The sequence below is a fragment of the Hydrogenophaga sp. genome, assembly GCF_041913525.1.
Taxonomy (GTDB): Bacteria; Pseudomonadota; Gammaproteobacteria; order Burkholderiales; family Burkholderiaceae_C; genus Hydrogenophaga.
Genome location: NZ_JAYSFD010000004.1, coordinates 111,061 through 166,590 on the forward strand (window position 1 = coordinate 111,061; position 55,530 = coordinate 166,590).

The following is a 55,530-nucleotide window of genomic DNA, read 5'->3' on the forward strand; positions in this document are numbered from 1 at the left end:
ATCACCTGGTTGCCCACCTGCCCGATGTTGGCGCGCGAGGCACCGGCGTCGCCGGTTTCCACCGTGGCCACGTCAATCGCCGCGCCCGTGCCGTCGTACAGCTCAGGCGCGGCCTCGTTCAGCTCGGGGCCCAGGCGGGTCTGGTTGTCGGTGAGGCGCACCGGGGTGGACAAGGTGAAGTCGTTGGCCGTGATGGGCTCGGCGCCGGTGTTGTCGCTCAGGTTGATGCCGGCATAGGCGTACCAGATGTCAGTGCCCAGCGACACCTTGGCGCCAGAAGCGCCGTCGCCCGGCCCACCGGCCTCGCCCAGTTGCAGGCCTGAAGGGTCTTCCTGCCACGAGAGCACGGCCTGGCCCAGCTTGGTCTCGCTGTTGAGCTGCACGCTGCTGGCGTCTTGAATGGCGTCGCGCTCGCCGGTGCTCAACTGGCGCGGTGCCGCCCAGGTGGCGCCGCTGTCGGTGGAGTGGCTCACCCACACGCACGAGAAGGGAATCACCCGCCCGCCGTCGCGCTCGCCATAGCGCACGCCGCGCTGCACCGAGGGCTGCACGCCGGGCTGAGACAGGTCACCATCCGGGCAGTGCTTGCCCACCCAGGTCACCACCACCAGGCTGCCGGCGGCCTTCACGTTGGGTTTGTCGATGTCGCCCCAATAGGGGCTGGGTTCGCCCAGCGTGCCGCGCCAGTCAAAACTGCCGCTGCTGGCCAGCAGGGCCGAGCCCGACACGTTCAGCGGGGCCGACCAGTCGCTGGCCTGCTCGCAGCTCACGCTGGCGCTGGGCACGCAGCGGCGCACGAACACATCGCGCGCCGGGCGTTCCACGGCGGCCTTCACGTCGTACACCAGGCCGGCCTCGGCGGGGCTGTCGCCATAGATGGCCAGCAGGCTGCCATCGGCCATGCGCTGCAGCTTGGGCTTGTCGCCATGTGAGCCCGTGCTCAGCACCACCGGGTCGTTCACCCGCACCTGCAGCGCGGCATAGGCCACCAGGGTGAGCGTGGCGGCCAGGGTGCCCGTGGCCAATGGTTTGATCTGCATGTTCCCTCCGACGGGTTGCCTCTTCCTGATGGGCAATGTCGAAGGTGGCGCAGGGCTCACCGCTGAGCGTTCTCAATGGTGTTCGATTTGATTGCGCAATCGATAGATCTTGAGAAGACTCAATGCTTGGCGTGGTGCTCGTCCACACCATGGGTGCCCTTTTCGAGAGGACCGGCGATGGGAAATCTGTCTTTGTGGTGCCCCAGCTTCAGCGTGCGCAACGCGCGCGTGGACGAGCAACACATCGAGCTCATGGCCATGAGCGACGAGCTGCTGGCCTGGCTGGGGCGTAGCCGTGTGCCCGACCACGACCTGGCCCACCTGCTGCAGGAAATCGCCAGCCTGAACGCCAGCCACACCCGGCTGGAGGCCGAGCTGCTGGCGCGCAACCAATGCCCCACGCTGGCGCAGCACCAGCGCCTGGCGGCGCAAGGCGCAGCGGCCTTGCAGGCTTGGGTGGCCGATGCGCGCGGTGGTCAGCTAGACCGGCCGGCCCTGGCGGTGTTTCTGGGCGCGTGGATGGTGAACCACCTGATCGAGACCGACCTGCCGGTGCGCGACTACCTGCACGAATGAGGGTGGGCGCTCAGGCGCTCAGGCGCTCAGGCGGCTTCCACGAAATCCGACAGCGAGCGCCCGCGCCCCAGCAGCACCGCGCGCACGTGCAGGCTGTCCATGTCGGCCTCGCTGATGCGATCGCCCAGCGGATACAGGCGCTTGTTCTCGATGCGCACGTAGCTCAGCGGGTAGTCGCGCGCGAGCGAGAGCCACAGCGCGCGCGCGGCCGGCGACTGGCGCGCCCCGGTGATGGCGCTGCGCCCGCCGTCGAGCCACCAGCGGTACACCGTGCTGGCGATGCGCTGGCGCCGGTACGGCACCGACACCTTGGTGTGCGGCGCGCGCAGATGGCGGTCGGCACGGCGGTGAATCTCCACCAGGCGGTTGAAGGTGATGTAGGCGGCCAGGCGGTCGCGCACGGTGTCGGTCACGTAGACGAACTGTTCCCCGTCGGCCTCGCGCAGCGTCACGCGCAGGCCCGCGCGCGGCAGGTGCAAGTCGGCAAGGGGCTGGGGCGCCGGGTTCAGGCCAGGCAGGCGGCCGTGCAGGCGCTGCAGTTCCAGTTCCAGCTCCACCTCGGGCAGGTGCACGTCAATGCGCAGCTCGGTGACGAGGCGGCGCAGCAAATCCAGCAGGCGCGGGGCGCCCCAGGGGGGCAAGGCAGGGGCCAGGGGCAGGGCGAACGGGGTCGCCACGAGGGTGGGGGACATGGGGCGTCTTCCAATGGCCGGGCGGCCCACGCCTGGCAGGCAGGCCAGGAGACGGGCACGCGGCATCGCGCGGCGTGTGGCCCGGCGATGGAAGTTGCGCTGAAAGGGAAGGGGTATCGCCGGGCTCAGGAATCTGCGGCCGGCTGGCGCAGGCCCGCGCTGAACCGGGCACACCAGCGCCGCTCGCCGGTCTGAACGACCGGCCAGGGGCGTGGTTGGAAGGTGTGTGCGCGGGAGGCCATGGGCCGAGACTCTAGGCGATGTGGCGGTTTGCTGTCAAATCGCTGACGCTGCCGGCCCCGCCCGATCAGGCCCCGCGCCGATCAGGTGCCGCCCGCGGCCTGCAGCTCGGCCAGCAAGGCCTGCTTGAGCTTGTATTTCTCGATCTTGTTGGTGGGCGTCACCGGCAGCGCAGTCACCACGCGAATGTGCGCCGGCTGCATGTACTTGGGCATCTTGGCGGCGGCGTGGGCGCGCAGCTCGGCCTCGCTCACCTGCTCGCCGTCTTTGAGTTCCAGGAACACGGCGATGTCGTCTTCGTCGCCTTCGCGGGCGGGCAGGGGCAGGGCGGCGCAGGCGCGCACCTTGGGGTGGCTGGCCATGAGGGCCTCCACCTCAAAGGACGACACGTTTTCGCCGCGCACGCGGAAGAAGCCGCCCATGCGGTCCACGAACAGGTAGGTGCCCGAGCCGTCGGGGTTCTCGCGGCAGGCGTCGCCGGTGTGGAACCAGCAGTTGCGCAGCACCTTCACGGTGGCCTCGGGCTTGCGGAAGTATTCCTTGAGCAGCAGGCCGGGGTAGCGCGGGCGGAAGGCCAGTTGCCCCACCACGCCGGGGGCGCAGCGGTTGTCGTCTTCGTCCAGGATGGCCACTTCCAGCAGCGGGTTGGGCAGGCCCATGAAGCCCTTGGGCAGGGGCTGGCTGCCGTCCACCACCAGGCGCCCGGCGTCGCGGCAGGCGGCCAGGTAGGCGGCCTTGGGCAGGCCTTTCCACAGCTCGGGTGGTGTGCCGTGCTCGGCGCCCCACTGGTCGATCATGCCGGTGAAGCCCACGCCCGATTCGGTCTGGCCGAAGCCGCAGCTCACGAAGTCAATGCCGAAGCGCCGCGCCACCTCGTGGTGGTTGGCGGGCAGGGGCTGCATGTGCACCTTGTTGAGGGTGTTGCGGCGGTCGCTCTCGCGCGGCTCGGCGCTGAGCAGCCAGGTGATCATCACGTCGAGCAGGATGCAGCAGCTCGCGCCCACCTCGGCAATGCGCTCCCAGAAGCGGTTGGGGCTGAAGCGATCCCACAGGCCCACGGTGTTGCCCACCCACACGGCGCGGGTCACCAGGGCGAAGGCGCCACCCACGTGGTACATGGGCAGGTCGCAATACAGCACGTCGTCGGCGGTGGTGGCGGTGCGCAGCGGCAGGCTGTAGTGGTTCATCCAGCGAAAGGGCTGCACCACGCCCTTGGACGGGCCGGTGGTGCCCGAGGTGTAGACGATGTTGGCGGTGTCGAACGGGGTGCGCGGGATCACCGGCGTGGGGTCGCCGCATTGCTCCAGCGTGCTCAGCGGCGTGATGGCGAACAGGCCCCGCACCGGGGCCATGGTTTCTTCCGGGTTGTGGTCGTGCTCGCCCGGGCGCGGCTGGTGCATCACCACCTGCTTGAGGGTGAGGTCGGCGGCGATGTCGGCCAGGATGGGCGCGAACGACGGGTCGGTGATGAGGGCGAAGGGCTGCGTGTCGTTGAGCTGGTACCTCAGCAGGTCGCCCTTGAAGTTGAAGTTCACCGGCGCGAACACGCCCCCTGCGCGCCAGATGGCGAACATGGCCAGCACGCTCACCAGCGAGTTGCGCGTGAGCACGCTCACCGGCTGGCCGGGCTGCAGGCCCAGGGCCACCAGGCCGGCGGCCAAGCGGTCGGTGCGGCGCTTGAACTCGGCGTAGCTCAGGCGAATGCCGTCTTCGCCGTAGTGCAGGTAGACCTTGTCGGGCATGTCCTGCGCGCGCTGGTCCAGCACGTCGAGGATCACGTCGCCTTCGGCGACCAGGGTGTCGAACAGGGCGTCGGGTGTCATGGCGGCTCCGGGGCAGCGGTGGGGTGGGCTCAGGCGTCGATCCAGGCCAGCAACTGGCCTTCGCTCACGGTGTCGCCCTCGGCCACGCACCACTCGCGCAGCACACCGGCGCGCGGCGCCTCCACCGGAATTTCCATCTTCATCGACTCCAGCAGCATCAGGGTGCCGCCCTTGTCCAGCGCCTGGCCGGCCTGGGCTTCGATCTTGAACACGGTTCCGGCCACGTCACACACAACTTTCACGGCAGGCATGGGGTTTCTCCAAAGAAAAGGTCAGAGGCGTTGGTTGGTGGGGTCGAGCTCTTTGCGCAGCGACTCGCCCACGCTGTTGAAGGCCAGGGCCGTGAGCAGGATGGCGATGCCCGGGGCGTACATCTGCTCGGGCGCGATCTCCATGCTCTGGTAGGCCCGCGCCAGCATGGCGCCCCAGCTCGGGTCGGGCGGCTGAATGCCCAGGCCCAGGAAGCTCAGGCTGGCCTCGGCCAGCAGCGCGCCGGCCAGCAAAATCGTCACTTGCACCAGCACCGGCTGAATGGCGTTGGGCAGCACGTGGCGCCACAGAATGTGGCCGGTGCTGGCGCCAAAGCAGCGCGCCGCGTCCACGTACAGCTCTTGGCGCACCACCAGGGTGCGGGCCCGCGCCAGGCGGGCGAGCTGGGGCGCGAACACAATGCCCACGGCGATCATTCCGTTGGTCAGGCCAATGCCCAGCGCGCCGGTCACGGCAATGGCCAGCACGATGGCCGGGAAGGAGAGCAGGGTGTCGATCACGCGGCCCACGGCCTCGTCAAACCAGCCACCCAGAAAGCCCGCCAGCACGCCCACCGGCACGCCCAGCAGCACCGCGATGCCCACCGCCAGGAAGCTGGAGTAGATGGCCACGCGCGCGCCGTAGAGCAGGCGGCTGAACACGTCGCGGCCCAGGTCGTCGGTGCCCAGCCAGTGCGCGGCCGAAGGCGGCGCCAGGGTGTTCACCAGGTCTTGGTCAGACGGGGTGTGCGGGCTGATCCACGGCGCCAGCAGCGCCACCAGCACCAGCAAGACCAGAAAGGCCATGCTCACGGCGGCGCGCTTGTCGCGGCGCAGCCAGTCGAGCACGGCGGCCCATCCGCGATGGGCGGTGTTGGCTTGGCTCATGTCAGCGAACCCTCGGGTCGATGCGGCCGTACAGCATGTCGGCCGTGAGGTTGAGCAGCAGCACGATGCCCACCATGACCAGGATCACGCCCTGCACCACGGGGAAGTCGCGCTGCAGCGCGGCATTGACGATGAGGCTGCCCATGCCGGGCACGGCGAACACCGCCTCGATCACCACCGTGGCCGCCAGCATGCGGTTGGCCAGCAGGGTGATGACGGTGAGCAGGTTGATGCCCACGTTGCGCAGCCCGTGCTTCCACAGAATCGCCATGGGCGAGAGGCCCTTGGCGTGCAGCGTGCGCACCTGCTGCGACGACAGCAGCTCAATGAGTGCGCCGCGCAACTGGCGTGAGATTTCGGCCACGCCGCCGGCGGCCAGGGCCAGCGCCGGCAGCACCGCGTGGTGGATGGCGCGCAGCGGGTCTTGCGAGAAGGCCACCGAGCCCGTGACCGGGAACCAGCCGCGCTCCAGCGCCAGCGTGGCGATCAGCAACATGGCCAGCCAGAAGTTGGGAATGGCCACCCCCAGTGAGCCCACCGACATCACCGCGCTGTCGATCCAGCTGCCCTGGCGGCTGGCCGCCAGCACCCCCAGCGGCGCGCCAATGAGCACCGAGAACACCATGGCCAGCACCACGATGAGCAGCGTGGCAGGCAGGCAGCGCTCGATGCTCACCAGCACCGCCTCGCCCGTGAGCAGCGAGCGCGACAAGTCGCCCTGCACCACCTTCCACAGCCACTCGGCGTATTGGGTGAGGAAGGCCTTGTCCAGCCCGTAGAGCTGCCGGATTTCGGCGATGCGCTGGTCCGAGGCGTTGTCGCCCGCCAGCGTCACCGCGATGTCGCCCGGCACCAGCTTGAGCAGGCCGAAGGCCAGCAGCGTGGCCAGCAGCATCACGGGCAAGGCTTGCGCCAGCCGCCGGCCGAACAGGCCGACGGCGCTCTCCCTGAGGGTAACCATGGGTGTCCTCTCCTGTGGCTCAGGCCTGCGAGATGTCGGTGAACTTCGGCTTGCCCAGCAGGTTGGGCTTGAAGCCCTTGATCTTGGGGCCGGCCGCGGCCACCTCGAACTGGAAGCCCAGCGGGGCGGAGTAGGCGCCTTCCATGATCAGTCGCTGCAGTTTGCTGAACACGGCGCGGCGCTCTTCAACCGACGACTTCTGGCGGCTCTCCACCAGCAGCGCGCTGACCTCGGGCGAGACCTCGGCGCGCCCGGCGTTGTAGTAGGCGTCTTTGGCGTACATCAGCGCGTAGGTCATGCTGGGGTCGGGGCGGCCGGTCCAGGCCGAGAGCAGGGCGTCGAACTTCTTTTCGTTGCCGAAAAACTGGCCCGAGATTTCGGGGATGGTGCCGGTGGTGAACTTGCAGCGAATGCCGATCTTGCCGAGCTGCTCCATCACGATCTCGTTGCGGCGCACGTTGTCCTGGTCGTTGTAGCCACCGAAGGTGATCTCCACGTTGTTGCCCAGGCCGGCCTCGGCCATGAGCTTGCGGGCGCGCTCCAGGTCGTGCGGGTACAGCTCGGCCACGGCCTTGTCGTAGGCCCAGTGGGTGGACGGCAGTTGCATGCCCGCGGCCTCGCCCAGCCCGCCCATGCCAGCGGCGATGAAGGCCTTGCGGTCGAGCGCGAAGTTGATGGCCTGGCGCACCTTGGCGTTGGCCAGCGGGCCACGCGACCAGTTGAAGTAAAGCTGGATCACGTACAGCGTGGGCGCGGTGATGAAGGTGAGCTCTTTGGCGCGCTCGATGAGCGGCTTGTAGCGGGCCGAGAGGGCGTACACGAAGTCGTTCTGGCCGGCCACCACCGAGCGCAGCGCGGTGGCCTGGTCGGTGATCACGGAGAACTCGATGCCGTCCAGGTTCGGCTGGCCGGCGCGCCAGTACTTGTCGTTGCGGGTGACCACCACCTTCTGGTTGTCGGCCCAGCTCACGAATTTCCAGGGACCCGCGCCCACTGGCTTGCGGTCGTGCTCATTGCCCAGGGCCTGCACCGCCTTGGGCGAGACCATCATGCCGGCGCGGTCGGACAGCACGGCGGGCAGGGCCACGTCGGGCGCCTTGAGCTTGAGCGTGACCTGCTGCGGGCCGGTCACGTCCACCGCGTCGATGGAACCCAGGTCGGCCTTCAGGTTGGAGCGCGCGTCCTGGCGGTTGCGGTCCAGGTTGAACTTCACGGCCGCCGCGTCGCAGGCGGTGCCGTCGTGGAAGGTGATGCCAGGCTTGATGTCCAGCACCAGGGTCTTGGGGTCGGTGAAGCGGAAATCGGCCATGCCGGGGCGGGTGCGCAGGGTGTCGTAGTCCCACTCGACCAGGGTGTCGTACACCGTCCAGAGGTAAGAGTGGTCGGTGCCGGCGCCGCCGGTGGCCGGGTCCATGCTGGAGGGGTTGTGCAGCGAGGCGATGCGCAGCACGCCGCCGCGCTTCACGGCGCCTTGCGCCCAGGCCGGCATGGCCATCTGCGAGCCCAGGGCCAGGCCGCCCAGCCAGGCCAGGGCCTGGCGCCGCGGCAGGGCGGGCATCAACACGTCGAAGGAAGGCTTTTCAATCTGACTCATGCTTGTCTCCTGTGGTTATGGGTGGGGTCTCTTCGTCAGGCTTGGGCGTGGTGGCAGGCCACCCAGTGCCCGGGCCGGCGTTCTTGCCAGGCCGGTCGGCTGGCGGCGCAGGTGTCGGTGGCTTGTGGACACCGGGTGCGGAAGGGGCAGCCCGATGGCGGGTCCACCGGGCTGGGAATCTCGCCGCGCAACTCGATGGGGCGCTCGTGGCGCATCGAGCGGGGCAGGGCAACGGGCTCGGCCGAGAGCAGGGCCTGGGTGTAGGGGTGCAGGGGGCGCTCGGCCAGGGCCTCGGCCGGGCCGAGTTCCATCAGGCAGCCCAGGTACATCACGGCAATGCGGTCGCTGATGTGCGACACCACCGACAGGTCGTGCGTGATGAACACATAGGTCAGGCCAAACTCGCGCTGCAGGTCGGCAAAGAGGTTGAGCACCTCGCCACGGATCGACACGTCCAGCGCGGCCACCACCTCGTCGCACACGATCAGCCGTGGCTTGAGGGTGAGGGCGCGCGCAATGATCACGCGCTGCTTCTGCCCGCCCGAGAGCTGGTGCGGGTAGCGGTCGGCGAAGGCGGCCGGCAGGCCCACGCGGGCCATGGCCTGCAGCGCGGCCTCGCGGTTGGCGCGGGCGTCGCGGTGGCCGGCCACCTCCAGCGGCTCCATCACCGAATCGACGATGCGCACGCGCGGGTTCAGCGCGGCGTTCGGGTCTTGAAACATGATCTGGAAATCGCGCCGGTGCTCGCGCATGGCGGCGCGGCTCAGCGTGCCCGGGTCCACACCGTCTTGCAGCAACTGCCCGCCGGTGGGGCGGATCAGCGAGACCAGGGCGCGGCCCAGCGTGGTCTTGCCCGAGCCGGATTCGCCAATCACGCCGAAGGTCTCGCCGGGGTACACGTCAAAGCTCACGCCGTTCACCGCCTTGAGCGTGCGGCGCCGCGGCAGGGGGAATTCCACGCACAGGTCGCGGGCCTGCAGCAGTGGCTGGGGGGTCTGGGGTTCAGCCATGGGTGGGCACTCCGGGCAGTTCCAGCTCGGGCGCGCGGCCGCAGCGCACCCGGCGGTGTTGGGTGTCGATGGCCTGCAGCACTTGCGGGGCCTGGCAGCTCTCGTTGGCGTGGGCGCAGCGCGGCTGGAAGCGGCAGCCCTCGGGCAGGGTGCCGGGCGCGGGCACGCGCCCGGGGATGAAGGCCAGCGGCGCGCGGCGCGGGCTGAAGCGCGGCAGCGAGCGCAGCAGGCCCGAGGTGTAGGGGTGGCGAGGCTCAATCAGTGCGTCGTCCACCGGCGCGTCTTCCACCACCTCGCCGGCGTACATGGTGACCATGCGGGTGCAGGTCTCGGCCACCACGCCCAGGTCGTGCGTGATGAACAGCAGCGCGGTGCCGGTGCGCTCGCTCAGCTCGCGCAGCAGCCGCAGAATCTGCGCCTGCACCGTCACGTCCAGTGCGGTGGTGGGCTCGTCGGCGATCAGCAGCTTGGGCTCGCAGATCAGGGCCATGGCGATCATCACGCGCTGGCGCATGCCGCCCGAGAGCTGGTGCGGGTACTCGTGGTAGCGCTGCTGTGGCAGCGGAATGCCCACCTGCTCCAGCACCTGCAGCGTGCGGTCGCGCGCCTCCTGGGCGCGGTCGGGAAAGTGCACGCGGTAGGCCTCGGCGATCTGCTCGCCCACGGTGAACACCGGGTCGAGCGCGCTCATGGGCTCTTGAAAGATCATGGCCACGTCGCGCCCGCGCACCGCGCGCATCTGCCGCTCGGGCAGCTGCAGCAGGTCGGTGCCTTGCAGCAGCACCTGGCCGCTCACGCGGGCCACGTCGGCCGGCAGCAGGCGCATGAGCGACAGGCCGGTGACGGTCTTGCCGCAGCCGCTCTCGCCCACCAGGGCAATGCGCTCGCCCGGCATCACCGTGAAGCTCACGTCGCGCGTGATGGGCAGCAGGCCCTGGCGGGTCTGGAAGGCCACTTGCAGTTGGCGCACGTCCAGCAGCGGCGCCGGGGAAGTCAGGGGCAGGGTGTTCATCCGGGGGCGTGGACTCAGGGACGGAATTGCACGCGGGTGGGCACCGGGCGCAGCAGGCGGTAGGCGTGTTCGGCGAATTCGCACAGCAGCGGGCGGGTCTGGCGCGGGTCGATGATTTCCTCCACGCCAAAGGCCTCGGCGGTGCGAAACGGCGAGCGCAGCGCCTCCAGGCGGGCGGTGATCTCGGCCAGCGCGGCCTGCGGGTCGGGCGCGGCCGCGAGGTCGGCGCGGTAGGCCGCCTCCACCCCACCTTCCAGCGGGATCGAGCCCCAGTCGCCCGAGGGCCAGGCGTAGCGGTAGCGCAGGCGCGAGGCGTTGCAGTGCGCCGCGCCGGCCACGCCAAAGGTCTTGCGCACCAGCACCGAGCACCAGGGCACCGTGGCCTGGTAGATGGCGCTCAGGGCCCGCGAGCCATGGCGGATGGTGGCGGCCTGCTCGGCCTCCAGGCCGATCAGAAAGCCCGGAATGTCCACCAGGTTCACCACCGGCAGGTGGAAGGTCTCAGCCATGTCCACGAAGCGCGTGACCTTCTGCGCCGTGTCGGCCGACCAGGCGCCGCCGTACACATAGGGGTCGCTGGCCATCACCGCCACCGGGCGGCCATTGAGCCGGGCCAGGCCGGTGATGACCGAGCGGCCGTAGTGGCGCGTGATCTCGAAGAAGCTGTCGCGGTCGAACACGTCGGCCAGGATCTCGCGCATCTTGTAGACCTTGCGCCGGTCGGTGGGCACGGCCTCGATCAGGCGCTGCTCGCAGCGGTCAATGGGGTCGTCGCAGGGCAGGCAGGGCGGCAGCTCGTCCACCGACGAAGGCAGGTACGAGAGAAAACGCGCCGCGCGCTCGAAGGCGTCTTGTTCGCTGTCGGCGATGTCGTCGATGGCGCCGGCCTTGGCGTGCAGCTCGGGCGAGCCCAGTTCGTCCTTGGTGAACTGGCGCCCGGTGCGCGCCACCACCGGCGGACCGGCGATGAACATGTGCGAGGTGTCGGCCACCATCACCGAGTAGTGGCTGGCCACCGCGCGGGCCGAGGCAAAGCCCGCCACCGAGCCCAGCACCAGCGAGACCACCGGCACCGTGGTGAGGTTGTTGACCACCAGGTCCCACGCGGGGTTGGCCGGCACGTAGGTGCGGCCCAGGTGCTCGATGGTGCGAATGGAGCCACCCGAGGCGTCGATCAGGCGCACCAGCGGCACGCGCAGCGAGCCGGCCATTTGTTCCGAGGCGGTGATCTTCTCCATCGACGCGCCGTCAGACGCGCCGCCGCGCACGGTGAAATCGTCGCCCGCCACCGTGACCGGGCGCCCACCGATGCGGCCACGCCCGAACACGAAGCCACTGGCGGCCAGGTCCACCAGGCGGCCTTGTTCGTCGTATTTTGCGGTGCCGGTGGTGGAGCCGATTTCGGTGAAGCTGCCATCGTCGAGCAAGGCGTCAATGCGCTCGCGCACCGTGAGCTTGCCGCCGTCGCGCTGGCGCTGCACCTTCTCGGGGCTGCCCATGCGGCGCACGAGCGCGCGGCGGCGCTCCAGTTCGTCCACTGCGAATTGCCAGCTCATGCCTTGTCTGCCTTCTCGGTTTTGCGGGGGCGCGGCTTGCGCGCGCTGGTGGTGGTGGCCTTGGTCGACTGGGCAGACATGGCCCGGGCCGGTGCCTTGCGGCGCGCGCGCAAGCCGATCACGCGGCAGGCCGCCTCGGTCAGTTCCTTCACGATCTCTTCGGGCGGCAGGCGCCCATTGGGCCGGTACCAGTTGTAGAGAAAACCGGCCAGGCTGCAGGCGGCCAGCGCGGTGATCTTGGTCTCGCGGAACTCCAGCATGCCCTCGTCACGGGCCTGCTCCAGCAGGGGGCAGAGCTGGTCGTAGAAGTGGTTGGCCAGTTGCTTCTGCGCGGCCATGTACTCGGGTCGGTAGACCTGCGGTTCGCGGTAGGGGAAGAAGGCCGAGGGGTAGTGCGCCAGCGTGGCGCGAATGAGTTTTTCCAGCCCTTCAACCACCTTCACGTGGGCGGGGCGGTGGTCGTCGGGCGGGAAATCCATGGTCGAGAAACAGGCCACCGTGGGCGTCCACGACAGGGTCTCGAAGATCTCCAGCTTGCTGCGGAAATAGTAGTAGACGTAAGGCTTGGTCACGCCCAGCGCGTCCACGATCTGTTCCATCGTGGTGTTGGCGTAGCCCTGCTTGGCGAACAGCCGTTCGGCCACCTTGAGGATGCGCTCGCGCTTCTCTTCGTGGGTCATGACCTCACGTGCCTGGCGCGGTGCCGGTGCCTGTTTGGGGGTTGGGGTTTTCGCTTGTCTCATGCGTTATACCGATTGGTAGCTATGTTCTACCAGCGGGTATATATTGGCAAGACACCTGCGGCGGCCGCGGGTTAGGACAAACCCCCAGAGGAGACACGATGGAGACAAGCAGCCGAGCCCTGAACGACATTCCCTTGCACGAGGCCTTGCGACAGCGCGCCCGTGACACCCCCGACAAGGCCGCCTACTTCTGGTACGGCCGTGCCGTCACCTTCGCCGAGCTGGACCGCGCCAGCGACGCCTTCGCCGCCCGCCTGGCCGCGCTGGGCGTGAAGAAGGGCGAGCCGGTGGCGCTGTACATGAACAACTGCCCGCAGTACGCCATGGCGCATTACGGCATTCAGAAGCTCGGCGCCATCGTCTGCCCCTGCAGCCCTCTGAACAAGGAGCACGAGCTGAGCTACCAGCTCAATGACCTGAAGGCCCGCGTGATCGTGGCGGCCGACCACCTGCTGCCCACGGTGGACAAGGTGATCGCCACCACCTCGCTGCAGCACGTGTTCGCCGTGCGCTACGGCGACCTGCTGCCCGAGCAGCCCACGCTGAACGTGCCCGACGAACTCAAGGCCCCGGCGCAGCCCTTCCCGGCCGGGGTGGAAGACTTTTTGGCGGCGGTGAATAGCGGCGCGGCGGCGCCAGAGGTGGCCATCGACATCGACGAGGACGTGGCCCTCATGACCTACACCTCGGGCACCACCGGCCTGCCCAAGGGCGCCATGCTCACCTACCGCAACGCGGTCTACAAGACCGGTGTGTCGGTGGTCGTGAACGGCATCACCCCCGGTGACGTGCTGCTGTCGATTGCGCCGCTGTACCACATCGCCGGCATGTTGATGGGCGTGAACATCCCCGTGCTCTCGGGCGCCACCACCGTGCTGCTGCACCGCTTTGACCCGGTGGCGGTGCTGCAGGCCATCGACCGCTACCGCGTGACCTGGTGGTACAGCATCGCGCCGATGAACGTGGCGGTGATGGCCGTGCCCAATGCGCGCGAGTACCGGCTGGACAGCCTGCGCCAGAACGCGGTGACCAGCTTCGGCATCGCCTTCACCGAGGCCCTGGCCCAGCAGTGGAAAACCTTTGCACCCAACTGCATTGCGTGCGAGGCGGCTTACGGCCTGAGCGAGACCCACACCATGGACACCTGCATGCCGCCCGACGCGATTCGCTGGGGCACGCACGGCAAGCCGGTGCAGGGCAACGAGATCCGCATCCTTGACCCGGACACCGGGCGCGAGCTGCCCACCGGCGAGGTGGGCGAAATCGTGCTGCGCAGCGCCGGCGTGTTCAAGGGCTACTGGAACAAGCCCGAGGCCACCGCCAAGACCCTGCGCGACGGCTGGGTCTACACCGGCGACATGGGCAAGATGGACGCCGAGGGCTACCTCACCTTCATTGGCCGCTTCAAGGAAATGATCAAGGTCTCGGGGTACAGCGTGTTCCCCGAAGAGGTGGAGACCATCCTCATCAAACACCCCGCCGTGGCGCAGGCCGCCGTGATCCCCATGCCCGACGCCGAGAAGGGCGAGGTGGTCAAGGCCTTCATCGTGCGCAAGCCGGGTGCCGAACTCGACGAGGCCGCGCTGGTGGCCTGGTGCCGCGACAACATGGCCGCCTACAAGGTGCCGCGCGCGGTGCGATTCCTTGACGCCTTGCCCGCCACCGGCGCCGGCAAGCTGCTGCGTCGCCTCTTGAAGGAGCTGGACTGAATGTTCAAGAAAATTCTGGTGGCCAACCGGGGCGAAATCGCCCTGCGCTTGGTGCGTGCCGCGCGCGACCTGGGCGTGGCCAGCGTGGCGGTGTACGCCGACGACGACGCCCGCCTGCCGCACGTGCTGTGCGCCGACGAGGCCGTGGCCCTGGGCGGCATGGGGCCCAGTGCCTACCTCGACATTGACCGGCTCATCGGCATTGCGCGAGAGCGCGGCTGCGACGCGGTGCACCCGGGCTATGGCTTTCTGAGCGAGCGGGCCGACTTTGCCCAGGCCTGCGCCGACGCGGGCATTACTTTCATCGGGCCCGACCCGGCGCACCTGCGCCTGTTTGGCGACAAGGCCGCCGCGCGCGCCCTGGCCGAGCGCTGCGGCGTGCCGCTGATGCCGGGCAGCCAGTCGGCCGTGACGCTGGACGAGGCCCTGGCCTTCTTCGACGCGCAACGCGGCGCGGGCGTGATGGTGAAGGCCATTGGCGGCGGTGGCGGGCGCGGCATGCGCGCCGTGCTCAGCCGCGCCGAGCTGCCCGCCGCCTACGAGCGCTGCGTGTCCGAGGCGCGCGCCGCCTTTGGCGTGGACGGCGTGTACGTGGAGCGCCTCATGACCCGCGCGCGCCACATCGAGATTCAGGTGCTGGGCGACGGCCAGCAGGCCATGAGCCTGGGCGAACGCGAGTGCTCGCTGCAGCGGCGCTTCCAGAAGCTGGTGGAAATGGCCCCCAGCCCCAGCCTGAAGCCCGCGCTGCGCGAGGCCATCACGCAGGCCGCGCTGGCCATGGCGCGCGAGGTGGGCTACCGCAGCCTGGGCACCTTCGAGTTTTTGGTGGACGACGCCAGCGACGAGCTGCCCTGGGTCTTCATCGAGGCCAACCCGCGCCTGCAGGTGGAACACACCGTGACCGAAGAGGTGACGGGCCTGGACCTGGTGCAGGCCCAGATCACCGTGGCCGCTGGCGGCACCCTGGCCAGCCTGGGGCTGGACCCGGCGCGCCCCGTGCCGCAGCGCGGCTTTGCGCTGCAGTGGCGCATCAACGCCGAAACCCTGGGGGCAGACGGTCAGGCCCGCGCCAGCAGCGGCGCGCTCACCCGCTTCGACCTGCCCTCTGGCCCCGGCGTGCGCGTGGACACCCACGGCAGCGGTGGCGCGGTGCTCTCGCCGCACTACGACACCCTGCTGGCCAAGCTCATCGTCAGCTCGCGCAGCGACCGCTTCGACGACGTGGTGCGCCGCGCCCGCCGCGCCCTGGCCGAGTGCCGCATCGAAGGCGTGGGCACCAACCTGGGCCTGCTGCGCGCCCTGGCCGAGCGCGACGAGTTCGACCACCAGGACGTGCACACCCGCTTCGTGGAAGAACACCTGGGCGCCCTGGTGGCGCGAGCCGAGGCCCTCACCCCTGCACCGGCCGCCACCACCGAGTCGGCCCAGGCGGCGCGCGGTGTGGCCGAGCCGGTGCTGGCGCCAGGCCAGTTCGCGGTGCGCGCGCCCATGGCCTCCAAGCTGGTGCTGCTCAAGGCCGAGCCCGGCCAGTTGCTGCCCCTGGGCAGCGAGCTGGCCGTGGTGGAGGCCATGAAGATGGAACACGTGCTGGTGGCCGAGACCGCCTGCCGCGTGGTCTCGGTGGGCCCGGCCGTGGGCAGCTACCTGGCCGAGGGCGAGGTGCTGCTGGTGATGGAGCCGGCCGACCTGGACGCCAGCCTCACCCAGGAAGAGGTCGGGCACGACCTGGACCGTATCCGCCCCGACCTGCAGGCCATGCTTGACCGCACCGCCTTCACGCTGGACAGCAACCGCCCCGCCGCCGTGGCCAAGCGCCACGCCCAGGGCGGGCGCACGGCGCGCGAGAACATTGCCGACCTGTGCGACGAGGGCAGCTTCATCGAATACGGCGCGCTGGCCATTGCCGCGCAGTCGCGCCGGCGCAGCCTGCAAGACCTGATGGCCAACACCCCGGCCGATGGCATGGTCACCGGCATTGGCACGGTGAACGCCGAGCACTTCGGGCCGCAGCGCTCGCGCTGCGTGGTCATGTCTTACGACTACACCGTGCTGGCCGGCACCCAGGGCATGCGCAACCACCAGAAGACCGACCGCATGCTCAGCGTGGCGCACCAGCTCGGCCTGCCGGTGGTGCTGTTCGCTGAGGGGGGCGGGGGCCGCCCGGGCGATGTGGACAGCCACAACCTTGCCGGCCTGAACAACCACACCTTCAGCCAGTTCGCCGCGCTCTCGGGCAAGGTGCCGGTGGTGGGCATCGTGCACGGGCGCTGCTTCGCGGGCAACGCCGCGCTGGTGGGCTGTGCCGACGTGATCATCGCCACCGAGGCCAGCAACATCGGCATGAGCGGCCCCGCCATGATCGAAGGCGGCGGCCTGGGCACCTTCCGCCCGGAAGAGATTGGCCCCAGCGGCGTGCAGACGCGCAACGGCGTGATCGACGTGCTGGTGAAAGACGAGGCCGAGGCGGTGCGCGTGGCGCAGCAATACCTCTCGTACTTCCAGGGCCCGGTGGCCGACTGGCAATGCGCCGACCAGCGCCTGCTGCGCCACGCCGTGCCCGAGAACCGCCTGCGCGTGTACGACGTGCGCCACGTGATGCGCACCCTGGTGGACGAGGGCTCGCTGCTGGAGCTGCGCGCCCACTTCGGCCTGGGCATGGTCACCGCGCTGGCGCGCATCGAAGGCCGCGCGGTGGGCCTGATCGCCAACAACCCGCACCACCTGGGCGGCGCCATCGACGCCGAGGCCGCTGACAAGTGCGCCCGCTTCATGCAACTGTGCGAGGCGCACGGCCTGCCCATCGTCTCGCTCACCGACACCCCCGGCTTCATGGTCGGCCCCGAGGTGGAGGCCCAGGCCCAGGTGCGCCACGTGTGCCGCATGTTCGTGGTGGCCGCGCACCTGAGCGTGCCCTTCCTGGCCGTGGTGCTGCGCAAGGGCTACGGCCTGGGCGCGCAGGCCATGACGGCCGGCGGCTTCGATGCGCCGGTGTTCACCGTCTCATGGCCCACCGGCGAGTTTGGCCCCATGGGCCTGGAAGGCGCGGTGCGCCTGGGTTTCCGCAAAGAGCTGGAGGCCGTGCCCGCCGGCCCCGAGCGCGACGCCCTGTTCCAGCGCCTGGTGGACGAGCAATACGCCAACGGCACCGCCGTGAACATGGCCCAGCACCTGGAGATCGACGCCGTGATCGACCCCATGGACACCCGCGCCTGGCTCTTGCGCGGCCTGGACTCGGCCCACGCCAAGCCGCGCGCCCCAGGCCCGCGCTTCGTGGACACCTGGTAAGGCCCGCCCCGTTTCAAGTTCCCACCACAACACCACCCCAAGAGGAGACATTTCTTTGAAACGCCGTGTTTTTTCCGCCCTCGCCGCCGCCGTGCTGGCCCTGGGCAGCAGCGCCGCCCTGGCGCAGGCTTCTTCCTTCCCCACCAAGCCCGCGCGCTGGATCGTGCCGTACCCGGCCGGTGGCGGCTCCGACTACATGGCGCGCAGCGTGTCGCAGGCCATGCAGGCCGACACCCCTCAGCCCATCACGGTGGACAACCGCCCCGGTGGCAATGGCGCCATCGCCGTGGCCGAGCTGATGCGCGCGCCGCGCGACGGCCACACCTTCATCAACGTGGACAACGGCGTGATGGTGTTCAACCCGGCGCTCTACAAGTCGCTCTCGTACGACCCGGCGCGTGACCTGGTGCCGGTGACGCTACTGGGCCGCCTGCCCATGATCCTGGTGACCTCGCCGGCCTCGGGCATCACCGACGCGCGCGACTTCATCGCCAAGGCCAAGGCGCAACCCGGCCGCCTGAGCTACGGCTCGGCCGGCGCGGGCAGCCCACAGCACATGGCCATGGAGCTGCTGAAGAAAGTCACCGGCACCTTCATGGTCCACATCCCCTACCGCGGCTCGGCCCCGGCCCTGGCCGACCTGGCCGGTGGCCAGGTGGTGGCCCTCATGTCCGACTACGCCGCCGCGCGCCCCTTTATCACCAGCGGTAAGGCCCGCCCCCTGGCCGTGGCCCACAGCAGCCGCTTGCCCTACCTGCCTGACGTGCCCACGCTGGCCGAGCTGGGCATCCAGGGCGCCGAGACCTCGGCCTGGGTGGGCGTGGCCGTGGCCTCGGGCACGCCGCCCGAGGCGATTCAGGCGCTGCAGAAATCGCTCTCGGCCGGTCTGGCCCAGCCGGCGGCCACCAAGCGCTACCGCGACGCCGGCATCGACCCGGTGAACATCACCGCGCAAGAGTTCCAGGCCCAGGTCAAGGCCGAGACCGTGCGCTGGCACAAGCTCATCAAAGAGCAGGGCATCACGCTGGACTGAGCGACTGGCCTTGGAACCATTGAGTTCAATCAATGGCTTCAGGGCCCGGTGTGCGGCAGACTCGGCACTGTCACGCACCAAGGAACCCGAATGCTGCACCCCGCTGGCCTGCGCACCGCCGCCGCGCTCTTGAGCGCGGCATTCTTGTCTCCGGCCCTGGCGGCCGATGCCTTCACCGACGCCATGGTGGCGGCCTACGGGCCTTACCGTGAGGCGCTGTTTCGCACCAACGGCCAGTCGCAGCTTGAGTCGGCACAGGCCATCGCCCGCGCCCAGCAGGCCTGGGCCGAGGTGCTGGCCCGCTTCGGGCAGCGCGCCCCGGCCCCTTACGACCGTGACCCGGCCTTTGCCGATTCGCTGGGCCGCGTGAAGGCGGTGTACGACACGGCCGCCCAGGAGATCGCCGCCGGGCAACTGGCCCAGGCGCACGAAACCCTGGAGGCCGCGCGCGACATTCAGGCCGAACTGCGCCAGCGCAACGGCGTGGTGGTGTTCAGCGACCACATGAACGCCTACCACCTGGAAATGGAGCGTGCCCTGATCGACGGGCCGAAGTGGCTGCAACAGGACGGCCACACCCTGCGCCTGGTGGCCCAGGCCGGTGTGCTGGGCTACCTGGTGGCCCGCCTGCGCGAGCAGGCACCGGCCAGCCTGAAGGCCGACGCCGACTTTGAGCGCGCCCTGGCGGCGGTGGAGGCGTCGGTGAACCAGTTGCGCGAGGCGGCCCAATCGCAAGACCTGGCCCGCACCAAGGCCGCGCTGGGCCAGGTGAAGGCGCCCTACAGCCGCCTGTTCCTGCGCTTCGGCTGATCGACGCCGATTCAACCCCGGGGCTTGGCGCCGCGCGCGGCGCGGGCCTTGGCCGCTGGCGGGCGGGGTGGCGACATGGCGCGCTCCAGCCAGCCCAGGCTTTCCACCTGCGCCAGAAAGTGCCGCAGGTAATCGGGCGAGGTGTGGCGCAACTGGCTCAGGGCGTTGAGCACCAGCATGTGCGGGTTCAGCGGGCCGGCGTTGGTCGGTGCCCGGCTCTCGGCGGCGCGCACCTGCGCCTCGGCGCGCAGCCGCGCCCAGGTGCCCCGAAAACGGGTGATGCTTTTCAGCTCGGGCCGGGCGCTTGGCGTGGTGCTGGCCGTGGGCGCGCCGGCGGCCACGGCGGCCTGCTCACCCTGGGCGCGCAATTGGCGGTTCAGCGCCACCAGCGCCTGCAGGCCGGGGCGCTCGGCAGCTGGCGCGGCGGGCACAGAGGCGGCGGCGTCGATGGCGTCCAGCAGGCGCGCCAGGCGCGCGGCCAGCACGCGCTGCACCGCGGGTGGCTGGCCGTCCAGCCGGGCGGCCAGCGCCAGGGCCTGGCGCCAGCGCACCGGCTCGCGCTGGGGCGCACCGGCCGCCTCGGTGGCGGCCAGGCGCTGCCGCACGGGCAGGGCGGGCTCAGTCACGGGGCTTCTGCGCCGGCGGCGCAGCCTTGGGCACGGGGGCCATTTCCACGCGGCGGTTCAGGGCGCGGCCGCGCTCGTCGGCGTTGGAGGCCACCGGCTGCTCGGGGCCAAAGGCGGCGCTGAACACCAGGTTGGCCGGCATGCCCTCGTCGATCAGGGCACGGGTCACGGTGAGCGCGCGCTGGGCCGAGAGTTCCAGGTTGTCGGCAAAGCGGGCGTTGCCTTCCTGAATGGGGCGGTCGTCGGTGAAGCCGCTGACCATCAGCATTTCGTCGCGCTCGCCCAGGTACACCCGCAGCGCCGGCACCAGGCCCTTGAGCAGTTGCCGGCCCTCGGGGCGCAGGCGGTCGGAGTTCAGGTCAAACAGCACGCTGCCGCTGATGCCGATGCGCCCGTTGTTCAGGGTGATGCGGCCACTGGCCAGCGGCACCGCCAGGGCCTGCTCCAGCGCCATGCGGCGTTGCTCTTCGTGCTGGCGCTTGTCCACCTCGGCTTGCAGACTGGAGACCAGGTCAAGCTGCACCGCCAGCACGCCCACCAGCACCAGCACGAAAGCGCCCAGCAGGCCCGACATCAGGTCGCCGAACACCGCCCACACCGGGGCGGTGGCCTCCACGCCGCTGTCGGCGTCGTCCAGCTCTCTCATGCGCTGGCCCCTTGGGCATCGCCCTGGTCGCGCGGCTGCAGGCGGCGCAGGTCGTCCAGGATGCCTTGCTGCGCGCCGATGCTCAGGTCAATCACCTCGCGGGCCTGGCCCACGTAATAGGCCAGTTGCTCGTCGCTGCGCGCCATCGACTGCTGCAGCGCCGCCTCGATGCGGCCCAGTTGTTCGATGAGCTGCTGGCTGCTCTCGCCAAAGCCTTGCACGCCCTGCGCGAAGGCATCGCCCAGCGCGGCCAGCTCCACCGCGCTGCCGGCCACCTGCGCGGCGGCCTCTTGCGTGTGGCTGGCTTGCGCCTGCAGGGCCGCGCCCAGGTGCTCGCCGGTGTGCTGCAGCGAGGCGCTGGCGCTGCTCACCAGTTGTTCGATGGCGCCGCGCTGTGCCTCGGTGGTCTGCGCCAGTTGTTGCAGCAGGGCCTGAATCTGCGCCATCAGCTCGGCGCGCTCTTGCAGCGCCAGGTTGTCGCGCTCGGCCACCTGGCCCATTTCGCGGCGCAACTGGGCGATCACATCGGCCGCGGCTTCGGGCACCTCGGCGGCGGTCTGCAGCAGGCGGTTGAGCGGGGCTTCCAGGGCGGTGCCCAGGGTGGCCAGGTGCTGCGCCACGGCGGCCTGCAAGCCGTCCAGCCGCGCCAGCGCGGCCTGTGCGCGCTGGGCCTCGTCGTCGCGCAGGGCGCTCAGGCCCTGCTGCCACTGCTGGGCCATGGCGCCCAGGCGCTCGTCTTGCGTGGCGATCCAGCGGGCTTCGGCCTCCACCCGCGCGGTGGCCAGGGCCTCGGCGCTGGCCAGCAGGGTGGTGATCTGCTCCAGCGTCTGCGCGGCCTGTTCGCGGGCCTGCTCGGCCACGGCGCGGGCGCTGTCTTGCAGCGCCTGGCCCAGCGCCTGCTGGCGGCCCAGGGCCTCGTCGCTCACGCGCTGCCACGCGGCTTGCTGGTCTTGGGTCAGGACGGCCAGGGCGCTGGTGAGGGCCTGCTGGCGCGCCGCTTCGGCCTGCGCCTGCTGCTCGCGGTGGGCGGCGCTGGCTTGCTCGGCCTGTGCCAGCCACTGCGTGGCGCGCTGTTGCAGGGCCTCGGCGGTGCCGTTCAGGGTGTTGTCCAGGCGCTGCACCAGGGCGTCTTGCGCCTGGGCCTGCTGGGCCAGCGCGGCCTGCCAGCCTTGGGCGATGCCTTCGCTGGTGGCGCTCAGGCGGGTGCTCAAGCCATCCAGCTGGGCCTGCACCTGCTGGCCCACCTGGGCGTGCAGGTCGGCGCTGCTGCGGGCCACTTGGCCCAGGGTCTGGTCCAGGCGCTGCACCAGGGCGTCTTGCGCTTGCGCCTGCTGGGCCAGCGCGGCCTGCCAGCCCTGGGCAATGCCCTCGCTGGTGGCGCTCAGGCGGGTGCTCAGGCCATCGAGCTGGGCCTGCACCTGCTGGCCCACCTGGGCGTGCAGGCGGCTGGTTTCGGTGGCCATGTGGGCCACGGCTTGTTCCAGCGCGGGGCGCAGGGTGTCGCTGGCGGCGCGCGCGCTGGCGCTCAGGCTGTCTTGCAGCGAGCGCTCCACCGATTGCGCCAGGGCCTGGTAGCTGGCGCTGGCCTCGCGGTGGAACTGCGCCTGCTGTTCGGTCAGCGCGGTTTGCTGTTGCTCGTGGCGCTGGTCCAGCCGCTCGATCAGGGCCTGCAGGCCATTGACCACGGCGGGCAGGGCCTGGGCCTGCTGTTGCAGCGCTTCTTCGGTGCGCTCGCGGCGGTGGGCCGGCGAGAAGGGGCGCAGTTCGGTGGCGATGCGGGCGTCCAGCAGGCGCACGGCGGCCACGCGCTCGCGCCGCACGATGGCCGCCAGCAGGCCCAGCATGGCCGAGCCGGCCACACCGGCCACCGAGGTGCCGAAGGCCAGGCCCAGGCCCTTGATGGGCGCGGCCAGCGCGGCGCGCATGGTCTGCAGGTCGGTGGAGCCTTCGAGCGCGAACACCGCGCCCTGGAAGGTGTGCACCATGCCGCCAAAAGTGCCCAGCATGCCCAGCATCACCAGCAGGCCCACCAGGTAGGGGGTGAGCGCCAGGCCGGGCAAGGGCGTGGCCTGGCCCTCGATGCGCTGGCGCACGGCGGCCTGCAGCGCAGCGGGCAGGGTGGCCAGCCAGGCGCCCAGGTCGGCCGGGCTGTTCAGGGGCGTGGTGCCCTCGCCCAGTGCGCCCAGGGCCTTTTGCAGCGATTGCGTCTCGCTGCGAAAGCGCCGCAACTCGGCGCCGCCGGCCAGGTAGGCGGCGGCAATCAGCGCGGTCATGCCCAGGGCCAGCAGGCTGGCGCCCGAGAAGCCCACGCCCACCCAGGCGATGGACACCAGGCCCACGAGGAAAGCGATGGTCAGGACGATGTGGTTCATGTGGTCTGTTCGTTGGGTTCGCACAGGGCGGCCAGCAGGCCGTCCGTGGCTTGCAGGCGCCAGTCGAGTTCGGCCAGCAGGGCGGTGCGCCACTCGTGGGCGTAGGCCGCCAGCCAGCCGGGGTTGACCAGCGCGCCGGTGGGGTCGGTGGCACTGCGCCGCCAGTGGGCGAAGCGCTTGTCCAGCAGGCCAGGCAGCCAGGCCAGCACGCGCTGCACCCGCACCCGCAGGGCGTCTTCCATCAGCGCGTCCAGCCGCGCCAGGCTGGCCTGGGCGGGGCCGCGCTGCACCAGCAGTTGGCGCAGGTGGCCGCGCCAGGCGTCCAGGCGCAGGTCCATCTGGCGTTGCAGTTCCAGGTGGCGCTGGTGGTAGAGGGCGTAGAGGCCGTCGGCCTCGGCCGGGTCGGCCACGGGGGGCGTGGCCACGCGCGCGCCACGGGGCGCGGGCGCGGTGGGGGCGCCGGGGTCGTGCGCGGTGATGGCCTGTGCCAGCGTGGCGCGCAGGCGCTGCGCCTCTTGCGCCAGGGCGGGGGTGTCCAGGCGCGGGCGGCGGGCGGCGGGCGCGGTGGCGCCCGCCTGCTGCCAGGCGTGCAGGCGAATGGTGTCGTGCACGCTGAGCCATTGGCCCAGGCGCTGCGCGACGTCCAGCGTGCCGGCTTCAGGGTCAAGGTCGACCCAGTCGCCGATCACGCGGACCAGGGGAGATTCCTCAAGTGGTGGGTGCACTACCGTTCGCCCGCCCCGGGGGGCGAGCACCTAAACAAGCCCCGTGGTGGGGTGCTGCGGCGCCCGGCCATGGGCCGGCGCCTGGCAAGGCCCGCCACGCCAGGGCGGCGGCACGGGCCAAAACCCTTAATTAGAAACGATTTGGGCACCGCCTCCGCCGCCGACGGGCGGGGGGCTCGGTGCGCGGCGCTTCAGGCCGGGGTGGCGCTGCTGCGCGGGGCGCTGGCCTCGCGCTCATAGGGCGAGGAAGCCCCCACCAGGAAGAAGGTGGCCACCATTTCCTTGGTGATCTCGATGGCGCGCTTGAGGCTCAGGTCGATGTGCTCGGTGATGCAGGCCAGCGCCTCGTCGGCGCGGCGCTCGCGGATGAGCTGCAGCACGCGGTGATGGGCGTCGAAGGCGGCGGCGTTCCAGGCCGATTGCTGGATGTCGATGTGGCGGGCGATGTGAATGCGCCGGGTCACGATTTCCATGAAGGCGCTGAGCTCTTTGTTTTTGGCCAGCGCGATCATGCGGCGATGGAACTCTTCGTCGGCCAGCAGGAAGTCGCCTGAGGTCATCTGCGCGCCCTGCGCCATCACCTCGGCCCAGTAGTGCTCGACGGCGTCGATCTCGTCGTCGCTGGCCCGCTGGATGGCCAGCAGCACGGCGCGGCGCTCCAGGGCGATGCGCACCTGGTAGAGGTCAAACACCTCGTCCACGCTGATCTGCTTGCGAAAGAAGCCCTTGTTCATCACGAAGTCGAGCAGGCCTTCGGCGACCAGGCGGTTCAGCGCCTCGCGCAGCGGCGCGCGGCTGACGCCGAACTCGCGGCCCAGGGCTTGCTCGTTGATGCGCGCGCCCGGGCGGAATTCGTAGCGCATGGCGCGGTCGCGCAGGTCCAGGTAGAGGCGCTCGACCGAGCTTTCCTCACGGGGTTGCGGGGCGGCCTTCGGGGCGCGGCGGCGGGTGGTGGTGGTGGCCATGGTGCGAGTTGGGGCTGGGTGGAGGTCTGATCGCCCGATGGGCTCAGCGATCAAGGGCCCCGAATTTTTGTCTCGACAAGTGTAGACAGTTTGCGAAAGCCGAAATCGTACACCCGCCCCGTTGTCCCTTTGCCGCACTCGGCTGCGTGGGATTCAGGCGGTTGTCAGCATGGCCAGTGCCTCGCGCTCGGCCTGGGCGATCCAGCGCGATTGCTCGCGCAGCCGGTCCAGTGCCTGCGCGGTGGCGGGCCCGGGAGGCACCAGGGGCAGGCGCCAGCTGGCCTCGCACAGGCCCATGCGGGCGGCCAGGTGCTTCACCGGAATGGGGTTGGCCTCCACGAACAGGGCCTGCGACAGGGCGAACAGGTCGGCCACCAGGCCGCTGGCCTGGGCCAGCTGGCCGGTGGCGGCGGCCTCGCACTGGGCCTGAACGGCAGCGGGCACCACGTTGGCGGTGACCGAAATCACCCCGTGCGCGCCCAGGGCCATGGCGGGCACGGCGGTGAGGTCATCGCCGCTGTAGCGCACGAAGCCCGGGCCCAGGGCCGCGGCCAGTTGCTGCGCGCGCACCAGGCAGCCCGAGGCGTCTTTGATGCCCTGCACTAAGGGGTGGCGGGCCAGGCGCTGCAGAGTGTCCAGCTGGAAGTCGACCACGGTGCGGCCGGCCACGCTGTAGAGCACCAGAGGCAAGGCGGTGGCGTCGGCCTGGGCCATGAAGTGCCGGTACAGGCCCTCTTGCGTGGGCTTGTTGTAGTAGGGCACCACGCTCAAGAGCGAATGGGCGCCGGCGCGTTCGGCGGCCTGGGCCAGGTGCACGGCCTCGCGCGTGGCGTTGGCGCCCACGCCGGCCATCACGTGGATGCGCCCGGCCGCGTGCTCCACGCTGGCGGCCAGCAGGGCCTCGTGCTCGGCCATGGACAGGGTGGACGCCTCACCGGTGGTGCCGGCCACCACCAGGGCGCGGGTGCCGCTGTGCACATGCCAGTCGATCAGGCGGCGCAGCGCCGCCCAGTCGATGCCGCCGTCGGCCGTGAAGGGGGTGATGAGCGCCACCAGGCTGCCGCTGGGCAGAGTGGCAAGGTCGGGAAGGGGGATGGGCTGGTTCATGGCAAGGACAGGGAGCGGGTTCAGTGCGGGCGGCCGCCCAGGTACAGCTCGCGCATCTCGGGACTGTTCATCAGCACCTGGGCCTGGTTTTCCAGGGCCACGGTGCCCACCGAGAGCACGTAGGCGCGGTCGGCGATGCGCAGGGCTTCCATGGCGTTTTGTTCGACCATGAGCACGGCAATGCCTTCTTGCTCGCGCGTGGCGGCAATGGCCTCGAACACCTCGGCCAGGGTCTTGGGCGACAGGCCGGCCGAGGGCTCGTCGAGCAGCAACACACTGGGCCGGGGCATGAGCGCCCTTGCCAGCGACAGCACCTGCCGCTCGCCACCCGACATGGAGGCAGCCGGCGCGTTGAGCTTGCGCTTGAGCACGGGGTAGGTTTCGCACAGCTCGTCGATGCGCTGGGCGCACACCTCGCGCGCCATGAACTGTCCGCCCAGGGCCAGGTTTTCCCAGGCGGTGAGCGAGCCGAACACGTTGTCGGTCTGCGGCACGAAACCAATGGTGCCGCTGCGCACCTTGCGGTGCACCGGCACGCGGCCCACGTCTTGCCCCCGGATGTGGATGCTGCCGCTGCGCGGGCGCAGGAAGCCGGCAATGGTCTTGAGCAGGGTGGACTTGCCGCAGCCGTTGGGGCCGAGGATGCAAACGATCTCGCTGGGGTTCACGTGCAGCGAGATGCCGCGCAGGATGTCGACCTCGGCGCTGTAGCCGGCCACCACGTCAATGGCGTCGACCTCGCGTGGCGGGGTGGGGGTGTTCATGGGCACGGCTCCGGGGCTGACCAGGGTGAGGTGGGTGTTGTCGCTTGTCATCAGGCGGCCTTGGCGGTGGGGGCTTGGGCGGCCGCCGCGGCCTGACGGCCGAGGTAGGCCTCGATCACCTGCGGGTGCGAGGCCAGCTCGTCGGGGCGGCAGTCGGCCACGATCTGGCCACGGTCGAGCACCACGCAACGGGTGCAGACCTCGCGCACGAAGTGCATGTCGTGCTCCACGATGAGCTGCGAAATGCCTTGCTGGCGCAGGCGCTTGAGCGTCTGCACGATGTCGCGCCGCAGGTTGGGGTGCACGCCGGCGGTGGGTTCATCAAGCATGAGCAGGCGCGGCTCGCCCATGAGCGCGCAGGCAATGCTGAGCAGCTTCTTCTGCCCGCCCGAGAGCGCGGCCGCCGCGTTTTGCTTGACCGGCGTGAGCAGCAGCTCGTCCAGCAACTGGTGCGCCCTGGTGAGGGCCTGGGCCTCGGCCTGGCGCAGGGCGCCGGGGCGCAGCAAGGTGCTCCACACGCCGTGGTGGCGGGTGTCGGCCGCCAGGGTCACCTCCAGCACGCTCATGCGGCTGGGCATGGAGGGCAGCTGGAAGGTGCGGGCCATGCCGTGGCGCACGATGCGGTGGGCCGGCAGGCGGGTGATGTCCTGCTCCTGCAGCAGCACGCGCCCGCCGTCGGCCGGGGCGAAGCCCGAGGCCACGTTGAGCAGCGTGCTCTTGCCCGAGCCGTTGGGGCCGAGCAGGCCCACGATTTCGCCAGGGCGCACCTGCAGGCTCACGCCCTGCAGCACCTGGTTGCCGCCGAAGGCCTTGGACAGGTCTTGAACGTCGAGAAGGGCAGCCATTACAGTTTCCTCAGGGTTTCGGGGACCAGGCCGTCCTTGCGCCACAGCAGGCAGGCCAGCAGCAGGCAGCCGATCAGGCCCAGGCGCACCGCGCCGGCCACGTCGGAGCCAATGCCCAGCCAGTCTTTGGCGAAGGGCATGGAGGCGTAGATGGCCTGCACCAGGAAGGCGCCCAGCACCACGCCGCCCACGTGGCCCAGGCCGCCGATCATGAGCATGGTCCAGATCAGGAAGGTTTCCGAGGCCAGCATGAAGTCCGGCCCCACGTAGCTGATGTAGTGGCCCAGGAAGGCGCCAGCCACCGCGGCCAGCATGGCCGAGGCCACCGTGGCCTTGCTCTTGAGGGCCACCAGGTCGTAGCCCATGCTGGTGGCCAGCGCGGGCTCTTCGCGCAGCAGGCGAAGGGCTCGGCCGAAGCGACCGGCGCCCAGGCGGCTGCTCAGCCCCATGGCCAGGGCCAGCACCAGCAGCACGGTGGCCAGGAAGGCCCAGCGCGCACTGCCGGCGTCCAGCGATGACCACAACGGCGTCACCCCGCTGATGCCCTGCGCGCCGCCGGTGAGCCAGTCCTCGTTGAGGGCGATGGTGCGCACGATCTCGGCCACCGCCAGCGTGGCGATGCCCCAGTAGTCGGCCCCCAGGTTGCGCCCCAGGCGCGACATGAAGAAGCCCAGCACGGCCGCGGCTGCGATGCCCATGGCCCAGCCCAGGCCGGGATGCCATTGCAGGTGGTGCGCGATGCCCACCGCGTAGGCCCCCACGCCCACGAAGGCGATGTGGCCCAGGTTGAGCAGGCCCGCGTAGCCGGCCTGGATGTTGAGCGACACGGCCACCAGCGCGTAGATGGCGGCCACGCTCACGGCGTGGATGAAGAAATCAAACACGGCGCACCTCCCGGTCAAACAGGCCGTAGGGCTTGAACAACAGCGCCACCAGCAGGAACAGGAAGGACGCCGCGCCGATGTAGGTCACCGGCAGGAAGGCCAGCGGTTGGCCCACCAGCCAGCCGAAGTTCAGGTTGGTCACGGCGGTTTCGGCCACCGCGATGAGCAGCGCACCAGCGGCCGCGCCCAGCGGGTTGCCCAGGCCGCCGATGATGGCCGCCGCGAACACGGGCAGCAGCAGGTCGGTGCCCAGGTTCACGTGCACATCGCTCGTCATGGCCAGCATGGTGCCGCCGATGGCCGCCAGCGCGCCGCTGATAAGGCTGATGAGGTTGGTCACCTGGTGGGCGTCGATGCCGGTGGCCTCGGCCAGGGCACGGTTGGTGGCCAGCGCGCGCATGCGCCGGCCCATGGGGGTGCGATAGAGCAGCCAGGCAAAGCCGCCAAGCACCAGCAGGGCCGCGCCGATGGAGTAGGCCTGGGCGTGCGAGACGCGGGCGCCGGCGATCACCAGCGGCGAGACGATCTCGAAGTCATAGCGAAGCGGGCGCGAGCCGGCAACGCCCAGCATCAGCGCCACCATCACCATCGACACGGCCAGCGAGCCGATCATGGCAATGGCCGGGCCCGAGCGCAGCAGGCGACGAAACACCAGGGTGTTGAGCAGCACCGCCACCGCGCCGGTGACCACGCACGACAGCGCCATGGCCAACGCGAAGGGCAGGCCCAGGCGTTGCCCGGCCAGCGTGAGAAAGGCGCCCAGCGCGGCGTACTGCACGTGGGAGACGTTGGGGAACTTCACCAACGCGTACACGGCGCTCAGGCCCACGGCGACCAGGGCCAGGTCGGCCGTGCGGATGAGCACATCCAGGACAAACTGAAACATCGGCGGTCCTCAGGTTCGGAGGAGGGGAAGGGACGGGGGTGGGGGCGCGCGCCGTGGCGCGCCCCCAGGCGGGGTCAGCGCGGCAGCACGCCGTTCTGGTAACGGGTGCGCAGGTAGGGCTGCACGGCGCGCTGGCGGTCTTTGTCGAACACCACCTCGCCGGTCACGCCGTCGAACTTGCGGCCCACCTCGGCCAGGGCGGTGCGCACCTTGGCGGCCTCGGTCGAGCCGGCCTTGGCGATGGCCGCGGCGCTGAGCATCACGCCGTCGTACGCGTAGCCGCTGTAGGCCGACTTGAACTTCTCGCCGTACTTCTTGCTGTAGGCCTCTTCATAGGGCTTGCCAGCCGGGCCGACGGCGCTCACCTCCATGCCGATCTGGCCGTTGGCGATCTGCGCCGGCGTGTCGGTGGTGCACATGGTCTGGTAGATGGCGTACCACTGGGTCTTGTTCAGGCCCAGGTCAAACGCCTCGCGGTTGATGATGGCCGCTTCCTGCCCGTATGCGCTGTACACGTACACGTCGGGCGCGGCGCGCTCGATCTGCTGCAGCTCGCGGCGGTAGGTGGACTGGCCGGCGGTGTACAGGATGGAAGCCACCACCTGGCCACCCATGGCCTCGAAGTTCTTCTTGAACTCTTCGGCCACGCCCTGGCCGTAGGCATTGTTGGGCGCGATGAAGGCGGCCTTGCGGAACTTCTGCTCGAACACGTCGGTGGCGGCGAACTTGGCCGACACGTCGTCCAGCCCGATCACGCTGAACGAGCCTTCGCCGATGCCGCGCACGCGGGGGCTGGAGCTGCCGATGTTCAGGTGCGACACGCCTTCCTTCACCAGGTACTGCGCCGTGGGAATGGTGATGCCCGAGGAGTACTCGCCCAGGACCACCGGCACCTTGTCCACCGTGGCCAGCTTCTTGGCGGCGTCCAGTGCGGTGGGCGCCCGCCCGCCCGAGTCTTCGATGATCACGCGCAGCTTGCGCCCGAGCACCCCGCCCGCAGCGTTCACGCGTTCCACGGCCAACTCCATCCCACGGCGCTGGTCTTCGCCGATGCTGGCGCTGGGGCCGGTGAGCGGCAGTACCGCGCCAATGGTCACGTCCTGGGCGTGGGCGATGCCAGCCGAGGCGGCCAGCAGTCCGGCGGCCGCGAGGGCCTTCATTGCAAGGGTCTTCATGGTTCACTCCTCTTCGGAAGCGGTTGCGAAAGGTGCCGGCGGGTGCCAGCGGCCAAGGGGTGCGGCGGAGCCGCGGTCGGGAAAATCAGGGCGTCAAACGGTGAACAACCGGCCCCACTGGGGCAGGGCGTCCTTCACGCCGGCCAGGCGCAGCGCGTGCCAGGCCATGGCGTGGTTGCTGGAGAGCACGGGCTTGCCAATCGCCTGCTCCAGCGCGGCCACCTGCTCGGCCACGCGCAGGCTGGTGCACGAGACGAACACCGCGTCCACCTCGGGGTTCTGGCCCAGCGCCAGTACCGATTCGCGGATGGAGGGCGCGTCGATGCGCGCCACCTCGTTGTCGTTGCCGTGCTCGTACGAGGCGCTGCCCACCACGGCGTAACCACGTTCGGCGATGTAGTCGGCCATCCAGTCGCTCACCGACTTCACGTAGGGCGTGAGCAGGGCCACGCGGCGCGCGCCCAGGGCCTGGAAGGCCGCCAGCGCGGCGGTGATGGGCGAGGTGCAGGCCACGCCCGGGCGCGCTTCGCGAATGCGGGCGAACACCGCTTCTTCGCCAATGACCATGGCGCCCGAGGTGCAGCCGAAGGCCACCACGTCCAGCCGCTCACCGGGGCGGATCAGGGCCACGGCCGGGGCGATGTCGCCCTCCATCGCCGCCAGGGTCTGGGCGTTGATCTCGGGCGAATTGAACATGCGCGCCTCATAGAAGGCCACGCCCGGCAGGTCGATCATCTGGCGCCACTCGTGCTCGATGGTCTGGTCGGTGGCCAGCACCACCAGGCCGATGGCCGCGCGCGGCGAGAGACCTTCGTCCAGCGTGAAGGCGTGGCGGGCATAGGGCCGCGCCAGCGAGGTGTCGGTGCTCATAGGGTCAGGCCCTCCAGGTTGTGCTCAGGCTGGCGGCCGCACACGATGTCGGCCACGATGCGCGCCGTGCCGCAGGCCATGGTCCAGCCCATGTGGCCATGGCCGGTGTTGAGGTAGAGGTTGCGGTGCCGCGTCTTGCCCAGGATGGGCGCGCCCGAGGGCGTCATGGGGCGCAGGCACGACCAGTAAGAGGGCTGGTCGTAATCGGCCCCGCGCGGGAACAGCTCACGCGCCACGCTGAGCATGTGTGCGAAGTCGCTGGGGCGGTGGCTGGTGTCGTAGCCGGTGAACTCGGCCGTGGCGGTGAAGCGCAGCCGGTCGCCAAAACGTGCCCAGGCCACCAGGTGGTTTTCTTCCACGCCGCCCAGGGTGGGTGGCTCGTCGCCGGGGCGAATGGGTACCGTCAGCGAATAGCCCTTGACCGGGTAGATCGGCAGCTTGTAGCCCAACTGCCGCGCCAGGAACGGTGAGTAGCTGCCCAATGACAGCACGAACTCGGTGCCTGCCACGGTGCCCTTGTCGGTGCGCACGCCGGTGATGCGGTCGCCCACGTGTTCCCAGCCCTGGATGTCGCGGTCCAGCAGGAAGCGCACGCCCATGCGCTCGCAGCGCTTGGCCAGGTCTTGCGAGAACAGGTGCGCGTCGCCGCTTTCATCGCTCGGGCAGAAGATGGCGCCGGCGATCTTGTCGCGCGCGCTCGCCAGCGAGGGCTCGCGCTGCACCACTTCATCGGGCGTGAGGGTCTGCAGTGGCAGACCGTTGTCGGCCAGGATGGACATGGCCGCCGTGCCCCGCTCGAAGCTGGGCAGGTCTCGGTACACATACAGCAAGCCGCCGCTGACGCGGTCGTACTGAAGGCCTTCGTCGGCCGACAGGGCCTGCAGCCGCTCTTGTGAGTAGCGGCACAGGTGCAGCTTGCGCGTGGTGTTCTGGCGCGAGCGCTCGGCTGTGCAGTGGCGCAGGAACTCCAGGCCCCAGGCCCACATGTGCGGGTCGATGCGCGGCTTCAGGCGCAGCGCCTGGCCTTCCATGAACAGCGACTTCAGCAAGATCTTCGGCGCCTTGGGCGAGGCCCAGGTGTAGGCATGGCCCGGGGCCACCAGCCCGGCATTGGCGAAGCTGGTCTCGCGCGCCACGCCGCCCTGGCGGTCGATCACCACCACGTCGCGGCCTTCGCGGGCCAGGTAGTACGCGGTCGTCACGCCGACGATGCCGCCGCCCAGGATCACGGTTGTCATGGCCCGCTGCCTCAGACCACCGCGATCACGCCAATTTCCACCGTGTACTGCGGGAAGGCCAGCTTGGACTCCACGCAGGCGCGGGCTGGCGGGTTGCCGGCCGGCACCCAGGCGTCCCACACGCTGTTCATCTCATTGAAGGTGGCCGCCTCGGCCAGCCAGATGTTGGCGCTGACGATGCGTTCCTTGCTGCTGCCGGCCTCGGCCAGGATGCGCTCGATCTTGGCCAGGATCTGCGCGGTCTGCCCGGCCACGTTGGCGCTGGTGTCGTCGGCCACCTGGCCGCTGACGAAGACAAAGCCGTTGGCGACCACGGCGGCGCTCATGCGGGCGTTGGGCTGGATGCGCTGAATGTTCATGAGGGGTCTCTCCTTGGGGGTATCCGGGCTGGTCTCGACAAGCGTTTCCCGGTGTGGTTGAAAATAAGTGTCGACAGTTGTGACGTCAGCAATTTATAGCAGTAGCATTCGTTGCCATCACTGGTGATTACCCTAGACTCGACAAAGCAAGTGATGTGCCATTCTTCATTTGTCTATAAACAACTGCCGACACTTGTGTCGAGAGTGAATCGAATGGCACCAGAACGGCGCCATTCACGCCCCAAACGGGCGCACCGTGCACCCCGACGGAACGGGGCATGGCGCGCCCGTCCGTGTTCCCCTTCCTGAACCCACCCAGCGAGAGACCGCATGAGCCTGAAAACCGTCAGCCTCGACGACAAGTACACCCTGCAACAGGGCCGCATCCTCATCACCGGCACGCAGGCCCTGGTGCGCCTGCCCATGACCCAGCGCCAGCGCGACCAGGCCGCCGGCCTGAACACGGCCGGCTACATCAGCGGCTACCGGGGCTCACCCCTGGGCGGGCTCGATGAGCAACTCCAGCGCGCCGGCAAGCACCTGAAGGCCCACGAGGTGGTGTTCGTGCCGGGCGTGAACGAAGACCTGGCCGCCACGGCGGTGTGGGGTTCGCAACAGGCCGAGATCGGTGGGGAAGGGCGCTTCGATGGCGTGTTCGCCATCTGGTACGGCAAGGGCCCTGGCGTTGACCGCACGGGCGATGCCTTTCGGCACGGCAATCTGGCCGGCTCGTCGCGACACGGCGGCGTGCTGGTGCTCATGGGTGACGACCACACCTGCGAGTCGTCCACCACCTGCCACCAGAGCGAGTTCGCCATGGTGGACGCGATGATTCCGGTGCTCAGCCCCTCGGGCGTGCAAGAGATCCTGGACTACGGCGTCATGGGCTGGGCCTTGTCGCGCTACAGCGGCTGCTGGGTGGGCATCAAGTGCGTGAAAGACACGGTGGAGGCGACTGCCTCCATCGACGTGGACGTGTTTCGTGTGCAAGTGACCGAACCGCAAGGCCTGGATTTGCCGCCCGATGGCCTGAACATTCGCCAACCCGACACGCCGCACGCACAAGAGGCCCGTCTGCACCAGCACAAGCTGCGCGCGGTGCAGGCCTTTGCCCGCGCCAACGGCATCGACCGCGTGGTGATCGACGGCCCGCAAGCGCGCCTGGGTGTCATCACCCACGGCAAGAGCTACCTGGACACCCTGCAAGCCCTGGACGAGCTGCACTTGAGCGAGGCCGGGGCCGCCGCCCTGGGCCTGCGCCTCTACAAGGTGGGCATGCCCTGGCCCTTGGAGCCCGAGGGCGCGCGCGACTTCGCACTGGGCCTGGACCAAGTGGTGGTGGTGGAAGAAAAGCGCAGCCTGCTGGAGTTCCAGCTCAAGGACCACCTGTACGGCTTGCCGGGTGCGCCCGGTGTCGTGGGCAAGCGCGACGAGCAAGGCCGCACGATGTTCCAGTCGGAAATGGCGCTGGACGCCAACCAGATCGCCATCGCGCTGGGCGAGCGCCTGCTGCGCCTGCACCCCGACCACGCAGGCCTGCGCGAGCGCGTGGACGCCCTGCGCGCCCTGCAGCCTCCCCAGCCGGGCAGCGAGCCCATGGCTCGCAGCTTCTACTTTTGCAGCGGTTGCCCGCACAGTTCGTCCACCGTGGTGCCCGATGGCAGCAAGGCCTACGCCGGCATTGGCTGCAGCTGGATGGCCCAGACCATGGACCGCCACACCCAGGGCTACACCCAGATGGGCGCCGAGGGCCTGTCGTGGGTGGGAGAGGCGCCTTTCAGCAAGCGCGCGCACATGTTTCAGAACATGGGCGATGGCACCTACTTTCACTCAGGCCTGCTGGCGGTGCGCGCGGCCGTGGCGGCGCGCACCAACATCACCTTCAAGATCCTGTTCAACGACGCGGTGGCCATGACCGGCGGCCAGCGCCACGACGGCCCGCTGGACGTGCCCACCATTGCCCAGCAGGTGCACGCCGAGGGCGTGCGCCGCGTGGTGGTGGTGACCGACCAGCCCGACAAGTACCCGGCCGGCGTCGCCTGGCCGCCCGGCCTCACGGTGCACCACCGCGACGACATCCAGGCCGTGCAGGAAACGCTGCGCGAGATCGAGGGCACCACCGTGCTCATCTACGACCAGACCTGCGCCGCCGAAAAGCGCCGCCGCCGCAAGCGCGGCACCTATGAAGACCCGGCCCGCCGCGTCGTCATCAATGACCTGGTGTGTGAAGGCTGTGGCGACTGCGGCGTGCAATCCAATTGCGTGTCGGTGCAACCGCTGGAGACCGAGTTCGGCCGCAAGCGCGCCATCGACCAATCGTCGTGCAACAAAGACTTCTCGTGCACCAAAGGCTTTTGCCCCAGCTTCGTGAGCGTGGTGGGCGGGCAGTTGCGCAAGCCGCAGGCCCCACGCGAGACGCAGGTGTTCGAGGCCCTGCCCGAGCCCGTGCTGCCGGTGCTCGACGGTGGCGTGTACAGCATCCTGGTCACCGGCATGGGCGGCACCGGCGTGGTCACCATTGGCGCCATCCTGGGCATGGCCGCTCACCTTGAAGGCAAGGGCTGCGGCCTGCTGGACATGGCCGGCCTGGCGCAAAAAGGCGGCTCGGTCTGGAGCCACCTGCGCTTTTCCGCCCAGCCGGCCGACATCAAGACCATTCGCATCGCCGGTGGCGGTGCCGACCTGATCCTGGGCTGCGACCTCGTGGTCACCGGCCACGCCAAGACGCTGGCCACCGCGCGCCACGGCCACACCCGGGTGCTGGCCAACACCCACCAGTCCATGCCCGGCGATTTCACCCGCCAGCCCGACCTGCAATTCCCTGGTCAAGAGCTGCGCCAGCGCGTGCAGGCCGCCGTGGGTGAAGCCGGCTGCGCCTTTGTGGACGCCACCCGCCTGGCCACCGCGCTGCTGGGCGATGCGATCGCGGCCAACATGTTCCTGCTGGGCGCGGCCTACCAGCGCGGCTGGATTCCGGTGTCGGCCCAGGCCATCGAGCAAGCCATCGAACTCAACGGAGCGGCCGCTCGCCTGAACCGCGAGGCCTTCGTCTGGGGCCGCCGCTGCGCCCACCATCCTGCCCTGGTGGAGCAGGCGGTGCAGGCCCTGAAGGCCCGGGCCAGCGTGTCGCTCTCGCCCGCGCCGCTGCAAAGCCTGGACGAGCGCATCGCGCTTCGCGCCGACTTCCTGCGCGGCTACCAGAGCGAGGCCCTGGCCCAGCGCTACCTGGCCACCGTGAAGCGGGTGCGCGAGGCCGAAGCCCGCCTGTTCCCGGGCAGCCAGGCGCTGGCCGAGGCGGTGGCGCGCTACCAGTTCAAGCTGCTGGCCGTGAAAGACGAGTACGAGGTGGCGCGCCTGTACACCCACACCGATTTCCGCCGCCAACTCGAGCAGCAGTTCGAGGGCGACTGGCACATCGAATTCCACCTCGCGCCGCCAGCCCTGGCCAAGAAAGACCCGCGCACCGGCCTGCCGCGCAAACAGACCTTTGGCCGCTGGATGTGGTGGGGCATGCGCGCCCTGGCCGCTATGCGCGGCCTGCGGGGCACACCGCTTGATGTGTTTGCCCGCACCGAGGAGCGCCGCGCCGAGCGCGAGTGGCAACAGAGGTACGAAGGCGACATCGAGCAGGCCCTGTCGGTGCTAGAAACCCACCGCGATCCGATGCAGCTCACGGCTGCTGTCGAGTTGCTCAGCGTGCCCGAGCACATCCGTGGGTTCGGACACGTGAAGCACGCTCACCTGCAGCGCGCCGCCGCGCGACGCGAGGCCGCCTTGCAGCGGCTGTACCGGCGCAGCATCCCACTGAAACAGGCCGCCTGACCTCTGACCCCAAATGAACTTTGACCTCTCGCCCGAGCTGCAGGCCCTGCAGCGGCGCACCCGCGACTTCATTCGCGACGCCATCATTCCCCTGGAAAACGACCCGCGCCAAGACTCGCACGGCCCGCACGAGGCCTTGCGCCGCGAACTGGTGGAACTGGCGCGCGGCGCTGGCCTGCTCACGCCGCACGCGGGTGCCGAGTGGGGCGGCCTGGGCCTGAGCCACATCGCCAAGGCGGTGGTGTTCGAAGAGGCCGGCTATTCGTGGCTGGGCCCCACGGCGCTGAACATCCACGCGCCCGACGAAGGCAACATCCACCTGATGGAGGCCGTGGCCAGCCACGCGCAGAAAGAGCGCTGGCTGCGCCCGCAGGTGCAAGGCCACACCCGCTCGTGCTTCGCCATGACCGAGCCCGACCCCGGCGCCGGGGCCGACCCGTCCATGCTGCAGACCACCGCCACGCGCGACGGCGAGGGCTACCGCATCAATGGCCTGAAGTGGTTCATCACCGGCGCCGACGGGGCCGACTACGCCATCGTGATGGCGCGCATGGAAGACGGCTCGGCCACCATGTTCCTCACCGACATGAACGCCCCCGGCATCACCCTGGAGCGCAACATGGACGCCATGGACCGCTGCTTCACCGGCGGCCACGGCGTGCTGCGCTTTGACAACCTCTACGTGCCGGCCGAGAACGTGCTGGGCGAAGTGGGGCAGGGCTTCCGCTACGCCCAGGTGCGCCTGGCCCCGGCGCGCCTGACGCACTGCATGCGCTGGCTCGGCCAGGCCCGCCGCGCGCACGACGTGGCGCTGGACTACGCGCGCCGCCGCCGCGCCTTCGGCAAGCCGCTGTGCGAGCACGAGGGCGTGGGCTTCATGCTGGCCGACAACGACATGGACCTGCACACCGCGCGCCTGCACATCTGGCACACCGCGTGGTTGCTGGACCAGGGCGAGCGCGGGGGCTTCGAGTCCAGCCGCGCCAAGGTGGTGTGCTCCGAGGCCGAGTGGCGCGTGGTGGACCGCTGCGTGCAGATCCTGGGTGGCCAGGGCGTGAGCGCCGAATCGGTGGTGATGCGCATCTTCACCGACATGCGCGCCTTCCGCGTGTACGACGGCCCCAGCGAAGTGCACCGCTGGAGCATGGCCAAGAAACTCTCCAAAGCCACCGTTGCCGCCTGAACCCGATGACCCACATGAACCCCTCTGCATTGAACGCCTTCCGCCTGGACGGCCACACCGCTCTCGTCACCGGCGCCTCCAGCGGCCTGGGCCAGCACTTCGCCCACTTGCTCGCCTCGGTGGGGGCGCGCGTGGTGCTGGCGGCCCGTCGCACCGACAAGCTGGCCGACACCGTGGCCCAGATCGAAGCCGCCGGCGGCCAGGCCCGCGCCGTGGCGCTGGACGTGACCTCATCGGCCAGCGTGTCGGCCTGCTTTGACGCCCTGGCCGACTGGGGCGTGCCCGACATCGTCATCAACAACGCGGGCGTCACCGTCACGCGCGGTGTGCTGCAGCAGACCGAGGACGACTGGGACAGCGTGATCAACACCAACCTCAAGGGCTGCTGGCTGGTGGCCACCGAAGCCGCGCGCCGCCTGGTGGCCGCGGGGCAGGGCGGCAGCATCGTGAACGTGGCCTCCATCCTGGGCGAGCGCGTGGCCGGGGGCGTGGCGCCCTATGCCATCAGCAAGGCCGGTGTGCTGCAGGCCACCAAGGCCATGGCACTGGAACTGGCGCGCCACCGCATTCGCGTGAACGCGCTGCTGCCCGGCTACGTGGTCACCGACCTGAACCGCGACTTCCTGCTCAGCGACGCCGGCCAGCGCCTGCGCGAGCGCATTCCCAGCCGGCGCTTTGGCGAAATGACCGACCTCGACGGCCCGCTGCTGCTGCTGGCCAGCGATGCCGGCGCGGCCATGTCGGGCGCCACCCTGGCGGTGGACGGCGCGCACCTGGTCAGCTCGCTCTGATCGCTCCCCGGCCCGGGTGCGCCGGGCCGGCTCACTCTTCGGCCAGGGTCTTGATCAGCAAGGCCCCCAGCTCGGCGCGGCGCGCGGGCGTCATGCGCGGCTTGATGGCCGCGATCGAGATGGCCGCGAAGGGCACGCCGCTGGGGTCGGGAATCACTGCGCCCACGCCGGCCACGCCCTCGGTCACCGTGTCCAACAGCTCGGCGTAGCCGCTGCGCCGTGTGCGCGCCACCATCTTGTCCAGCCGGTCGGCGCTCAGGCCCGCGGCCTCGAAGGCCGGTGCGTGCTGCTGGCGGATGCGGGCAATGTCTTCGTCGGGCGAAGCCGCCAGCATGGCCATGCCGCCCACCCCAATGCCCAGCGGGCGAATGTCGCCCACGCGGGTGCTGAAGATTTTCACCGGAAAGGCGCCGTCCTCGCGCTTGAGGCACACGGTGTAGTCGCCCTGGCGCGCGAGCAGAAACACCGTGTCTTCCGACAGCCGCGCCAGGCGTTGCACCTTGGCCTCGTAAGAGGCCACCAACGGTGCCCGCGTGAGCGAGGCAAAGCCCAGGCGCATGGCGTCCAGCCCCAGGCGGTAGCGCCGCGTGAGCGCGTCGCGGTCGGCAAAGTGCTCTTCCACCAGGCAGGTCAGCAGGCGGTGGGTGGTGGAGCGCTCCAGGCCGGTGGCGGCCATCACCTCGTTCACGCTGCACCCTTCCTCGTGGTGGTTGCCCAGCACGCGCAACACCTGCAGCGCACGGCGCATGGTCTGCGCCCCCGGGGTTTCCTTAGGTTTGCTCAACATGTGGGAATCGGGTGCAAAAGTGTTTGGCATGTGGGAATGCTCGCACAAAGATCGCGGCCATCTCTTCAAAGGCTGTCCCATGAGCGAAACCCTTGTCCTGACCGAGCAGCACGGTCACGTGCGCCGCCTCATCCTCAACCGCGCCACGGCGCGCAACGCCCAGAGCCAGCAGATGCTGGAGCAGCTCGACGCGGCCTTTGACGCCGCCGCCGCCGACCCACAGACCCGCGTGGTGGTGCTGGGCGCGGTGGGCCCGCACTTCTCGGCCGGGCACGACCTGAAGCAGGCCCAGGCCGAGCGCGCCGAGTTCACCGTGGAAGAGCGCTGGGCCTACGAGCAGCGCGTGTACTTCAACTACTGCCTGCGCATCTGGGACTTTCCCAAACCCACCGTGGCCCAGGTGCAGGGCGCCTGCGTGGCCGCCGGCCTGATGCTGGCCAATATGTGCGACCTGATCGTGGCCTCGGAAGACGCCTTCTTCAGCGACCCGGTCACCCACACCATGGGCGCGGCCGCCACCGAGGTGCTCATCCACCCCTGGGTGCTGGGCCTGCGCCAGGCCAAGGAACTGCTGTTCACCGGCGAGCGCCTGGGCGCCGCCGAGGCCAAGGCCCTGGGCATGGTCAACCGCGTGGTGCCGCGCGAGCGCCTGGAAGACGACACCCTGGCCCTGGCCCAGCGCATCGCGCAGGCGCCGCCGTTTGCCATGCAGATCCTCAAGAAATCGCTCAACCGCTCGGTGGACGTGCAGGGCATGCGCCAGGCCCTCTCTGCCCATTTCGACCTGCACCAGCTCAGCCACGTGACCGAGGAATACCGCCAGACCAAAGAAGGCGGCCTCGCCACGGCCATTGCCCGGGGAGCCAAGGCATGACGCATCGCCTCGATCCTCTGCTGCAACCCCGCTCGATCGCCCTCATTGGCGCCAGCAACAACCCCGGGCGCATTGGCGGCATGCCGCTGGACCTGCTGCGCCACTTTGGCTACGCCGGCGCGGTGTACCCGGTGAACCCCAAGTACGACGAGGTGTTCGGTTACCGCTGCTGGCCCGACGTGGAGTCGCTGCCAGAAGCGCCCGACCTGGTGGTGGTGGCCATCGGCGCCGAGGAGGTGACGGCCACCCTGCAGCGCTGCCACGCCAAGGGCGCGCGGGCGGCCATCGTCTACGCCGCCGGTTTTGCCGAGGCGGGCGAGCAGGGCGCGGCCCTGCAGCGCGAGCTGGAGGCCTTCGCCCAACGCAGCGGCATGGTGGTGGCCGGCCCCAACTGCATGGGTTTTGCCAACCTGAACCTGCAGGCCCACACCGCCTTCGCCTCGGTGTTTCGCGCCGTGCCGCCGCAGACCGAACCGGGCCGCGTGAGCATCGTCACCCAGAGCGGCAACGTGTGCTCGGCTGTGTTCGCCCTGATGCGCCGCCTGGGCGTGCCGGTGAGCCAGTTCATCAACACCGGCAACGAGGCCTGCGTGGAGTTCTCCGAATACCTGCAGTTCCTCGCGCAAGACCCGCAGAGCGACTGCGTGATCGGCTACGTGGAGCAGTTGCGCCACGGCCCGCGCTTCATCGAGGCCGCGCTGGCCTTCGCCCAGGCCCACAAGCCGCTGGTGATCTACAAGGCCGGTGAAACCGAGAAGGGCAGCGAGGCGGTGCGCTCCCACACCTCGGCCCTGGCCGGTGACCTGGCCATCTACCAGGCCGCGTTCGAACAGCTCAACGTGATTCGCGGCACCGACTTCGCGCAAATGGCCGACCTGGCCTACCTGAGCGGCTTTCGCCAGCGCCAGGGTGGGCGGCGCGTGGCCATCGTCACCATGTCGGGCGCGCTGGGCGCCATCCTGGCCGACAAGTTCATCGCCGCCGGTCTGGACGTGCCCACCCTGTCGGACGGCCTGCAGCAGCAACTGCGCGCCGGCATCCCCGACTACGGCATGGTGGCCAACCCGGTGGACGTGACCGGCAACGTCGTCAACTCGCCCGAGTTCGTGCGCACGGTGTTCGAGTCGCTGGCCCAGACGCCCGAGGTGGACGTGGTGGTGGTCTACGCCCCCGGCTACCTGCTCGACCGCATGGCCGACGCCATGGCCGAGGTGTGTGCGCGCCACCCGCGCCTGTTCGTGGCCATTGACACCGGCGCGGCCCAGTCGCGCCAGTGCCTGGCCGCTGCCGGTGTGCCGGTGTTCGACGACATTGGTCGCGCCTCGCAGGCCCTGGCGCCGTTCTGTCGCTGGCTGCACGCGCAGCCTGCCGTGCAGCGTTGGGCCGCGCTGCGCGCCAGCGCGCAGGCACCCGCCAGTGCCGAGGCACTGCCGGCGCGCCTGAACGAGCACGACACCAAGCAGGCCCTGGCCGTGCACGGTGTGCCCTTCCCGCCCGAGCGCGTGGCGGCCGATGCCGATGCCGCCGTGGCCGCCGCCACCGCCCTGGGCTACCCGGTGGTGGTGAAGGTGCTCAGCGCCGACATCGCCCACAAAACCGAGGTGGGCGGCGTGCGCCTGGCCCTGGCCAACGAGGCCCAGGTGCGTGCCGCCTGCGAGGCCATTGCCGCCTCGGTGGCGCAGCACGCGCCGCAGGCCAAGGTGGACGGCTACCTGGTGCAGCCCATGGTGGGCGGCGGCGTGGCCGAGCTGATCGCCGGCGTCACGCACGACCCGGTGTTCGGCCCTGCGCTCACCGTGGGCCTGGGCGGCGTGCTCACCGAGCTGTACCGCGACGTGAGCCACCGCCTGCTGCCCGTGGACGCGGCCATGGCCGATGACATGCTGCGCTCGCTCAAGGCCTGGCCCCTGCTCGACGGCTTTCGTGGCCGCCCGGTGGCCGACGTGGCCGCCGCTGCCGCCGCCATCGAATCGCTCTCACGCGCCGCGCTGGCCCTGGGGCCGCAAGCCAGCGAGATCGAGGTCAACCCGCTGCTGGTGCGGGCGGTGGGCGAAGGCGCCGCCGCGCTGGACGCCCTGATCGTCACCGCGCCCTGACTCGGCGGTTTCCCCCGCCTGTTCCCCGCCACAGAATCCCCCCCACCCGAAGGAGACACACCATGTCCGAGCCCATCTCCCTGTCCCGCCGCGTCCTGGCCCTCGCGCTGGCCGCCACCGCCGTGGTGGCCCCCCTGGGCGCCAGCGCGCAAGACGCCTGGCCCACCAAGCCGGTGCGCCTGGTGCTGCCCTTTCCCCCGGGCGGCGTCACCGACCTGCTGGCGCGTGCGCTGGCCGAGAAGCTCTCGCCGCGCCTGGGGCAACCCGTCATCGTGGACAACAAGCCCGGCGCTGGCACCGTGCTCGCCTCTGACCTGGTGGCGCGCGCCCCGGCCGACGGCCACACCCTGCTCATGGCCGCCTCGTCGCTGGGCACGGCGCCGCTGATCTACGACAAGGTCGACTACGACGCCATCAAGAGCTTCACCCCCATCACGCAGGTGGCCTCGGTCGTGCACGTGCTGGTGGTCAACCCCTCGATGCCGGTGCAGTCGGTGAAAGACCTGGTGGCCTACGCCAAGGCCAACCCCGGCAAGATCAACTACAGCTCCACCGGCTCGGGCACCTCCACCCACCTGGAGGGCGAGCTGTTCAAGAGCATGGCCGGTGTGTTCATGGTGCACATCCCCTATCGCGGCAGCGGCCCGGCCCTCACCGACCTGGTGGGCGGGCAGGTGAGCGTGATGTTCGACGCGCTCGGCTCCTCCGGCCCCTTCATCCGCTCGGGCAAGCTGCGCGCCCTGGCCGTGACCACCGCCAAGCGCTCCGAGTCCATCCCCGAGCTGCCCACCGTGGCCGAGTCGGGCCTGCCAGGCTACGAGGCCATGCCCTGGCTCGGCCTGGTGGCCCCGGCCGGCACGCCCAAGGCCGTGGTGGACCGCGTGCACCGCGAAGTGGCCAAGGTGCTGCAAGAGCCCGACGTGCGCCAGCGCTTCAAGGGCTGGGGCCTGGACATCATCGGCAACTCGCCGGCCGAGTTCGCCAGCTTCCTGCAGCGCGACATTCAGCAGTGGGACCGTGTGATCCGCCGCGCCAACATCAAGGCCGACTGACCCATGCAGTTCCAAGCCACGCAAGACCAGCAACTCATCCAGGCCAGTGCCCTGGACTGGCTGGCCCGGCACCACGACTTTCGTGCCCGCGCCGCCAGCGTGCACCGCGATGGCGGCGCGCCCGAGGTGTGGGCCGCCTGGGCCGAACTCGGCTGGCTCGCCCTGGGCCTGCCCGAGGCGCACGGCGGCATCGAGGCCGACCCGCTCATCGTGGGCGTGTTGCAGCAGGCCATGGGCCGCCACCTCACCGTGGCCCCCTACCAGGCCTGCGTGCTGCAGGCCGCCCGCCTCATCGCGTTGGCCGGCACCCCCGCGCAGCAGGCGCAGTGGCTGCCCGCCGTGGCCTCGGGCCAATGCCGCCTGGCCCTGGCCCACGCAGAGGCCGGCGAGCACTGGCCCTGGGCTCCGCGCGCCACCACCGCCCACCGCGACGGCGAAGGCTGGCGCCTCACCGGCCACAAGACCGGCGTGGACGCTGCGGTGGGCGCGGCCCTGTGGCTGGTGTCGGCGCAAGAAGGCGAGCACACCGGCGTGTGGCTGCTGCCGCCCGACACGCCGGGCATTGCGGTGGACGCCTACGACACCACCGACGGCGCCCGCGCCGCCGACCTGCGCCTGCAAGGCGTGTGGCTGCCCGACAGCGCCCGCCTGGGCCACGGCGTTGACACCCAGGCCACGTTGCACCAGGTGCTGGCCGAGGGCTGGCTGGCGCGCTGCTGGTGGGCCACCGGCGCCTTGCAGGCCGCGCTGGAGCAGACCACCCAGTACACCCAGCAGCGCCGCCAGTTCGGCCAGGCCCTGGCCGACTTTCAGGTGGTGCAGCACCGCCTGGCCGAGATGGCCGTGCAGGCCACCGAGGCCCAGGCCGCCTGCGAACTGGCCGCCATGCGCCTGGCGCGCGAGCCGGCCAACGGCCCCTGGCTGGCGGCCATGGCCCGCAGCAAGGTGGCCCGTGCCGCCCGCTACGTGGCCGAGCAGGCGGTGCAGTTGCATGGCGCCATGGGCGTGTGCGAAGAGCTGCCCATCGCCGCCACCTTCCGCGCCCTGCTGGCCTTTGCCCAACGCGACGGCGAACTGGCCGAACAGGCCGCCCGCCTGGGCGCCTGGTCGCTGGACAGCGGTGCCCACGCGCAGAGCGCGACCCTCGGAGCTTGAACATGAACCTGGACCTATCGGACGGCGACCGCGCCTTCCGCGACGAGGTGCGCGCCTTTCTGGCCGAGCACCTGCAAGACGACTGGCGCGAAGGCCAGCGCCGCACCACCGCCATGTACCCCGAGCCCGAGGTCTCTGGCCCGTGGCAGCGCGTGCTCAACGACAAAGGCTGGTTGGTGCCGCTGTGGCCGCGCGAATGGGGCGGCACCGGCTGGACCGCGCTGCAGCGCTTCATCTTCGAGACCGAGTGCGCCCTGGCCGGCGCGCCCCTGGTGCACCCCATGGGCGTGCGCCTGGTGGGCCCGCTGCTGCTGCACTACGGCACCGAGGCCCAGAAGCGCGAGCACCTGCCGCGCATCCTCAGCGGGCAGGACTACTGGTGCCAGGGCTTCTCCGAGCCCGGCGCCGGCTCTGACCTGGCCGCGCTGCAATTGCGCGCCCGGCGCGACGGCGATCACTACGTGCTCGACGGCACCAAGATCTGGACCACCCACGCCCACCACGCCAACCGCATGTTCGCGCTGGTGCGCACCAGCAACGAAGGCAAGCGCCAGCAAGGCATCAGCTTCCTGCTGATCGACATGCACAGCCCCGGCATCACGGTGCGCCCCATTCACACCATCGGTGGCGACCACGACGTGAACGAGGTGCACTTCGACGGCGTGCGCGTGCCCGTGGCCAACCGCGTGGGCGAAGAAAACGCCGGCTGGGAATGCGCGCGCTACCTGCTGGAATTCGAGCGCGGCGCCGGCATCTTCAGCCCGCGCCTGCGTGCCCAGCTCAAGCGCGTGGCCCATGCCTTGCGCACGCCAGCCGCTGGCCGCCCCTTGCCCGCTGACCTGCTGCGCCGCCTGGGCGAGGTGGTGGCCGACCTGGACACCTTCGAGTGGCTGGAGATGCGCACCATGGCCTCGCTGGGGCCGGGCGAGCGCCCGGGCCCGGCGTCTTCGGTGCTCAAGCTGCGCGCCAGCCGCCTGAAGCAGGCCATTGCCGAACTGGGCGTGGCCGCCCTGGGCCCTGCCGCCTTGCGCTGGCGCAGCGCCGCGCCCGATGGCGGTGTGGACCAGGGCCTGGCCGAGATCCTGGTGCCCGAGCATTGCAACAGCCGCGCCTTCACCATCTTTGGCGGCGCGGCGGAAATTCAGCTCGGGCTGATCGCGCGCACCGTGCTGGCCTGATCCGGCGCGGGCGGTCGCTCGGCCTCGCGCAATGCCTGCGTGAGCCGGCGCAGCCGGGCCACGCCCGCGTCCGACGCGATACGAACCGGCGGCGTGCCTGGGGCGCGCTCTTCTTCGCGCTGGATGGCCTCCAGCAGCACGCGGTCTTCGTCAAAGGTGGCCTTGTAGAGCGCGTTGAACTCGGTCGTCACCGCCGCTTCGTCGGCTGCGAAGTTCCGCAACTGAAACGAGAAGTAGTGCGTGTGGCTGGCGTCCTGCGGCGTAAGGAAGGCGTACGACAGCACCCGGTAGGGCGCCGCGTCCATGGCTTGAGGCGTGTGCGGCGAGCCCGCCGGTAGCGAGCCGAAGTCCACCCACGAAGTGCAGGGTGGGCGCACGCGGTAGAACTGCCAGCGGTCTACCGGGCCTTCGGGTCGGGCGAAGCGCTGCACCATGGGCACGGCCGGCGCGTTGTTCACCCAGCGGCCGCAGACGATGGTGTGCTCGTCCTCCAGGCTGGCCTGCACCGCCACTTGCGCGCCCGCGTCCGAGCCAATGGTGCGCTGGTGCACGAAGGTGGTGTGTGCCGGGTCGATGAGGTTGTCCAGGATGTTGTCCAGGCAGGCCTGGAAGAGGGCATGCCCGCGCGACAGGCCCCAGCCAGGCTGGCCGTATTGGGCAATGTCCACCAGCGCTGCGGCATCGGCCAGGCCGACTTCACCCATCCACACGAACACCAGGCCGTAGCGCTCCAGCGTGGGGTAGCGGCGCACCCGCGCCTGCGGCGGCACGGTGCCCTGGCCTGGCACGTGGGTGCACACGCCGTCGGGGCCGTAGCGCATGCCGTGGTAGGGGCAGGCGATCTCGTCGCCGCAGCGTTGGCCCAGTGACAGCGGCGCGAAGCGGTGCGCGCAGCGGTCTTGCAGGGCCACCGGTTCGCCCGCGCCGGTGCGGCACAACACCAGAGGTTCGCCCAGCAGGGTGCGCGCCAGCAGCCCCTGGCCCACTTCGTCGCTGCTGGCGGCGGCGTACCAGGCGTTGCGCACAAAGGGACCCTGGCCGGTCTCCACGCGGCTCACAGCAGGCGCTCCTTCAGCGGCGGCAGGTAGGCCGCGCTGAACACCTGCTCGGCGGGGACGTAGCGCTTGAGGCCAAAGGCGTCGCTCACCTGCACGATGTGGCTGCGCAGGCGCGGCAAGTCCACGTCGCCCAGGCCGGCCTTTTGCACCGCTGGCGTGGCCACGAAGTTCTCCAGGAAGTGGCGCAGGCGCTGCTCTTCCACCTTGGCGTCAAGCAGGCTGTCGCGGGCCTTCACGTACTGCACCCCGGCCGCCGGGTCGGCAATGCAGTCCTTGATGCTGCGGTTGAGCGCCCGCAGAAAGCCTTGCACCGCCTGGGGCCGCTCGGCCGCCAGCGTTGGCGACACCACCACCGAATTGCCGTACAGGCGCACGCCGTGGTCGGCGAACTTCAGGATGGTCAGTTCCTCGGGCTTCACGCCGCGCGCCTGCAGATTCAACAGGCTGGTGTAGTAAAAGCCGGTGATGGCGTCGACGTCGCCCTTGATCAGCAAGGTCTCGCGCAGGGCCGGATCGGCGTTGGTCCACTGCACGCGTCCGGCGTCGAAGCGGTTGGCCTTGGCGAACAGCGGGAACGACTTGCGCCCGGCGTCGAACACGGGCGCGCCCAGGGTGCGGCCCTGCAGGTCGGCCGGTTTGAGGATGCCGCTTTTCTTAAGGGCGAACACCGCCGACGGCGCCTGGTCCATGAACATGTACACCGCCTGCAGGCGCGGGCTGGTGGGGTTGTTGGCCAAGTACTCCACCAGCGCGCTGGTGTCGGCAAAGCCAATGTCGTGCGTGCCGCTGGCGATGCGCTGGACCGAGGCGGCCGAGCCGGCACCGGCGTCGATCACCACGTCCAACCCCTCTTGCGCGAAGTAGCCGCGCCCCAGGGCCAGCAGCACGATGGCGCCGGGGCCGTCCACGCGCCAGTCCAGCGTGAAGCGCAGGCGGTTGGAAGCGGCCTGGGCCCAGGCTGGGCCCAGTTGGAGTGCTAAGGGCAGGGCCGCCAGCGAAGCGGCGAAGTCGCGGCGGCGCAGCGCGGTGTGGCGAGGGGTGATGTTCATGAGCGATCGACCGGGTGGGGTGGGGCAGGTGGGAGGAGATTCGCCCTCATGGTAGAAACGCTTTGTCATCGATGAAGCCGAATTCACCGATAAATCCATCGAAGATTTCCATGACAGCGTCCATTGACCAGATGCAAGCCTTTCTGGCCGTGGCCGAGGCCGGCAACTTCACCCGCGCCGCACAGCGCCTTGGCCTGTCGCAGTCCACGCTCAGCCACGCCATCGCCCGGCTGGAAGCCCAGCTGGGCGTGCGCCTGCTCGACCGCCACACCCGGGGTTGTCGCCTGAGCGAGGCCGGCGCCGCGCTGTTGCCCTCGTTCAGCCGCCTGGTGCAAGACTGGCAGCACATGGCCACCAACGCCCGCGACCTGGCCACCCTGGGCCGCGGGCGCCTGTGTGTGGCCGCCCCCACGGCCCAGTGCGCCCTGATGCTGCCACCCGTGATGCGCGCCTTTGCCCAGCGCCTGCCCCAGGTGCAACTGGTGTTGCACGACGTGGGCGAGCAGCAGGTGCAGGGCCTGGTACGCGACGGCGTGGCCGACCTGGGCATCGCCACCGCCACCGATACCCGCACCGAGCTGGTGGCCGCGCCCTTCTACACCGACCAGTACATCGTGGCCTTGCCGCCCGATCACCCGCTGGCCAAGCGCACCGCGCTTACCTGGGCACAGCTCAAGGGTGTGCCCGTCGTGGGCCCGCTGGCCGACAACCCGGTGCGCCGCCACCTGGACGAACGCTTGGGTCGCGAGGGCATTCGCCTCTCGTATGCACACGAAGTTTCACTGCCTTGGACCATGCTCGGCCTGGTGCGCGAGCACCTGGGCGTGGCCGTCATCACCACCGCCTTGCGCCCGCTGGTGGACTGGTTGCACCTCGTGGCCCGTCCGGTGGGACGGCCCGGCGTGTCGCGCACCCTGGTGTTGCTGCGCCAGCCGGGGCGGCCGCTGTCGCCACCGGCCAGCCTGTTTCGCGAGCTGCTCACCGGCTCTGCCGGGCGCTGAGCCTCAGCGCGCCTGGCGTTGCCGCAACTGCCGCCGGCGCTTCCAGCGCACCCGCAAGGCCCAGCCGGCGCTGATCAGCACATACACCAGCGCGCCGCAGCCCACCGCCAGGATGCCCAGGCCCACCACCAGCGGCTTGCCCACCGAACCCAGGCGGGCCAGCCAGCTGGCATCCTGCGCGGGCTCGGTGGCCAGCACGGCGGGGGCGCGGGCGGCGTCGTCCTGCGCGGCGGGTGCCGCGTCCTCGCCCAGCACCAGCCGCCCGATCTGATAGGCCGCCAGGTACACCGGGGCGAACGTCACCGGGTTGGTGACCAGGGTGCTGGCCACGGCCATGGGCAGGTTGGCGCGCAGCACCACCGCGCCAGTGGCCGCCGCCGGAATCTGCGCCACCGGGATCAGCAAGCCGAAAAACACCCCCAGCGCCACGCCCAGGGCCACGCCCTTGCGGCTGAAATGCCACAGGTGGCGCCGCTGCAGGGCCGGGCCCAGCCAGCGCAGCCAGCGGTTCTGTTGCAGGCGTTCGGGGTCGGGCAGCAGGGCGCGCAGGCGCCGTTTCAGGGAATCAAGCATGGGCGGAGTGGCGGCAGACGACCAGGGGGAGGCGACAATCGCCCCCATCATGATGGCATTGCAAGACGTGTTGTTTTCCCAAGGCTTCGGCACCCGCCGGGTGTGCGCCGGCCTTATTCAGCAGGGCTGGGTCACGGTGGGTGAGCCGCCGCAGGCCTGCACCGACCCCCTGGCCGAGGTGGAAGAAGAAGGGCTGGTGTTCCATGTGCAAGGGCAGCGGTGGGCGTATCACGAACGTGCCTATCTGATGCTGAACAAGCCCGCAGGTTTCGAGTGTTCGCAAAAACCCAGCGCCTACCCCAGCGTCTATACCCTTTTGCCGGCCCCCTTGCGCCAGCGCGGCGGCGGCGCGGCGGCCGGTGTGCAGGCCGTGGGGCGGCTTGACCAGGACACCACCGGCCTGCTGCTCATGTCCGACGACGGCCAGTTCATCCACCGCCTCACCTCACCGCGCCACCACGTGCCCAAGGTGTACGAGATCACGCTCAAGCACCCCATGAAGCCGGCCCAGGTGCAGCGCCTGCTGGACGGCGTGGTGCTGGACGACGACCCCAAACCCGTGCGGGCCGAGGCCTGTGAGCTGGTGGACGAGCTGCACCTGCGCCTCACCCTCACCCAGGGCAAGTACCACCAGGTCAAGCGCATGGTGGCGGCGGTGGGCAACCGGGTGGAGGGCTTGCACCGCAGCAGCTTTGGCGACATTGTCCTGACGGACGACCTGCCGCCGGGGCAGTGGCGTTGGCTCACCGAAAACGAGCGCGCCGGCCTCACGGGCCGGCGCTGATCGTCAAGGCACGGGGAGCGCTGGTCGCGCTCAGAGCAGGTCGCCGCGCCGGCTGTCCAGCGGCGAGAGGAAAGAGTTGTTGTCCGGCCACTGCGACTGGTACTCGCTGCGCGGGTCGCCGGTGGTGCTGCTGGGCCAGGTGGAAAGCGCGCCAAAGTCGCTGTGGCCGCGGTGGCTGCGCTGGCGGTTGATGGCGCCGCGCAAGTTGGCTTGGGCCGACATCATGGCCCGCTCTTCCATCTCGCGCTCGCGCATCGACTGCGCAATCGGCGACTCGCCCAGGAACTCGGCGCGAATTTCGGCCACCGTGGGCAGGCTGTTGGAGCGCACCACCCAGTAGGGCAGCCCGCACTGGCTCAGCAGCGAATGCTTGAGCGAGCGCGTGCTGCGCGGAATGCCCACCTTGCCCGGCACGTCCACGCAGCCAACCACCCGGCCGTCGGACTTGCACACGGTGAAGGTGCAGTACACGCTGCCCAGCAGCTTGTACCACTCCATGCCTTGCTCGCGGTCGCGCGGCAGGGTGAAGCGCGTCACCGGCAGCTTGATCATCACGTGGTGGTCATAGAAAGCCCGCGCCAGCCAATGCCACACCCGTGCCTCTTCGCTGTTGGCCAGCGGTCGCTGGCTCAGCGGCCAGTGCTTGGGCAGGCGGCGGCGCTGGCGGGCGCGGCGCACTTCCCAGGCGCGATAGCCCATGGCGCCCAACACCAGCAGCGCGGGTGCAAGGGCGGCAAGGAGCCAGGGGGAAGTGAGGGCGTTCATCGAAAGGGTTCGGTGGAGGCGTCGGGTTGTTTCAAAGTGTATTGATCGCAATTGGGCTTTCAACAACTTGAATGCAATGGGTTGGGTTTTGCGTGATCTTGTTGGTATTTGGTATGAAGAAGTGGGCGAAATTGCCACACCGCAAGACCCAAATTGAGGCCAATGTCACGCTGCCCGAGGGGCCCTTTGGACGGTTGAGGCGCCGTCAGGTTCGCTCTGTGGGCTCGGGCAGCAGCGTCGCCAGCCATTGCGCAATGCCTGCGGTGAGCAGCCCGGGCTGGTCGCGGTGCGGGCTGTGGCCACAGTGCGCCAGTGCCCACTCCCGGGCCTGGGGCGCGGCTCGCGCAATGGCGTGCAGTTGCGCCATCGAGGCGTACTCGTCGTCTTCGCCTTGAACCAGCAGCAGCGGGCAGCGAATGTCGCGGCACTCGGGCTGAATGTCAAAGTCGCGGAAGGTGGGGTCCAGCCAGATATCGGCCCAGGGCCAGAAGGCGTTGTCCGGGTCTCGGTGGTGGCGGGCGAGCTTGGGGCGCAGGGTATCGGCGTAGGCGGCCCGTGCCTGCTCGATGGCGCGCACCGTCATGTCTTCGATGAACACATGGGGGGCCATGGCCACACAGGCCGTCACCTCGTGGCGGGCCGCATGCAGCAGGGCGATGCTGGCGCCATCCGAATGGCCTATGAGCACGGGCGTACGCACGCCGAGCTGGCGCAGCAACTCGGGCAGCACCACCCAGGCGTCGTGGTGCAGGTAGTCGGCCCGGCGGCGGCCCACCGGCCAGCCACCTTCGTCTCGCGAAGGGCCACGGAAGTCGGGCGTCGGGTCAGATTGGCCAAAGCCCCGGCGCGAATACAGCCAACCCGCCCGCCCGGTGGCCGCGCACAACTGGCGCGGCCAGGCATGGGCGCCCCGGCCCCAGGCCGAGACGCTGCCCAGCCCCTCGTGCAGAAACACCAGGGGCGCCAGGTGGGCAGGGCCCGGGATGTGCTGCAACTCCAGCCGCACCCCGCGAATCGTGATGGCATCCATGGGGGGCATGGTATCTGCGCCCAGCCTTTGCCATGGGGCCGATGTATTCTCCCGGCCATGCGATTGATGTTCGATGCGTTCTGGCGCGCGGTGATTTACTGCGTGCACCCGCGGGTGGTGGGCTTGTCGCTGCTGCCCCTGATCCTCATGGTGCTGCTCTCGTTTGCCCTGGGGTATTTCTTCTGGGAGCCGGCCGTCAACGGCGTGGCGATCTGGTTCGAGAGTGTCGAGCTGCTGCAGGCCTTTCTCTCTTGGCTGGAGCGCATTGGCCTGGGCAGTCTGCGCACCGTGTTCGCCCCCCTGGTGGTGCTGGCCCTGGCCACGCCCGCCATCGTGCTGCTGTGCCTGCTGCTGGTGTCGGTGTTCATGACGCCGGCGATGGTCGAGCTGGTGGGCCAGCGCCGTTTCCCGCTGCTCAAGCGCCTGCATGGGGGCTCGTGGTGGGGCAGCCTGGCCTGGTCGCTGGCCTCCACGCTGCTGGCCTTTGTGGCCTTGGTGATTTCCATGCCCTTGTGGCTGGTGCCCCCCCTGGTGCTGGTGTTGCCGCCTCTGATCTGGGGCTGGCTCACCTACCGCGTGTTCGCCTTCGATTCCCTGGCCGATCACGCCAGCGCCGACGAGCGCCACGAACTGGTTCGTCGCCATCGCGGCACCCTGCTGGTGATGGGTGTGCTCAGCGGCTACCTGGGCGCGGCGCCCAGCCTGCTGTGGGCCTCGGGCGCCATGTTCATTGCGCTGGCGCCGTTGCTGGTGCCCATTGCCATCTGGGTCTACACCCTGGTGTTCGCCTTTGCCTCGTTGTGGTTCGCCCACTTCTGCCTGGCCGCCTTGCAGGCCATGCGCGCCAGCCAGGCCCCAGCGGCCAGCGGCGAGGTGGTGGACGTGAACGCCACGCCGGTTCCTTCACCCGCGCCCCAGGCCCTGCCGGGCGCCGATTCCAGCGCCGGCCCAGCCGGCCCCAACACCCCATGACGCCAGATTTCGGACTCATCATCGTCGGCGACGAAATCCTCTCCGGCAAACGCCAAGACAAGCACCTGAGCCAGGTGATTGACCTGCTCAAGCGGCGCGGCCTGAGCCTGAGCTGGTGCCGCATCGTGGGCGACGACCGCACCCGCATCACCGGCGCCCTGCGCGATGCCTTCGCCAGCGCCGACGTGGTGTTCTCTTGCGGCGGCATTGGCGCCACGCCCGACGACCACACCCGCCAGTGCGCCGCCGCTGCCCTGGGCGTGGAGCTGGCCCTGCACCCCGAGGCCAAGGCACTGATCGAAGAGCGCATGCGCGACGTGGCGGCCGAGCAGGGCGTGCCCTTCGAGCCCAACCGCCCCGACAACCTGCACCGCTACAACATGGGCGTGTTCCCGGCAGGGGCCGACATCATCCCCAACCCCTACAACAAAATCCCTGGCTTCAGTTGCCAGGGCGCCGGCGGTGGCGCGGTGCACTTTGTGCCCGGCTTTCCGGTGATGGCCTGGCCCATGATCGAGTGGGTGCTGGACCACCGCTACGCCCACCTGCACCGGGCCGACAGTTGGCAAGAGCGCTCGGTCATCGTGTTCGGCGCGATGGAGGCGGCGCTCACCCCCCTGATGGAAGCGCTGGAGGCCCGCCACCCGGTGAAGGTGTTCAGCCTGCCCAGCGTGGACCACCCGGTGCACGGGCGCCACATTGAGCTGGGGGTCAAAGGCGAGCCGGGTGCGGTGGCGCCGGCCTATGCCGATTTGCTGGAAGGCCTGCGCGGCCATGGCGCCCAATTGGGCCCCGAAATGGTGCGATCTCACTGAGCACCAAAATGGGGCTTCCTGCTCAATTTGCACCATATAAGTGCATATCGAGAGTGCCCGCCCAACCTTCGGTCCGGCTAGGCCCCATTCCACGGCGCGACCGGTGAGCGCGACCTGTTTTGGCGCAGGCGCTGCGCCATAATCGCGCGGTTTTGCTGGCCGACGGACCCCAAGCTTGGGCACTCGCTTGCGGTGGCACGGAAGCTGCTTCAGGTCCATCGCTAAACCATTCAACCCACCCATCCCGAACAGGAGCATTTGATGGCCAAGACCGTCGCAGACGTGATGCAAATGGTGAAGGACAACGACGTCAAGTTCGTTGACTTCCGTTTCACCGACACCCGTGGCAAGCAGCACCACACCACGGTGCCCGTGTCGCACTTCGACGAGGAAAAGTTCTCCTCCGGCCACGCGTTCGACGGCTCGTCGATCGCCGGCTGGAAGGGCATCGAGGCGTCGGACATGCAGCTCATCCCTGATCCGAACACCGCCAACATCGATCCCTTCTTCGAAGAGACCACGCTGATCCTCACCTGCGACGTGATCGAGCCGGCCGACGGCAAGGCCTACGAGCGCGACCCGCGCTCCATCGCCAAGCGCGCCGAGGCCTACCTGAAGTCCTCCGGCCTGGGCGACACCGCCTTCTTCGGTCCGGAGCCTGAGTTCTTCATCTTCGACGGCGTGCGCTGGAGCACCCAGCCGGGCCACAGCTTCTACGAAATCGAAGAGTACGAAGCCCCCTGGAACACCGGCGCCAAGCTCGAAGGCGGCAACCGCGGCCACCGCCCCACCGTCAAGGGTGGCTACTTCCCCGTGCCCCCGGTGGACAGCACGCAAGACATGCGCGCCGAAATGTCCCTGATCCTCGAATCGCTGGGCATCCCGGTTGAGGTGTTCCACCACGAAGTGGCGGGCGCCGGCCAGAACGAAATCGGCACCCGTTTCAGCACGCTGGTCGAGCGCGCTGACTGGACCATCCTGCAGAAGTACGTCATCCAGAACGTGGCCAACGCCTACGGCAAGACCGCCACCTTCATGCCCAAGCCCTACCACGGCGACAACGGCTCCGGCATGCACGTGCACCAGTCCGTGTGGAAAGACGGCAAGAACCTGTTCGCTGGCAACGGCTACGCCGGTCTGTCCGAGTTCGCCCTGTACTACATCGGCGGCATCATCAAGCACGCCCGTGCCCTGAACGCCATCACCAACCCCGGCACCAACAGCTACAAGCGCCTGGTGCCGCACTTCGAAGCCCCGGTGAAGCTGGCCTACTCGGCCAAGAACCGCTCGGCCTCGATCCGCATTCCTTACGTGGCCAACCCCAAGGCCCGCCGCGTGGAAGCCCGCTTCCCCGATCCCCTGATGAACCCCTACCTGGGCTTTGCCGCCCTGCTGATGGCGGGTCTGGACGGCGTGGAAAACAAGATCCACCCGGGCGAAGCCGCCACCAAGGACCTGTACCACCTGCCGCCCGAAGAGGACAAGCTGGTGCCCACCGTGTGCCACAGCCTGGACCAGGCCCTGGAGCACCTGGACCAGGACCGCGCCTTCCTGACCAAGGGCGGCGTGTTCACCGACGCCATGATCGATGCCTACATCGAACTCAAGCAAGGCGAAGTGAACCGCAGCCGCGTGGAAGTGTCGCCGGTCGAGTACGACATGTACTTCAGCCTGTGATCGGGCGCCCGGCCCTGGCCGGGTTCCACCACAGCAAAGGACGGCTCCGGCCGTCCTTTTTTGTTGGCCGCACAGGCCGCAGGGCTGGCCGTCGGGCTTGCGTGCGGGCACTCTCGTCATGCGTTTGGGTCATACTCCCACCCGCTTGCCCGATATCCCTGGAGTCCCCGTGCACCGCTTCTTTCC

Annotated in this window: 50 protein-coding genes (2 of these 50 cut by a window edge); 19 read left to right on the forward strand and 31 right to left on the reverse strand. The window is 69.8% G+C overall.

Annotation, left to right across the window (positions count from 1 at the left end):
* A protein-coding gene (locus ACE3RQ_RS07325) for a choice-of-anchor O protein (RefSeq protein WP_374521303.1) crosses the window boundary here: on the reverse strand, positions 1–1,040 show its 5' end (the start). The gene continues 1,219 nt to the left of window position 1, outside the view; the window shows 1,040 of its 2,259 coding nt (coding positions 1–1,040); it begins with the start codon at positions 1,038–1,040; its stop codon lies beyond the left edge, outside the window.
* 177 nt (positions 1,041–1,217) lie between these two features.
* On the opposite strand from ACE3RQ_RS07325, the gene ACE3RQ_RS07330 reads away from it, so the two are divergent.
* On the forward strand, positions 1,218–1,616 hold the full coding sequence (locus ACE3RQ_RS07330) for a hypothetical protein (RefSeq protein ID WP_374521304.1): 399 nt from the start codon (positions 1,218–1,220) through the stop codon (positions 1,614–1,616).
* A gap of 26 nt (positions 1,617–1,642) precedes the next feature.
* Here the strand turns inward: ACE3RQ_RS07330 and ACE3RQ_RS07335 are convergent, their stop codons facing one another.
* The 10 genes from ACE3RQ_RS07335 to ACE3RQ_RS07380 all read right to left on the reverse strand — a co-directional run bounded on the left by ACE3RQ_RS07335 (position 1,643) and on the right by ACE3RQ_RS07380 (position 12,320).
* Positions 1,643–2,308 (reverse strand): N-acetyltransferase, encoded by a 666-nt coding sequence (locus tag ACE3RQ_RS07335; protein WP_374521305.1) that lies wholly within the window; start codon positions 2,306–2,308, stop codon positions 1,643–1,645.
* A gap of 323 nt (positions 2,309–2,631) precedes the next feature.
* Positions 2,632–4,371, reverse strand: coding sequence for a class I adenylate-forming enzyme family protein (locus ACE3RQ_RS07340; protein WP_374521306.1), 1,740 nt, complete (start codon positions 4,369–4,371; stop codon positions 2,632–2,634).
* A 29-nt stretch (positions 4,372–4,400) separates the two neighbouring features.
* Positions 4,401–4,622, reverse strand: coding sequence for an acetyl-CoA carboxylase biotin carboxyl carrier protein subunit (locus ACE3RQ_RS07345; RefSeq protein ID WP_374521307.1), 222 nt, complete (start codon positions 4,620–4,622; stop codon positions 4,401–4,403).
* 21 nt (positions 4,623–4,643) lie between these two features.
* A complete protein-coding gene (locus tag ACE3RQ_RS07350) occupies positions 4,644–5,507 on the reverse strand; it encodes an ABC transporter permease (RefSeq protein WP_374521308.1) in 864 nt (287 codons plus the stop codon).
* Position 5,508: 1 nt separating this feature from the next.
* Entirely contained in the window at positions 5,509–6,468 is a 960-nt protein-coding gene (locus ACE3RQ_RS07355; RefSeq protein ID WP_374521309.1) for an ABC transporter permease, read from the reverse strand.
* 19 nt (positions 6,469–6,487) lie between these two features.
* Complete coding sequence (locus ACE3RQ_RS07360; protein ID WP_374521310.1) at positions 6,488–8,062, reverse strand: ABC transporter substrate-binding protein; 1,575 nt, start codon at positions 8,060–8,062, stop codon at positions 6,488–6,490.
* Positions 8,063–8,097: 35 nt separating this feature from the next.
* Positions 8,098–9,072, reverse strand: coding sequence for an ABC transporter ATP-binding protein (locus ACE3RQ_RS07365; RefSeq protein ID WP_374521311.1), 975 nt, complete (start codon positions 9,070–9,072; stop codon positions 8,098–8,100).
* Positions 9,065–10,084, reverse strand: a complete 1,020-nt coding sequence (locus tag ACE3RQ_RS07370) for an ABC transporter ATP-binding protein (RefSeq protein WP_374521312.1) — start codon at positions 10,082–10,084, stop codon at positions 9,065–9,067. Before ACE3RQ_RS07370 ends, ACE3RQ_RS07365 begins: the two co-directional genes overlap by 8 nt.
* A gap of 14 nt (positions 10,085–10,098) precedes the next feature.
* Positions 10,099–11,640 (reverse strand): acyl-CoA carboxylase subunit beta, encoded by a 1,542-nt coding sequence (locus tag ACE3RQ_RS07375; protein ID WP_374521313.1) that lies wholly within the window; start codon positions 11,638–11,640, stop codon positions 10,099–10,101.
* Entirely contained in the window at positions 11,637–12,320 is a 684-nt protein-coding gene (locus tag ACE3RQ_RS07380) for a TetR/AcrR family transcriptional regulator (protein ID WP_374521314.1), read from the reverse strand. The genes ACE3RQ_RS07375 and ACE3RQ_RS07380 overlap by 4 nt, the downstream gene beginning before the upstream one ends.
* Positions 12,321–12,481: 161 nt before the next feature.
* Between ACE3RQ_RS07380 and ACE3RQ_RS07385 the strand changes: the two genes are divergently transcribed.
* The 4 genes from ACE3RQ_RS07385 (at position 12,482) to ACE3RQ_RS07400 (ending at position 19,220) form a co-directional block, all read left to right on the forward strand.
* Positions 12,482–14,092 (forward strand): AMP-binding protein, encoded by a 1,611-nt coding sequence (locus tag ACE3RQ_RS07385; protein WP_374521315.1) that lies wholly within the window; start codon positions 12,482–12,484, stop codon positions 14,090–14,092.
* A complete protein-coding gene (locus ACE3RQ_RS07390) occupies positions 14,093–17,377 on the forward strand; it encodes a carboxyl transferase domain-containing protein (RefSeq protein WP_374521316.1) in 3,285 nt (1,094 codons plus the stop codon). It abuts the gene before it with no gap.
* A gap of 55 nt (positions 17,378–17,432) precedes the next feature.
* Positions 17,433–18,410, forward strand: a complete 978-nt coding sequence (locus ACE3RQ_RS07395) for a Bug family tripartite tricarboxylate transporter substrate binding protein (protein WP_374521317.1) — start codon at positions 17,433–17,435, stop codon at positions 18,408–18,410.
* Positions 18,411–18,500: 90 nt separating this feature from the next.
* Positions 18,501–19,220, forward strand: coding sequence for a hypothetical protein (locus ACE3RQ_RS07400; RefSeq protein ID WP_374521318.1), 720 nt, complete (start codon positions 18,501–18,503; stop codon positions 19,218–19,220).
* An 11-nt stretch (positions 19,221–19,231) separates the two neighbouring features.
* On the opposite strand, the gene ACE3RQ_RS07405 is transcribed toward ACE3RQ_RS07400, so the two are convergent.
* From ACE3RQ_RS07405 to ACE3RQ_RS07470, 14 genes are all read right to left on the reverse strand, one after another.
* Positions 19,232–19,846, reverse strand: a complete 615-nt coding sequence (locus ACE3RQ_RS07405) for a DUF2894 domain-containing protein (protein WP_374521319.1) — start codon at positions 19,844–19,846, stop codon at positions 19,232–19,234.
* The gene (locus tag ACE3RQ_RS07410; protein WP_374521320.1) at positions 19,839–20,492 is read right to left on the reverse strand and encodes an OmpA family protein; all 654 of its coding nucleotides are present in this window, start codon (positions 20,490–20,492) and stop codon (positions 19,839–19,841) included. The genes ACE3RQ_RS07405 and ACE3RQ_RS07410 overlap by 8 nt, the downstream gene beginning before the upstream one ends.
* Positions 20,489–22,864, reverse strand: coding sequence for a DUF802 domain-containing protein (locus ACE3RQ_RS07415; RefSeq protein ID WP_374521321.1), 2,376 nt, complete (start codon positions 22,862–22,864; stop codon positions 20,489–20,491). The genes ACE3RQ_RS07410 and ACE3RQ_RS07415 overlap by 4 nt, the downstream gene beginning before the upstream one ends.
* Positions 22,861–23,589: a DUF3348 family protein gene (locus ACE3RQ_RS07420; RefSeq protein WP_374521322.1), complete on the reverse strand. Its 729-nt coding sequence runs from the start codon at positions 23,587–23,589 to the stop codon at positions 22,861–22,863. The genes ACE3RQ_RS07415 and ACE3RQ_RS07420 overlap by 4 nt, the downstream gene beginning before the upstream one ends.
* Before the next feature lie 191 nt (positions 23,590–23,780).
* Positions 23,781–24,554, reverse strand: a complete 774-nt coding sequence (locus ACE3RQ_RS07425; protein WP_374521323.1) for a GntR family transcriptional regulator — start codon at positions 24,552–24,554, stop codon at positions 23,781–23,783.
* Positions 24,555–24,707: 153 nt separating this feature from the next.
* The gene (dapA, locus tag ACE3RQ_RS07430) at positions 24,708–25,661 is read right to left on the reverse strand and encodes a 4-hydroxy-tetrahydrodipicolinate synthase (RefSeq protein ID WP_374521324.1); all 954 of its coding nucleotides are present in this window, start codon (positions 25,659–25,661) and stop codon (positions 24,708–24,710) included.
* A 20-nt stretch (positions 25,662–25,681) separates the two neighbouring features.
* A complete protein-coding gene (locus ACE3RQ_RS07435; RefSeq protein ID WP_374521450.1) occupies positions 25,682–26,425 on the reverse strand; it encodes an ABC transporter ATP-binding protein in 744 nt (247 codons plus the stop codon).
* A gap of 50 nt (positions 26,426–26,475) precedes the next feature.
* Positions 26,476–27,270 carry an ABC transporter ATP-binding protein gene (locus ACE3RQ_RS07440; RefSeq protein ID WP_374521325.1) on the reverse strand — a complete coding sequence of 265 codons (795 nt, stop codon included), beginning with the start codon at positions 27,268–27,270 and terminating at the stop codon, positions 26,476–26,478.
* On the reverse strand, positions 27,270–28,154 hold the full coding sequence (locus ACE3RQ_RS07445; protein ID WP_374521326.1) for a branched-chain amino acid ABC transporter permease: 885 nt from the start codon (positions 28,152–28,154) through the stop codon (positions 27,270–27,272). The genes ACE3RQ_RS07440 and ACE3RQ_RS07445 overlap by 1 nt, the downstream gene beginning before the upstream one ends.
* Positions 28,147–29,040 (reverse strand): branched-chain amino acid ABC transporter permease, encoded by an 894-nt coding sequence (locus tag ACE3RQ_RS07450; RefSeq protein ID WP_374521327.1) that lies wholly within the window; start codon positions 29,038–29,040, stop codon positions 28,147–28,149. The genes ACE3RQ_RS07445 and ACE3RQ_RS07450 overlap by 8 nt, the downstream gene beginning before the upstream one ends.
* A 74-nt stretch (positions 29,041–29,114) precedes the next feature.
* Positions 29,115–30,215: an ABC transporter substrate-binding protein gene (locus ACE3RQ_RS07455; protein ID WP_374521328.1), complete on the reverse strand. Its 1,101-nt coding sequence runs from the start codon at positions 30,213–30,215 to the stop codon at positions 29,115–29,117.
* A 93-nt stretch (positions 30,216–30,308) separates the two neighbouring features.
* Positions 30,309–31,085 carry an aspartate/glutamate racemase family protein gene (locus ACE3RQ_RS07460; protein WP_374521329.1) on the reverse strand — a complete coding sequence of 259 codons (777 nt, stop codon included), beginning with the start codon at positions 31,083–31,085 and terminating at the stop codon, positions 30,309–30,311.
* Complete coding sequence (locus tag ACE3RQ_RS07465; protein WP_374521330.1) at positions 31,082–32,323, reverse strand: D-amino acid dehydrogenase; 1,242 nt, start codon at positions 32,321–32,323, stop codon at positions 31,082–31,084. The genes ACE3RQ_RS07460 and ACE3RQ_RS07465 overlap by 4 nt, the downstream gene beginning before the upstream one ends.
* A gap of 11 nt (positions 32,324–32,334) precedes the next feature.
* Positions 32,335–32,682, reverse strand: a complete 348-nt coding sequence (locus ACE3RQ_RS07470) for a RidA family protein (RefSeq protein ID WP_374521331.1) — start codon at positions 32,680–32,682, stop codon at positions 32,335–32,337.
* A 330-nt stretch (positions 32,683–33,012) separates the two neighbouring features.
* On the opposite strand from ACE3RQ_RS07470, the gene ACE3RQ_RS07475 reads away from it, so the two are divergent.
* Genes ACE3RQ_RS07475 through ACE3RQ_RS07485 form a run of 3 tightly spaced genes read left to right on the forward strand, consistent with a single transcriptional unit; the run spans position 33,013 to position 38,478 of the window.
* Positions 33,013–36,504, forward strand: coding sequence for an indolepyruvate ferredoxin oxidoreductase family protein (locus ACE3RQ_RS07475; RefSeq protein WP_374521332.1), 3,492 nt, complete (start codon positions 33,013–33,015; stop codon positions 36,502–36,504).
* A 13-nt stretch (positions 36,505–36,517) separates the two neighbouring features.
* A complete protein-coding gene (locus ACE3RQ_RS07480; RefSeq protein ID WP_374521333.1) occupies positions 36,518–37,687 on the forward strand; it encodes an acyl-CoA dehydrogenase family protein in 1,170 nt (389 codons plus the stop codon).
* Between the two features lie 14 nt (positions 37,688–37,701).
* Entirely contained in the window at positions 37,702–38,478 is a 777-nt protein-coding gene (locus tag ACE3RQ_RS07485; protein ID WP_374521334.1) for an SDR family NAD(P)-dependent oxidoreductase, read from the forward strand.
* Positions 38,479–38,509: 31 nt separating this feature from the next.
* Here ACE3RQ_RS07485 and ACE3RQ_RS07490 read toward each other — a convergent pair whose 3' ends face one another.
* Positions 38,510–39,265 carry an IclR family transcriptional regulator gene (locus tag ACE3RQ_RS07490; protein ID WP_374521335.1) on the reverse strand — a complete coding sequence of 252 codons (756 nt, stop codon included), beginning with the start codon at positions 39,263–39,265 and terminating at the stop codon, positions 38,510–38,512.
* Positions 39,266–39,344: 79 nt separating this feature from the next.
* On the opposite strand from ACE3RQ_RS07490, the gene ACE3RQ_RS07495 reads away from it, so the two are divergent.
* The 5 genes from ACE3RQ_RS07495 (at position 39,345) to ACE3RQ_RS07515 (ending at position 45,620) form a co-directional block, all read left to right on the forward strand.
* The gene (locus ACE3RQ_RS07495; protein ID WP_374521336.1) at positions 39,345–40,139 is read left to right on the forward strand and encodes an enoyl-CoA hydratase; all 795 of its coding nucleotides are present in this window, start codon (positions 39,345–39,347) and stop codon (positions 40,137–40,139) included.
* Positions 40,136–42,235: an acetate--CoA ligase family protein gene (locus ACE3RQ_RS07500; protein WP_374521337.1), complete on the forward strand. Its 2,100-nt coding sequence runs from the start codon at positions 40,136–40,138 to the stop codon at positions 42,233–42,235. The genes ACE3RQ_RS07495 and ACE3RQ_RS07500 overlap by 4 nt, the downstream gene beginning before the upstream one ends.
* A 62-nt stretch (positions 42,236–42,297) precedes the next feature.
* Complete coding sequence (locus ACE3RQ_RS07505; protein WP_374521338.1) at positions 42,298–43,287, forward strand: Bug family tripartite tricarboxylate transporter substrate binding protein; 990 nt, start codon at positions 42,298–42,300, stop codon at positions 43,285–43,287.
* A gap of 3 nt (positions 43,288–43,290) precedes the next feature.
* Complete coding sequence (locus ACE3RQ_RS07510) at positions 43,291–44,442, forward strand: acyl-CoA dehydrogenase family protein (protein WP_374521339.1); 1,152 nt, start codon at positions 43,291–43,293, stop codon at positions 44,440–44,442.
* Positions 44,443–44,444: 2 nt separating this feature from the next.
* A complete protein-coding gene (locus ACE3RQ_RS07515; RefSeq protein ID WP_374521340.1) occupies positions 44,445–45,620 on the forward strand; it encodes an acyl-CoA dehydrogenase family protein in 1,176 nt (391 codons plus the stop codon).
* Here ACE3RQ_RS07515 and ACE3RQ_RS07520 read toward each other — a convergent pair.
* Both ACE3RQ_RS07520 and ACE3RQ_RS07525 read right to left on the reverse strand, forming a co-directional pair.
* Complete coding sequence (locus ACE3RQ_RS07520; protein ID WP_374521341.1) at positions 45,584–46,678, reverse strand: Rieske 2Fe-2S domain-containing protein; 1,095 nt, start codon at positions 46,676–46,678, stop codon at positions 45,584–45,586. The two genes, ACE3RQ_RS07515 and ACE3RQ_RS07520, sit on opposite strands and share 37 nt — an antisense overlap.
* Entirely contained in the window at positions 46,675–47,727 is a 1,053-nt protein-coding gene (locus ACE3RQ_RS07525) for an ABC transporter substrate-binding protein (RefSeq protein WP_374521342.1), read from the reverse strand. The genes ACE3RQ_RS07520 and ACE3RQ_RS07525 overlap by 4 nt, the downstream gene beginning before the upstream one ends.
* 110 nt (positions 47,728–47,837) lie before the next feature.
* On the opposite strand from ACE3RQ_RS07525, the gene ACE3RQ_RS07530 reads away from it, so the two are divergent.
* A complete protein-coding gene (locus ACE3RQ_RS07530; RefSeq protein WP_374521343.1) occupies positions 47,838–48,728 on the forward strand; it encodes a LysR family transcriptional regulator in 891 nt (296 codons plus the stop codon).
* A 3-nt stretch (positions 48,729–48,731) separates the two neighbouring features.
* On the opposite strand, the gene ACE3RQ_RS07535 is transcribed toward ACE3RQ_RS07530, so the two are convergent.
* Positions 48,732–49,301 carry a DUF2062 domain-containing protein gene (locus ACE3RQ_RS07535; RefSeq protein ID WP_374521344.1) on the reverse strand — a complete coding sequence of 190 codons (570 nt, stop codon included), beginning with the start codon at positions 49,299–49,301 and terminating at the stop codon, positions 48,732–48,734.
* Between the two features lie 52 nt (positions 49,302–49,353).
* Between ACE3RQ_RS07535 and ACE3RQ_RS07540 the strand changes: the two genes are divergently transcribed.
* Positions 49,354–50,085, forward strand: a complete 732-nt coding sequence (locus ACE3RQ_RS07540) for a pseudouridine synthase (RefSeq protein ID WP_374521345.1) — start codon at positions 49,354–49,356, stop codon at positions 50,083–50,085.
* Positions 50,086–50,115: 30 nt separating this feature from the next.
* Here the strand turns inward: ACE3RQ_RS07540 and ACE3RQ_RS07545 are convergent, their stop codons facing one another.
* Both ACE3RQ_RS07545 and ACE3RQ_RS07550 read right to left on the reverse strand, forming a co-directional pair.
* The gene (locus ACE3RQ_RS07545; RefSeq protein WP_374521346.1) at positions 50,116–50,850 is read right to left on the reverse strand and encodes a DUF2726 domain-containing protein; all 735 of its coding nucleotides are present in this window, start codon (positions 50,848–50,850) and stop codon (positions 50,116–50,118) included.
* A 205-nt stretch (positions 50,851–51,055) separates the two neighbouring features.
* On the reverse strand, positions 51,056–51,880 hold the full coding sequence (locus ACE3RQ_RS07550; protein WP_374521347.1) for an alpha/beta fold hydrolase: 825 nt from the start codon (positions 51,878–51,880) through the stop codon (positions 51,056–51,058).
* A 57-nt stretch (positions 51,881–51,937) separates the two neighbouring features.
* On the opposite strand from ACE3RQ_RS07550, the gene ACE3RQ_RS07555 reads away from it, so the two are divergent.
* The 4 genes from ACE3RQ_RS07555 to ACE3RQ_RS07570 form a co-directional block, all read left to right on the forward strand.
* Positions 51,938–52,852, forward strand: coding sequence for an EI24 domain-containing protein (locus ACE3RQ_RS07555; RefSeq protein WP_374521348.1), 915 nt, complete (start codon positions 51,938–51,940; stop codon positions 52,850–52,852).
* Positions 52,849–53,667 carry a competence/damage-inducible protein A gene (locus ACE3RQ_RS07560; protein ID WP_374521349.1) on the forward strand — a complete coding sequence of 273 codons (819 nt, stop codon included), beginning with the start codon at positions 52,849–52,851 and terminating at the stop codon, positions 53,665–53,667. Before ACE3RQ_RS07555 ends, ACE3RQ_RS07560 begins: the two co-directional genes overlap by 4 nt.
* 261 nt (positions 53,668–53,928) lie before the next feature.
* On the forward strand, positions 53,929–55,344 hold the full coding sequence (gene glnA / locus ACE3RQ_RS07565) for a type I glutamate--ammonia ligase (protein WP_374521350.1): 1,416 nt from the start codon (positions 53,929–53,931) through the stop codon (positions 55,342–55,344).
* A gap of 169 nt (positions 55,345–55,513) precedes the next feature.
* Positions 55,514–55,530 carry the beginning of a hypothetical protein gene (locus ACE3RQ_RS07570; RefSeq protein WP_374521351.1) on the forward strand. The gene runs 493 nt beyond the window's last position, so 17 of the gene's 510 nt are visible here — the first part of the coding sequence; it begins with the start codon at positions 55,514–55,516; its stop codon lies beyond the right edge, outside the window.

Bases quoted from the DNA above. Each gene is read 5' to 3' on its own strand.
- ACE3RQ_RS07485 (WP_374521334.1), top strand. From the start codon at position 37,702: ATGAACCCCTCTGCATTGAACGCCTTCCGCCTGGACGGCCACACCGCT.
- ACE3RQ_RS07475 (WP_374521332.1), top strand. From the start codon at position 33,013: ATGAGCCTGAAAACCGTCAGCCTCGACGACAAGTACACCCTGCAACAG.
- ACE3RQ_RS07425 (WP_374521323.1), bottom strand. From the start codon at position 24,554: ATGGCCACCACCACCACCCGCCGCCGCGCCCCGAAGGCCGCCCCGCAA.
- glnA (WP_374521350.1), top strand. From the start codon at position 53,929: ATGGCCAAGACCGTCGCAGACGTGATGCAAATGGTGAAGGACAACGAC.
- ACE3RQ_RS07470 (WP_374521331.1), bottom strand. From the start codon at position 32,682: ATGAACATTCAGCGCATCCAGCCCAACGCCCGCATGAGCGCCGCCGTG.
- ACE3RQ_RS07550 (WP_374521347.1), bottom strand. From the start codon at position 51,880: ATGGATGCCATCACGATTCGCGGGGTGCGGCTGGAGTTGCAGCACATC.
- ACE3RQ_RS07360 (WP_374521310.1), bottom strand. From the start codon at position 8,062: ATGAGTCAGATTGAAAAGCCTTCCTTCGACGTGTTGATGCCCGCCCTG.
- ACE3RQ_RS07435 (WP_374521450.1), bottom strand. From the start codon at position 26,425: ATGAACACCCCCACCCCGCCACGCGAGGTCGACGCCATTGACGTGGTG.
- ACE3RQ_RS07380 (WP_374521314.1), bottom strand. From the start codon at position 12,320: ATGACCCACGAAGAGAAGCGCGAGCGCATCCTCAAGGTGGCCGAACGG.
- ACE3RQ_RS07450 (WP_374521327.1), bottom strand. From the start codon at position 29,040: ATGTTTCAGTTTGTCCTGGATGTGCTCATCCGCACGGCCGACCTGGCC.
- ACE3RQ_RS07515 (WP_374521340.1), top strand. From the start codon at position 44,445: ATGAACCTGGACCTATCGGACGGCGACCGCGCCTTCCGCGACGAGGTG.
- ACE3RQ_RS07440 (WP_374521325.1), bottom strand. From the start codon at position 27,270: ATGGCTGCCCTTCTCGACGTTCAAGACCTGTCCAAGGCCTTCGGCGGC.
- ACE3RQ_RS07375 (WP_374521313.1), bottom strand. From the start codon at position 11,640: ATGAGCTGGCAATTCGCAGTGGACGAACTGGAGCGCCGCCGCGCGCTC.
- ACE3RQ_RS07330 (WP_374521304.1), top strand. From the start codon at position 1,218: ATGGGAAATCTGTCTTTGTGGTGCCCCAGCTTCAGCGTGCGCAACGCG.
- ACE3RQ_RS07540 (WP_374521345.1), top strand. From the start codon at position 49,354: ATGGCATTGCAAGACGTGTTGTTTTCCCAAGGCTTCGGCACCCGCCGG.
- ACE3RQ_RS07495 (WP_374521336.1), top strand. From the start codon at position 39,345: ATGAGCGAAACCCTTGTCCTGACCGAGCAGCACGGTCACGTGCGCCGC.
- ACE3RQ_RS07400 (WP_374521318.1), top strand. From the start codon at position 18,501: ATGCTGCACCCCGCTGGCCTGCGCACCGCCGCCGCGCTCTTGAGCGCG.
- ACE3RQ_RS07355 (WP_374521309.1), bottom strand. From the start codon at position 6,468: ATGGTTACCCTCAGGGAGAGCGCCGTCGGCCTGTTCGGCCGGCGGCTG.
- ACE3RQ_RS07525 (WP_374521342.1), bottom strand. From the start codon at position 47,727: ATGAACATCACCCCTCGCCACACCGCGCTGCGCCGCCGCGACTTCGCC.
- ACE3RQ_RS07370 (WP_374521312.1), bottom strand. From the start codon at position 10,084: ATGAACACCCTGCCCCTGACTTCCCCGGCGCCGCTGCTGGACGTGCGC.
- ACE3RQ_RS07455 (WP_374521328.1), bottom strand. From the start codon at position 30,215: ATGAAGACCCTTGCAATGAAGGCCCTCGCGGCCGCCGGACTGCTGGCC.
- ACE3RQ_RS07465 (WP_374521330.1), bottom strand. From the start codon at position 32,323: ATGACAACCGTGATCCTGGGCGGCGGCATCGTCGGCGTGACGACCGCG.
- ACE3RQ_RS07385 (WP_374521315.1), top strand. From the start codon at position 12,482: ATGGAGACAAGCAGCCGAGCCCTGAACGACATTCCCTTGCACGAGGCC.
- ACE3RQ_RS07415 (WP_374521321.1), bottom strand. From the start codon at position 22,864: ATGAACCACATCGTCCTGACCATCGCTTTCCTCGTGGGCCTGGTGTCC.
- ACE3RQ_RS07335 (WP_374521305.1), bottom strand. From the start codon at position 2,308: ATGTCCCCCACCCTCGTGGCGACCCCGTTCGCCCTGCCCCTGGCCCCT.
- ACE3RQ_RS07510 (WP_374521339.1), top strand. From the start codon at position 43,291: ATGCAGTTCCAAGCCACGCAAGACCAGCAACTCATCCAGGCCAGTGCC.
- ACE3RQ_RS07545 (WP_374521346.1), bottom strand. From the start codon at position 50,850: ATGAACGCCCTCACTTCCCCCTGGCTCCTTGCCGCCCTTGCACCCGCG.
- ACE3RQ_RS07365 (WP_374521311.1), bottom strand. From the start codon at position 9,072: ATGGCTGAACCCCAGACCCCCCAGCCACTGCTGCAGGCCCGCGACCTG.
- ACE3RQ_RS07490 (WP_374521335.1), bottom strand. From the start codon at position 39,265: ATGTTGAGCAAACCTAAGGAAACCCCGGGGGCGCAGACCATGCGCCGT.
- ACE3RQ_RS07535 (WP_374521344.1), bottom strand. From the start codon at position 49,301: ATGCTTGATTCCCTGAAACGGCGCCTGCGCGCCCTGCTGCCCGACCCC.
- ACE3RQ_RS07480 (WP_374521333.1), top strand. From the start codon at position 36,518: ATGAACTTTGACCTCTCGCCCGAGCTGCAGGCCCTGCAGCGGCGCACC.
- ACE3RQ_RS07350 (WP_374521308.1), bottom strand. From the start codon at position 5,507: ATGAGCCAAGCCAACACCGCCCATCGCGGATGGGCCGCCGTGCTCGAC.
- ACE3RQ_RS07500 (WP_374521337.1), top strand. From the start codon at position 40,136: ATGACGCATCGCCTCGATCCTCTGCTGCAACCCCGCTCGATCGCCCTC.
- ACE3RQ_RS07460 (WP_374521329.1), bottom strand. From the start codon at position 31,085: ATGAGCACCGACACCTCGCTGGCGCGGCCCTATGCCCGCCACGCCTTC.
- ACE3RQ_RS07340 (WP_374521306.1), bottom strand. From the start codon at position 4,371: ATGACACCCGACGCCCTGTTCGACACCCTGGTCGCCGAAGGCGACGTG.
- ACE3RQ_RS07390 (WP_374521316.1), top strand. From the start codon at position 14,093: ATGTTCAAGAAAATTCTGGTGGCCAACCGGGGCGAAATCGCCCTGCGC.
- ACE3RQ_RS07345 (WP_374521307.1), bottom strand. From the start codon at position 4,622: ATGCCTGCCGTGAAAGTTGTGTGTGACGTGGCCGGAACCGTGTTCAAG.
- ACE3RQ_RS07530 (WP_374521343.1), top strand. From the start codon at position 47,838: ATGACAGCGTCCATTGACCAGATGCAAGCCTTTCTGGCCGTGGCCGAG.
- ACE3RQ_RS07555 (WP_374521348.1), top strand. From the start codon at position 51,938: ATGCGATTGATGTTCGATGCGTTCTGGCGCGCGGTGATTTACTGCGTG.
- ACE3RQ_RS07410 (WP_374521320.1), bottom strand. From the start codon at position 20,492: ATGAGAGAGCTGGACGACGCCGACAGCGGCGTGGAGGCCACCGCCCCG.
- dapA (WP_374521324.1), bottom strand. From the start codon at position 25,661: ATGAACCAGCCCATCCCCCTTCCCGACCTTGCCACTCTGCCCAGCGGC.
- ACE3RQ_RS07505 (WP_374521338.1), top strand. From the start codon at position 42,298: ATGTCCGAGCCCATCTCCCTGTCCCGCCGCGTCCTGGCCCTCGCGCTG.
- ACE3RQ_RS07560 (WP_374521349.1), top strand. From the start codon at position 52,849: ATGACGCCAGATTTCGGACTCATCATCGTCGGCGACGAAATCCTCTCC.